The following is a 57,671-nucleotide window of genomic DNA, read 5'->3' as shown; positions in this document are numbered from 1 at the left end:
TCTAAGTTATCAAAAACAATAGGTTCTCTTGGTGGCAAGGTGGTGTATCTGCAAATCCAATCAATACAGGCAGCAATATCCTCTAGTAGTTCTCTTAAATCACCAGCCTTGAAACTCATGGAAATCAGACCAGAGTAACTCCAATGTAGTTTTCCCCAAGAAACCTGTTTTAATTTTAAAAAAGAGTCGTGGTATTCCCCTGGTAGAAGAGGTAAGAAGTACTTTTTTATAAGGGCAAGAGCGAGGCTTGGCGTAACAGCATAATCTTGCATCTCGTACTTGATTGCCTTTAATGCATAAGCTACCGATGCACATATCCTTTTATCTATTATTTCATCATCAATATATAAGGGCATTGGTTCAAGTGTCCAAAAATACGAGCATTTTTTATTTTAGATGTTTTTTATGATGATACATCGTGATGTTTACGTTTGATTTAGAGGACGACGATGGAAACAATGAACTTAGATGAAGTGAGCAAAGTACTTAAGATTACCAAAGCGACAGCCAGAAACAGGCTTAGCCAAGGCTTACCAATGCCACCATCATTCAAAGTGGGTCGAAACCGTTTATTTCTGACAAGCGAATTTTATTTATGGATGGCACAGCAGGTAAAGCCGATCAACAACACACAACAACAATAAATGGAGGAAGACAATGGATTAAAGAGTAGAAAAACTAGGCCTTAGAAGCGCGAAAGGCTTGGGGTGGAGCCCAAGCCTTCGGCATTACATTCAAGATTGCATCCTTGATTCTGTATTGTCTACGCACTTTCATCGACTGTCAAGGTCGAGGCCTCTCCATACCTATCGACTAGGTAATCATCCTATCAACACATGTTAGAGGGCCAGTGACATCTCTATGGCTCTATGGAGAAGCACAATGAAAATTAATCAATTAGTAATTTTATGTTTTGGCAATAGTGATAACCGATTCTATTTGAATTGCCACACTTCGCTTAGTGCAGCGAAAAATTGTGATGTCGAATAGGAGGCTACCGATGAGAAAAATTCGTGATGTATTACGGCTGACTTTTGAAAGCAGGATGAGTCATCGCATGATAGAAAAAGCGATTGGTGTTTCCAGAAAAACCGTTGCAGATTATCTGCGGCGGATGAGCAATGCAAATATCACATGGCCATTACCAATTGATTTAGATGATGCAACTTTAGAAAAGCGGTTATTTCCGACAATAAAAAGAAATGGTGCCCCTAATCGAAAACCTGACTGGTCTTTAGTGAATCAAGAACTAAAGGAAAAAGGTGCGACTTTGGCACAACTGCATGTTGAATACCTCATAGACCATCCAGACGGCATGAAATACAGTAACTATTGCACACAGTATCGAGAATACAAAAAAACATTAAAACGATCTCTCCGACAAATTCACACGGCAGGCGAAAAGGTATTCGTTGATTATGCTGGGCCAACGATACCGATTCATGACATAGAGACTGGTAAAGTTAAGCATGCGCAGATATTTGTAGGGGTGCTAGGCGCATCGAACTATATCTACGCGGATGCTGTTTGGAATCAGCGCAAAGCTAATTGGATTGCCTCGCATGTCCGCATGTTTGAACATTTTGGAGGTGTACCTCTAATGGTGATTTGCGATAACCTAAAATCGGCAGTCACTAAACCCAACAGATCTGATCCCGTCATCCAGACAGCTTATCAGGACATGGCGAGTCATTATGGAACAGCGATATTTCCAGCTCGTGTATACAAGCCTAAAGATAAATCTAAAGCTGAAGGCGGCGTACTTATTATTGAACGTTGGATAATGTTTCGTATAAGAAAACAGGTATTTACTAGTCTATCTGAATTAAATGCAACGATAAAAACATTATTAGTCGAGGTGAACAATCGTCCATTTCAGAAAATGCCAGGTTCGCGCTTTGCAGCCTTTCAAGCTCTGGATAAGCCAGCATTGAAGCCACTACTTTCAGAGATTTATGAGTACAAGGAGTTTTATAAAGTACGGGCAGGATATGACTACCATGTGGAAATTGACGGACATTTTTACAGTGTTCCGCATGTCTTGGTTCGCAAACAGCTAGAGGCTATTGTGACAGCAAGTACCATTGAGTTATTACACGGTGGCAATCGGGTTGCTAGCCATCCGCGTAGTTATGCTCATGGCGAAAAAACTACCAATTCCGAACATATGAATGACGCACATCGTCACTACGCAAAATGGGATGCAGAACATGAACTGGAATGGGCAGTTACGGTTGGCATCAATACACATGCATTCCTTAAATATCTACTTGCTCAGTCTGTACATCGGGACTTTGGATATCGATGGACCACTTCGATTAAATCATTGTACAAAAAATACGGTGATGAACGGCTTGAGGCTGCATGCAAACTGGCTTTAGAAATTGGAGTCACCAAAACAGCTAGTCTGCATTCCATCCTTAAAAACAACCTAGACAAACACAATCGCAAAACGGAGTCTCTGCAAGAAGCAGACTTTGAACATGACAATATCCGTGGTGCAAGTTACTACCACTAAATAATTATAAAAGGATCAATAAATGCTATCTCAACAAACCATGAACAAATTATCTGAAATGAACCTTAATGGCATGAGTAAAGGCTATGAAGAACAACTCTCCAGCTCAGCTTGCCAAGGACTAGCATTCGAAGAGCGATTCGGCATGCTGGTTGATCAGGAGCAGACTTACCGTGAAAACAAACGACTGGTCAGATTATTGAAATCTGCCAAATTAAAGGCCAACGCCTGTATGGAAGACATTGATTATGGCCATATTAGAGGGCTTGATAAGGCTCAAATTGCCAGTCTTAATAGTACAGATTGGATTAAGCGCGGTTTTAATCTCCTCATCACAGGGCCAACAGGTTGTGGCAAAACCTGGATTGCCTGTGCCTTGGGTAATCAAGCTTGTAGACAAGGCTTGTCAGTAAGCTTCCAACGCTTAACATTAATGCTTGAAGAATTGTATTTAGCGCATGCTGATGGCAGCTTTCGTAAAAGGTTAATGCAACTTGCAAAAGTTGACTTACTAATATTAGATGATTTCGGGATTGCGACTCTTACCCCTCAAAGCCGTAGCGACTTGCTGGAAGTAATTGATAGTCGTTCAGGCGGGAAGTCCACAGCGATTACGAGTCAATTACCCGTGGACTTATGGCATGACTATTTACAGGGTGGCAACCCTACAGTGGCGGATGCCATTCTTGATAGGCTAGTTAGTGGAACACTACGTATTCAGCTTAAAGGGGAGTCCATGCGGAAATTACGTTCTCCCAAAATATAAACTGTCCAATATCGAGCGCGGGAGTTCTTCAGCGTACCAATAATAGACAAAGCCACTTTTTAAGAGTTTAAGAGAGTAGCTTTTTTAAACTGTTTTGGGTGGCAAATTTGAAGGAATTGTTGAAAATTTGGATGTCTGCGTGCGGCCAATAGCAGACACTGATGGAATAAAAAAACATCCTATCTGTATAAGCATTTTAAATTCAGTCTTTATACTTTAAAGCTTCAACGAATGCTGTGAATGCAGGGGATGTCTGGCGTCTGTTTGGATAGTACAAATGGTACCCCTGAAATTTCGGGCACCATGGAGCCAATACCTCTACTAGTCGGCCATCAGCCAAATAGGGTGCGACTAACTCTTCTGGAATGTAGGCCAATCCGATTCCATCAACAGCTGCATTGAGCACATGCATGATGCTATTGAAAACAAGCTGACCTTCAACCTTCACTGTAAATGCCTGGCCCTCCTTTTCGAATTCCCAAGCGTAGATTGACCCAGATGGCCTGTGCCGAATATTGACACATGCATGTTTGGTTAAATCATGGGGTGTTCTAGGAATCGGATTTTTATTGAAATAATCTGGAGCACCTACGACTGCCAACCGCCAGTCTGGTCCGATGCGAACGGCAATCATATCTTTACTGATTGCTTCACCCATACGAATGCCAGCATCAAATCGCTCTTCAACTATATTGGTAAACCCATAATCGACATATAGCTCAAGAGAGATATCTGGATAGTCATTGATAAACTGCGCCAACATTGGTCGCAAGCAGAGTTCGATTTGATCATCCGTGCATGACACGCGGATAGTCCCTCTCGGCTTATCAGATAATTCACTTAAAGCTTCTACCTCAGTTGCTATTTGATCGAATAGCGGTGCAATTGAACGCATCAATCGTTCACCCGCATCAGTCGTTGACACGTTACGTGTAGTACGGGTCAGCAAGCGAACCCCTAACTTTTCTTCTAGCGCCCTGAGGGTATGGCTAAGAGCGGAAGGGGTAATACCCAACTTTGCAGCGGCCTTGGTAAAGCTTTGATCCCTGGCCACGGCTACAAAAGCTTGCAAGTCATTTGTTTTAGGATAGCTCATTCGTGAGATTTTCTCACAAGCGCATGTACATTACACCATCTAATCATGTGATCCTTTTTGCCCTAGTATGTTTCTTATTCTAGTAAATGGTAATGCCAGTTCGCAAGAATACAGCTTCAGGTGCTTTTATTCCGCCGTCATTTGTATAGGACAGATTAACAACATGATGATGATTTCAAGAAAAACGCTGATCTGGTTCTCAGGACTGGTGTTTTTAATGAATTGGTCCGCACTATCAATGGCTGAGGAGAGGGCTATGAAGATCAGCATTACTCTGGGAAATAAAGTGATACAGGCGACTCTGCTTGATAATCCAACTGCTCGGGAATTCATTTCTCAGCTGCCGCTTACTTTGACGCTTACGGATTACAACAGCACTGAAAAGATCAGTGATCTTCCTAAAAAGCTGACCAAAAAAGATGCGCCGGCGGCGATAGACCCATCCATTGGGGACATAACTTACTATGCGCCCTGGGGAAATCTGGCCATCTTCTATCGTGATTTCGGCCATTCTCCGGGTCTGATCAAGCTCGGAACAATCAATTCAGGAATAGAAGCTTTAAGTGTGCCGGGGCCAATTAAAGCCACTATTTCTCTGGTCAATCCAGAATCAACCAATCAGGAAAGATAATCTTATGAAGAAGCTAACGATGTTATTTGGTCTATTTATGACCCCGTTTTATGTGATAGCAGCCGATATGGCAAACGGTGCAGACAATTTTTACAAAAGCGACAAAGTAACGGTAGAGAAAGTCACGTTCAAAAATCAGTACCACATGAATGTCGTGGGCAATCTCTTCAAACCCAAGGGACTGGATTTGAAAGCCAAGAGCCCCGCCATCATTGTTGGACACCCTATGGGTGCCGTGAAGGAGCAGAGTTCGAATCTTTATGCACAGAAATTGGCCGAGCAAGGATTTGTCACGCTAGCCATCGATGTGTCCTTCTGGGGCGAGAGCGAGGGACAGCCGCGTAATGCTGTTCTGCCAGATGTATATTCAGAAGCCTTCAATGCTGCTGTGGACTTCCTTGGAACCAGGTCATTCATTGACAAGGAGCGTATCGGTGTTCTTGGCATCTGCGGAAGCGGCAGTTTCGTCATCAGCGCAGCCAAGATCGATCCTCGTATGAAAGCCATTGCAACCGTCAGCATGTATGACATGGGTGCAGCAAACCGTAACGCCCTGCATCACTCACTGACACTTGAACAGCGTAAAAAGATCATTGCAGAAGCTGCTGAACAACGTTATGCGGAGTTCACCGGCGGTGCCACCAAGCACACAGGCGGAACAGAGCATAAGTTGGATGACAATACCCATCCGATCCAACGCGAATTCTATGATTTCTATCGAACTCCGCGCGGCGAGTTTACACCGGCTGGCTCATCTCCAGATAAGACGACCCATCCCACATTATCAAGTAATACCAAGTTCATGAACTTTTATCCATTCAATGACATTGAGACAATTTCGCCCAGGCCAATGCTGTTTATCACGGGCGCAGAGGCACATTCGCGTGAATTCAGTGAAGAGGCCTATCGACTTGCTGGTCAACCAAAAGAACTGGTCATCGTGCCTGGTGCTGGCCATGTCGACCTTTACGACCGGGTTAACTTGATTCCCTTTGACAAGTTGGCTGCATTCTTCCAGGCAAATCTTAAATAATCCATGATGAAAAGCGCAGTCATGAATAACGCATCATTGAACAGAAGTAACTGGGCGGCCGTATTCGGATTGTCTTTAACCGCATTTGTATTGGTCGCCTCAGAATTCATGCCGGTTAGTTTGCTAACCCCTATTGCCGGCGAATTGAACATTAGCGAGGGGCAAGCAGGCCAGGCGATCGCGATCTCCGGTGGGTTCGCCTTAATTACAAGCCTGTTTATTACCTCTTTAGCGGGCATGCTTAACCGCAAAACACTTCTCTTATCCCTGACGTTGCTGATGATTGTTTCGGGAACGGTGGTCACTTTCGCCCCGAATTACTTCATATTCATGATGGGCCGAGCATTAATAGGTATTGCCATTGGGGGATTTTGGTCAATGTCTGCAGCCATCGCCATGCGCCTTGTTTCCGATGATCAGATTCCACGCGCTTTAGCGATTGTAAACGGAGGCAATGCATTGGCTACAGTCATTGCCGCACCATTGGGAAGTTATCTCGGCGGAATCATAGGCTGGCGTGGGGCTTTCTTTTTTATCGTACCAGTCGCAGCTATCGCTTTTGTATGGCTCTTTCTAAAGCTTCCCAAATTGAAAGCTGTAACAGGTTCCCACTCAGGCAATATTTTGAAACTGCTGAAGGAGCCTCCTGTTGCGTTTGGTATGGCAGCGGCTAGTTTCTTCTTCATGGGCCAGTTCACGTTGTTCACTTATCTTCGGCCGTTCCTTGAAACGATTACCAAAGCTGGCGTCACATCGATTTCATTCATATTGCTTGTGTTGGGCCTGGCCGGTTTGCTCGGAACGATAGTGATTGGCAATCTGTTGAAAAATCGATTGTATAGAACCTTGATCGTCATTCCCTTACTAATGTCTTTAATCGCTATTGGTTTAATCGAATTTGGCCATTCAATGATTGCAACAACTGTCCTACTGGGTCTATGGGGCCTGCTTGCAACTTCAGCACCGGTAGCTTGGTGGACTTGGGTGGCAAAAGCTTTACCAAAAGACGCTGAAGCCGGTGGTGGTTTGATGGTGGCACTCGTTCAGCTATCCATCATGCTGGGCGCTGTCGTAGGAGGTCTTTTGTACGATGTCCGCGGATATCAGGCGACTTTTGCGATGAGTGTGATATTTCTTCTCGCTTCCGCATCATTTGGAGTTGTGACGGCCCGCATTCAAGCAGGGTTGACCCAAGCCAAGGTAGTAGCAAATTAAACTCAATAGAAACACATAGAGGAGAACGAAATGGAGATAAAACGCAACGGCTCACAACCCTCAACCAAAGGCCCTGAAGCCTATTTTACGGGGAGCGTTCGTATTGATCCTTTATTCCAACCGACCGAGCCAAGTCAGGTGTCAGCTGGTTTAGTTACTTTTGAACCTGGTGCAAGGTCTGCATGGCACACACATCCCCTAGGCCAAACTCTGATTGTCACTGCCGGGCTCGGCTGGACTCAATGTTGGGGTGGACCTAAAAAGGAAATCAGACAAGGTGATGTTATTTCATGTGGCTGCGGACAAAAACATTGGCATGGCGCAACTGCGACGACAGGCATGAGCCACATCGCCATTCAGGAAGCGTTAGATGGCAAAGTTGTCGATTGGCTGGAGAAAGTGACTGACGAAGAATACCTTGCCGAAGTCGAAGCAGATTAATTGCGTTGTTAAATTTAAACATAGTCATTAGGAAAAAACATGAGTGATGAACCAACTGGCGCAAGGAAAGCATTCGGTGAGATAGCACCTGCACTTGCAGAGATTTCGGACAAAGTTTTATTTGGAGATGTATGGGAACGTCCTGGTCTTTCGCCACGCGATCGTAGCCTGATTACAGTTTCTAGTCTGATCTCCCTTTATCGAACGAATGAACTACCGTTTCATTTGAAGAAAGCAATGGAAAATGGCGTAAGCCGTGATGAATTAATCGAAGTCATCACGCATCTGGCTTTTTACTCAGGCTGGCCGACTGCAATGACTGCTCTGACCCTTGCCAAGAAGCTTTTTGAGGAAATCGATCAAAAATCTTAACCAACTCTTTACAATGAGTGTCTGCTTTGGGTCGCTTCCGGCCAAATAGCGGACATCCATACTTTTAAATTCATCTGGGTATATCAACAAAATACTCAGAGTAAGCGACGATACCTGTAGTTATTGTGCTAACTGATCATAGCTGCCATATTGGCCCGAACTGTATGCAATTTCCTGTAACTATCAATTAGTCGATGATGCCTGTCTAGCCCTTCCAGTTTCATGCTGGTCGGAGTCAAGCCAAAGAAACGTACGCTACCATCTACTGAGCCCATGGCAGCATCCATTCTGGCATTGCCAAACATCCGGCGGAAGTTTACTGAATAGTCATCGAGTTCCAGTTTGCTATCCAGCAAAACTTCCAGCACCACATTCAAGGCTTGGTAGAACAATCCGCGCTCGACCGTGTTGTCGTTGTACTGCAGGAAAGCACCTACCAGTTCATGCGCCTCCTCAAATAGCTGCAAAGCTAAATTAATCAGCAGCTTCAGCTCTATAACTGTCAGTTGACCCCAGTCGGTATTCTCGTCAAATTCGATGCCAATCAATGAGGCAATGTTGCCGTAGTCGTCTAATTCATTGTTATTCAACCGGTCAAGCAGTGCTGCCAAACTATCGTCGTCCAGACGGTGCAGATTCAGGATGTCGGCTCTGAATAGCAGGGCTTTGTTGGTGTTATCCCAAATCAAATCTTCTACTGGGTAAACTTCAGAGTATCCTGGTACCAAGATTCTGCAAGCAATGGCACCTAGTTGGTCATACACCGCCGTGTAAACCTCTTTGCCCATTCCCTTAAAAATGGCTAGCAACGTAGTGACTTCCTCAGTATTTGAATACTCACCTTGACCTGAAAAATCCCATTCAACAAAATCGAAATTCGATTTGGCGCTGAAAAACCGCCACGATACGATGCCGCTGGAATCAATGAAGTGTTCAACAAAGTTATTGGGTTCTGTCACGGCTTCACTTGCAAAGGTTGGCTGAGGCAGATCATTTAGGCCTTCAAAGCTCCGGCCCTGAAGCAATTCAGTCAGGCTACGCTCCAGTGCGACTTCCAGGCGTGGGTGAGCACCGAACGAGGCAAACACACCGCCGGTTTTCGGATTCATCAAAGTTACGCACATCACGGGGTAGGTTCCTCCCAGTGATGCATCCTTCACCAACACTGGAAAGCCTTGTTCCTCTAAGCCCTGAATGCCCGCTAGAATGCTAGGATATTTCGCCAGCACGTCCTGCGGTACATCAGGCAGGGTGATTTCACCTTCTAGAATTTCACGTTTAACCGCCCGCTCGAAAATCTCAGAAAGACACTGCACCTGTGCTTCGGCCAGTGTATTGCCTGCACTCATGCCATTGCTGGCATAAAGGTTTTCGACTAAGTTGGATGGAAAATATACGACCTTGCCATCTGACTGGCGCGTATACGGCAGCGAACAGATACCGCGTTGCACATTGCCTGAATTGGTATCAATCAGATGCGAACCTCGTAATTCGCCATCCGGATTGTAGATTTTCAAGCAGTACGCATCCAGGATTTCTGTCGGTAGTGCATCTTTACGGCCTGGCTTGAACCAACGCTCGCTCGGATAATGCACGAATGACGCGTCTGCTATGTATTCACCCCAGAACGTACCAGCATAAAAATGGTTATTGCTGAGCCGTTCGATATACTCCCCCAAAGCCGACGCCAACGCGCTTTCCTTGGTCGACCCCTTGCCATTGGTAAAACACATCGGTGAATGCGCATCACGGATATGCAGTGACCACACATTAGGAATGATATTGCGCCACGAAGCGATTTCAATCTTAATGCCCAAGTTCGCCAATACGTTAGACATATTGGCAATGGTCTGCTCCAAGGGTAAATCCTTGCCCGCGATATAACTATTGGCATCAGAGGTCAACATTAACGTCAGCAAGGCCTGAGCATCAGCGTCCAGATTAGCGACTTCTTCAATCACGAATTCTGGCCCGGTTTGCACCACTCTTTTAACCGTGCAACGGTCGATGGAACGCAAGATACCTTGGCGGTCTTTTTCGGAAATATCAGCTGGCAACTCGATCTGTATCTTGAAAATCTGCTGATAACGGTTTTCCGGATCGACAATATTATTGTGTGATAGGTGGATGTTTTCGGTGGGTATATTGCGCGTGTTGCAGTACAACTTCACAAAATATGCTGCACACAAGGCCGATGAAGCAAGAAAGTACTCGAAAGGGCCAGGGGCAGAGCCATCGCCTTTATAGCGAATAGGCTGGTCAGCAATCACAGTGAAGTCATCGAACTTGGCTTCAAGACGTAGCTTATCGAGAAAGTTAACTTTAATTTCCATGGGGGAATTCCAAAATGGTGCAAAATGATATGAGCGCTATTATCCGCCACCAAGCCAGTGCCGTGTAATACATCGATTTTTTAGCAAACGCTACCACACAAGGATGCATTGTCGGACAAACATCATTGCTTAGGCTTATTTGAGGTGGCATGCCGAATCGAGGCGCTGGCTAAGGTCTGGTGACGGCCAATAGCGGTATCTTGCAACATCAATCACAGCCAATGAGAGAAAAATCCCGTATATTGATTTATCTAAATCCAAGAAAACTAAAAATATGGTTCTCTATCATTTCCTCAAAATGAAATGGGGGCTGGCGGCTCTCAAAGATCAGCGCCTAAAACAAGCCATCATTACCGAATTAAATGACCCATTTGAGCACATCGGTGTAGACCTTTCCGATAAAAACATACGCAAATCGTTTATAACCCTAAGAACTGAACTGGCAAAAAGCTTTGGCATAATTTGCATGAGCGAAAAAATGTCCAATCCATTGCTCTGGTCGCATTACACAGATAAGCATAAAGGCTTGTGTCTGGCATTCGATTTTTCAAAGTCACCTCAAGACCTTTTACTGCCCGTAAATTACCTAGATCAACGAATACCAATGGATAAAAACAAACTACGACATTTTTTAACAAAAGCCAGCATTCCCGAAACCATGGAAAAACTATTGGCAAAATTTTCAGATTGGAGATATGAAAAAGAAGTAAGGTTTTATGCCAGCCTGACAGAAAAAGACCCTATAACAGGCCATTACTATTTGGGCTTCAATAAGATGGCATATCTATCCAAAGTTTACATTGGTGCTGAGGCTAAGGTGTCAAAAGCGGATATGGAATTTGCTATGAGCGCATTTCCAAACGTTGAAGTGGAAAAGGTACGAATCGGATTTCAAAACTTTGAGATTGTCAGGCAACAAGACAAGTCGAGGTGGTACGACAAAAGCGCGGACTACAAATCCTATTTTGAGGTGGTTTAATTTTTAGAAAACACTTCGTAAAAATGGTGTATGTTTTTGAAAGTTCCTAATCAGCGCCATTCTCAGGTTTCCGGATTGGGTCGATAACAGACATTCAATCAGCGTTTAATTTTCGGCAACCCCTCGAAACAGGTGGCTACTTTAAGACTGGAATGGGTGGCAACTATCAATTGAAACAAGTGGCAACTTTGGTCTGGAATGAGTGGCTACATTTGTCTGTAATACGCAGTAAGAAAACAAGGCGTGGTTTTTAATCTGACTCTTAAAATCATTAATCTGTATTCGAGAGAAACGAAGTTTTTCACGTAAGAGTGTTTCTAAAACATCCATAGATAATGCGTTACCATCAAGCATTGCAAGCATGCAAAAAGCAATTAGGAGCGCCATAGAATCCATCAGTTTTGCTGCTCTTAGCTTTTTACTCGTATTTTCAGAATCTCTTATTCCAATAAGCAACAGACGAAGCTGAGGAGGAAATTCCTTAGCCACGTCAAGGCTATCAAATATGACCTTCTCATCACTTGAAGAACTAGGTGGGAAACTGCTTTGTTGTGGGGCAGCATCGAATTCCTGCAATTTAATTCGTAGTCCACTTAATTCAGCCCTAAGGTTACTATTCGCTTCTTTTTCATTAGAAATATTTGCTAATAATAAATTCATCCTTTTTTCCAGCTCTTCATTTGATAAAGAAAGGTCGCGCACTTGAGCATCATGTTTTATCTGCTGTGTAACAGATACTCGTCTAAGGGCTAAAGCCTCACTCTTACTAAGAGGGGTATTTCTCTCAATTTTCAATTGAACTGCTTTAATCTTTCGCTGCTGCTTATGCCAGTAAGCAAATGCCCACATAGCGGGAAAAGGATAGAGAATAATAAACAAAGCGCTACTAACAGTTGGGAAAATCAGAAAGTACTCAATATGGGTGATTAAATCTGGATATAAAATATTTAATTGAATTAGTTTATTAGGTGCTGGTAAATCAGACAATGCAACCAATACACCATTTGTATTCCAGCCAATCCAAGAAACTAAAAACGTGAAAAATAATGGGCCCCTAGCTCGTTCATATAATTGAGCTTTAACCTCTTTTGTTAAATCATCAAGCATTCTGCCTCCCTTATTATGTAGGAGATATTACAACTTTCTTTTATAGAGAGTTTAATTAAAATAATGATTCAAACCAATTTCCGGCCATCAAAAAGTAAACCGTGGTGGCATCAAAAATGACATCAATTTATCTTTACGCTTTTAAACCTGCGATTCCAGCGGGCTTTTATTACTAGAGTCAATTCCTCTTAATCCGTTCGGGGGTTCGACCCCCCGCTCTCCCACCAAAATACTTAAAGGCTTACGTTTATCACGTAGGCCTTTTTTATGCACGGTAAGCCAATTCCTACGTCAATATCAGCTAGCAACGTATACGTTAATTAGTGCTGTTCTTCAATAATGGACTCGTCTTAAACAAATCAACGAGGAAATAACATGAAAACAACTATTAAATCTCTTTTACTTGTTAGCGCTTTATTGTTGCCAATGGCTGGTTTTGCAGCTGATGGTGACCCTATCTCAACAAAAGTAGGTGATTCTGTCATCACAGCAAAAGTAAAAGCTGCTTTTGCTAAGGATAAAGTAGTTAGTGCTACTGACCTTAAGGTTGAGACAGATAGTAATGGTTTGGTAGAGCTATCAGGCACAGCCAAATCAAAGGCAGAAGCCAAAAAGGCTGTTGAGCTTGCCAAGAATGTAAAAGGCGTTACTGCTGTTAAAGATGAAATCGTCGTAGCCGATTAATTCATTGTAACGTTACCCATGGTATGTATAAAAATACATACCATGGGGTTCTTTTTGACCAAATCTATTCTTAAAAGAAGAACAAATGATAAAAATTCTCTTATGGGCTGTGGGCATTATCTTTCTTATCGGATTACTTGTTGTAACCGGGGTACTCAAACTTCTTTTCTAAAATAATATTACTCATAGTTCACTTAAGCAGCTATCGAGATCAGATTACGTGGTTCTTCATCTGTTTTAAACAGCCCAACTACTTGACCTAAACTATGCGCTTGTTGCATTAGACTTTCAGCAGAAGCTGCACTTTCTTCGACTAGTGCAGCATTTTGCTGCGTCATTTGATCAAGGTTGGTAATCGCATCATTGATTAGAGATATCCCTCTTGTCTGCTCATCTGTCGCATTCGATATCTCATGAACCAGATCACTTACCCGTTGGATTTGCGAAACGATATCGGTCATTTTCATCCCCGCCTGATTCACTTGCGATGTACCATTTTTTACTTTTCCCACACTTTCAGTAATCAAAGTCTTGATCTCTTTGGCGGCATTGGCAGAGCGCTGAGCAAGTGACCTGACCTCTGTCGCGACTACTGCAAAACCTCGCCCTTGTTCTCCAGCACGTGCAGCCTCAACTGCAGCATTAAGAGCGAGGATATTGGTTTGGAACGCGATCCCATCGATAACACCGATGATGTCAGAGATCTTCTTGGATGATGCAGCGATATCATCCATGGTTGCTACCACTTGCGCGACAGCAGTACCACCATTCTTAGCGGCCTCGCTTGCCGCGTTGGCAAGAATATTCACTTGCTGTGCAGTCTCGGCATTATTTTTAACTGTCGAGGTTAACTCTTCCATCGAAGCGGCAGTCTGTTGCAGATTGCTTGCCTGTTCCTCGGTCCTCTGACTAAGATCCATATTCGCAGCAGCGATCTGAGAGGAACTTGTCGCAATCAAACTAGCGGCGCTTCGCACCTGCATCACAATTCCTGCAAGGCTTTTTTGCATATCATTCAATGAAGAGAACACGCCCCCATTGCCTGACATGTGTGTATGCGAGATGACACTCAGATCTCCACTTGCTACCTTTTTGGCTGCTTCATTAAGTACACTCGGCTCAGCACCTAAGGCTTTATTCAAACTAGTCGTAATCACAAATCCTGCTACGCCAGCGCTTGCAAAAGCAATAAGGCACGCTAGGATAAGTAGATTTCTTGAGTGCTCATATTTATCTGCCATATTCTGAGTGAGATCAAGTGAGCGTTGATGTGTATAGATTGAGAATTCGTCCGTTGCCTTTACAAGCGCAGCTAGCAATGGCCTGCAACTCTCATTCATCTTAGCAATTGCCTCAGCATGGCGCTTTTCTAATGCCAGATTAACGATATCCAAAGCAACTAGACCATAAGACTTCTCTACATTGTTGATGCGTTCAACAAGAGCACGTGCCTCTTCTGACTCATCTTTAGCTGCGGCCATCATTTCGTTCAACTTAGCCAAGTTTGTCTGCACATCATGGTGTGCAGACAGCACTTCAGCATGTTCCGCTTCCAGATCGGAAGCGTCTGATACCAGAACGAGATTACGTGCAGCGATCGCACGTCTATCGACTGCAGTTCGGACTTTCGTCACGATATCTGCTCGCGCATCGACACCTTGCAGATATTCAGAGAAATCATGATTAGAAGAACTAAGTGAACTTAAGGCAACGATAGAGACTACTAAAACCATAAGACAGAGAAAACCAAACGCAATAACGAACTTAGACGTTATTGTCATGCTGTTGAATGACATTTTATTTTTTTACCCTAAAATGGAATGTAATAAGAGAATAGAAACACATTAATCGGCATCTTCAATACTCTTATCGGCATCAGTATAAAATACTGTAGGTATTTGATAAAATGAAACATTTTGATACATGTAAACGACAAATGGTTACAATAAAAAAGCCATTATCAGTATCTGATAATGGCTTTTTTATTTATTAGACTCTTGTGCTATTGATATCTGGCTAGAACCCTAAACTATCCAGAAGGTCATCTACCTGCTCTTGGCTTGCAACAACATCCACAGTTTTTTCCGGCGCTATTTGCGGGCCATTCATCAGGCCACTATTCTTGTCTTCTTTTTTAGTAGTGGCAGGGCTAAAATCCACTAGCACCTGAACGAGTTGTTTTTCTATATCTTGCGCAATTTCCGTGACTTTTTTGATAACTTGGCCTGTCAGATCCTGAAAGTCCTGCGCCATCATAATATCCATCAGTTGCTGCTTGGTTAAATCCGTGTTCTGTATGGATTGATCGAGATATAACAAGGTTTGATTCGCTACGCGGTCATATTCACTTTTTAATGAAGGAACAGCCAGCACCTCTTGCCATTGCTGATGCAGGTCCATCGCGCCTTCAGCGATTTTATCTTGCAGCGGGTTTGCAATGTCAGTCGCATTCAGCACACGATCCGCCGCTTGTTCTGTCATTCTGGCCACATACATCAAGCGATCACGAGCATCGGGAATATCATTAGCCGCGGTTTCAAGCAATTTATCAAAACCCAGTTCACGCAGGCTATCGTGTAGATTTCTCGTTAAGTGACCGATACGCGCAAGTACTTCTTCTTGCGGAATCTGGCTGGATGATGCCTCGCTTGCCACAGCAGACTGCATGGATTCATCACTCATATCAGGCGCCTGCTTTTCCCAGCTTTTCAAATATCTTCGATAATTTCTCGTCTAAGGTGGCTGCAGTAAATGGTTTGACCACATAGCCGTTCGCGCCTGCTTGCGCCGCTGCGATAATGTTTTCTTTTTTCGCTTCTGCAGTCACCATCAATACGGGCAATGCGGATAACACCGGGTCAGCACGAATGGTCTGCAACATGGTGAGGCCATCCATATTCGGCATATTCCAGTCTGAGATCACAAAATCGAAGCTGCCCGCGCGAAGCTTACTCAATGCCATCACGCCATCTTCAGCTTCATCGACATTGGAATAACCCAACTCTTTCAGCAGATTTCTTACAATCCTGCGCATAGTGGAGAAATCATCAACCACTAAAAATTTAGTATCAGGACTTGCCATCTATTACTCCATCTCAAATATCAATTTATCTTAAATTACTGCGTCATTTGAATCAATGATAGCTTACATACTTAATCTATCTAGTAGTTCAGCCATCTAGCAATATCAAAAACTTTTAGCAAACGCTATGGCTCACATACAACATAACATTAAACACGAAGAGATCTAGTGCCATGTTCGGCCAGATGCCGTAGCACTCTTCCCGGCAGCTCTTGTATCGGGCCAACATCATCGACCCCACCTGCTGCAATTGCCTCGCGTGGCATACCAAATACCACACAGCTTGCTTCATCCTGTGCAAAATTATAGGCACCGGCCTGCTTCATCTTAAGCATTCCCGCTGCACCGTCCTTGCCCATACCGGTCAAGATAACACCGACACAGTTCTTGCCGCCATAAGTAGCAGCCGACTCAAACAATACATCGACTGATGGCCTGTGTCGATTCACAGGTTCGCTCTGCTCAAGTTTGGTGACATAATTTGCGCCACTACGATTGAGTAATAGATGTGAATCTCCACCAGGCGCGATATAGGCATGCCCTGGAAGAATACGCTCTCCCCCGTGTGCTTCATTGACGGATATCTTGCATAAAGAGTCGAGCCGTTTAGCAAACGATTGCGTAAAACCTGCCGGCATATGCTGGGTGATTAAAATGCCGGGGCAATCTGATGGCATTTGTACTAGGAACGCCTTAATTGCCTCAGTACCGCCAGTCGATGCGCCAACAATAATCAACTTCTCACTACTAATAAGATTATTACCCACCGCTGGCAATATGTTCGGGCTTGCATCTGCTGTCTTGCTAGGGAGTGTCCGTGCCCATATTTTTGCTTGTGAAGCTGTGCGGATTTTGTAAGCAATGAGCTCGCTATACTCACGCATACCTTCGGCAATGGCGAGTTTGGGTTTGGCCAAGAAATCGACAGCGCCTAATTCCAAGGCTTTCATGGTGATCTCAGACCCTCGTTCTGTCAGCGTCGATACCATGACGACAGGCATAGGACGCAAGCGCATCAGCCGCTCGAGAAAATCCAAACCATCCATACGCGGCATTTCAACATCCAGCGTCAATACATCAGGATTAGTCTGCTTGATCATTTCCCGTGCAATGATAGGATCGGGCGCGGCACCGACCACTTCCATATCGGGCTGTTCCCTGATGATTTCGGTCAGAAGACTTCTGATTAAGGCTGAGTCATCAACAATTAAAACCTTGATTGTCATTGCGTGATCTTTCTTATTTTTTCTTGTTTATGACATCACAGTATTTAAAATAACTCAACATCACCAGCCACCGTATTGGTCTGCAATTTGTCTGCGTAACTCTTTTCACGCTGCACAACGGTGTAGTTATTCATCTGTTTGAGTTTTTTAACCAGTACCCTACCCGTTTTTGGGAAAAAATACACTTTGCGCGGGTAAACATCATTCAAATCTTCACCCATGACCCGTATATTTTCGTTTTTAAGGTATTTACGCACGAATTGTGCATTTTTTTCACCTACGTTAATCGCAGTAAAACCTTGCAATACATTACCGCCGCCAAATATCTTGGCTTCAAGGTTCTCACGCCGTGCGCCGCCTTTGAGTAATTGGTTGATCAAGATTTCCATGGCATAAGTACCATAACGCATGGATTCTGAAACCACGCTATCAGGGTCGACTCCACCATCTGGCAACATAAAATGATTCATGCCGCCAATGCCGGATATCTTGTCACGAATACAAGCCGAGACACAGGAGCCAAGTACCGTGACAATCACCATATCTTTATCCGTAGTGTAATACTCGCCAGGCAATATCTTGGCCGCTTCGCAATTGAATGTCTTATCGAAATAAAGATTGGTAGCGAATTGTTCTTCGATGGAGGTAGCCATGGCTATTTCTTCCCATCTTTATTAATGGGTACACGTTTCAAACCTGCGGCACCCTCGAAATTCAACTCATACACCGTTTTTCCGCGTAGCTTGAATGCATCGGTCACATACAAGAAATTCTCTGAATGTCCTGCAAACAAAAGGCCATCCGGCTTCATCAACGGAGCGAATTTTTTCAAAATGACCGATTGCGTTGGCTTATCGAAATAGATCATCACATTTCGACAAAAGATCACGTCAAAAGGTCCACTGACTGGCCAGCCATTACTAAGCAGATTCAATGGCTTGAAAGTGATCAGCTTGCGAAGTTCATCGCGGACGCGCACCATGCCATCATTCGCGCCACTGCCTTTTAAAAAGAATTTTTTTAGTCGTTCAGGAGATAATTTCTCGACACGATCGAATGGATAGACTCCGCTAGCTGCAGTAGCAAGCACATTGGTATCTATGTCGGTTGCAATGATCTCAACGGGGGGAGTTAATGTGCCGAAAGCCTCACATACCGTCATGGCGATCGTATAAGGCTCTTCACCGGTAGAGCTGGCCGAACACCATATGGAAATCGGCGCTTTAGCCTTTTTCACATGTTCAGCCAAAATAGGAAAGTGATGAGACTCTCTAAAAAATGAAGTCAGGTTCGTGGTTAATGCATTCGTGAATGCCTCCCACTCTGTCTCGTCTTTAGATGACTCCAGATAATCGAGATACGCTTGAAAACTGGCAATACCGGTTGCACGCAACCTGCGCGCAAGCCTGCTGTAGACCATCTCATGCTTTGTATCCGCTAAGGCAATACCTGCTGCCTGATAGATGATCTTCTGCACACGAGAAAAATCGTGTTTATTGAACTCAAACTCTTTATTGCCGCCAGCACTCATACTATCCAAGCATTCTCTAAAAACTTACTGATTTGGCGCACATTAAACATCTCGCTATAAAGGCATCTTCATAGATGCCATTTACAGATTAACGTTTAAAACTCTTCCCAGTCGTCCCCAGAGATATCCGTGTTCATTACCTTTTGTGAGCTCGACGGCGCACTTGGTAATTGTTTTGCTGTTGGTTTTGGCGAAGCTACCGGTTTCTTAAGTGCCGGCTTAGCAGGGCTTGTCACTGTATTGAGTTTAGGAGAAGCTGTTGCTCGAGCTTCTGTCGGTGCAGCCTTTGGTGTTGGAGCGGATTTCATTGCTGGTGCGCCAGCAATCTTGAATACACTGACAGCTTGCTCGAGATGCTCAGCATCTTCTTTGAGCGCTTCAGCAGCAGCAGCGGCTTGTTCAACAAGTGCGGCATTGCGCTGAGTGACTTCATCCATTTCGGCCACAGCCCGATTAACTTGATCAATGCCAGAACTTTGTTCACTAGAAGCGGCGGATATCTCGCCCATAATATCGGTTACACCGTTTACAGACGCAACGATCTCACTCATGGTCTTACCGGCTTGGTCCACTAGACTCACACCAGCCTCGACACGCTCTACAGAGTCTGTAATCAAGCCTTTGATCTCTTTTGCCGCTGCCGCTGATCGATGTGCAAGATTGCGCACTTCAGAAGCCACAACAGCAAAACCACGACCTTGCTCACCTGCCCGTGCAGCCTCAACTGCTGCGTTCAAGGCAAGAATGTTGGTTTGGAATGCAATGCCATCAATCACACCAATAATATCGGCGATCTTTTTGGCAGACTCACTGATCGAATCCATCTTGGTCATCACTTCATTGATGACCGTACCCCCCTTAGAGGCAACACTTGAGGCCGAGATCACAAGTTGATTAGCCTGACGTGCATTATCCGCATTCTGCTTAACGGTAGATGCAAGTTCTTCCATAGAGCTTGCTGTTTCCTGCAAGGAGCTGGCTTGCGACTCGGTGCGCGCAGAAAGATCACTATTCCCATTGGCGATCTCACTCACACCGACATTGATGCGATCTACATTGCTACGCACATCAGAGACGATTGAAACCAGATTCACGTTCATCTGGTTCAAGGCACGAAGCAACTGGCCTGTCTCATCATTTTTTGCATTGCTGACTTTGCTGGAAAGATCACCGCTTGCAATCGCATTGGCGATAGTCGTGGCTTCTTTCAATGGCTCAATGACAGTTTTACCAAGAGATACCGACAACGCAATAGCAACAGCGACAGCAATCGCCGCGCTCACCAGCACATATATCGTACCAAACTGATATACGGAAGCAGCTACCGTGATCAGCATAGCTAGCACAACCACCAGAGTAGAAGCCGTAATTCGTGTTTTCAAAGTCATATTAAATACCCTAGCTATTTTAGAAAAAATATCAGTTTTTAGTACTTCTCCATGGCGGAGCTCTAATCCATGGTGCTTGCTTTCGCGCAACTTGGCATAAATCCCTGTTGCATCTGTAATCTGTTTGGCGGTGGGTTTCGTCCTCACAGACATGTAACCGATCACCGCACCTTGTTCTCTAATGGGGGTTGCATTTGCCAACACCCAATAATAATCGCCATTCTTGCGCCGGTTTTTCACCATCCCTGTCCATGGCAAACCTAACTTCAAGGTTCGCCACATGTCAGCAAAAGCTTCCACAGGCATCTCAGGATGTCGCACGATATTCTGTGGGGCACCGATCAACTCCTCGACACTGAATCCACTTGCTATGATGAATTCCTGATTCACATAACTGATATTGCCTTGTAAATCAGTCATGGAAACAATGGAGTCACCTGGTTCTAATACATACTCGACATTCGTTACTGGCATATTCAAGCGCATGTTGATATCTCCTCAGATTTACCATGTGGTCTATTGCCGCATTGGTAATAACATTGCAAACTTTAATCCGGCCTGCTTAACTTAATCTTGTATAACACCTACCTGATATAGCCCACTCCTGAAATATCGTTGTAATTTCCTGAAAAACTATTAGCTCATTTTAAACACACTGACAGTCGCAGAAAGCTTATGTGCTTGATCTTCTAGGCTTTCAGCAGCAGCAGCGGCTTGTTCTACTAACGCAGCGTTTTGTTGCGTCATTTCATCCATCTGCACAACCGCTAGATTCACTTGTTCGATGCCAGAGCTTTGCTCTTGACTTGCAGAGGTGATCTCACCCATGATATCGGCAACACGTTTAACCGAAGTCACGATGTCATGCATCGTGGCGCCAGCCTCATCTACCAATCGGTTACCCAACTCAACCTTCTCGACTGAATCACCAATCAGGCCTTTAATCTCTTTAGCAGCCGCAGCAGAACGTTGTGCGAGGTTACGCACTTCTGATGCTACAACAGCGAAACCACGGCCTTGCTCACCCGCACGTGCTGCCTCGACAGCAGCATTCAAGGCAAGAATATTGGTTTGGAACGCAATACCATCAATCACACCAATGATATCGACGATCTTGCGGGAGCTATCTTTAATTGAGCCCATGGTATCAACCACCTGACTCACAACGTCACCGCCTTTGACCGCAGATTCAGAAGCACTGATGACCAACTGATTCGCCTGACGTGCATTGTCGGCATTCTGACGAACTGTCGAGGTTAACTCCTCCATAGAGCTTGCTGTCTCTTCAAGGCTTGAGGCTTGGGATTCAGTACGTGAAGACAAATCAGAGTTACCACTGGCAATCTCGCTCGTTGCAACCAACATCGCATCGCTACTAATACGCACCTCGCCCACCAGTTGACGTAGCTCCTCTGTCATATTACGGATACCAACCAACAAACGCCCTGGTTCATCCTGAGCATTAGAATCGATCATATCGATCAGGTCATTACTACGTTTAGCAAGATCACCACGCTCAACACGGCTAACCACGCGGATTGCATAATTGATAGGTTCAATAATCGAAACATTGATAACACGGGCAAATACAAGGCCAAGCAATACTGAGATAACCAAAATAATGATCATGGTGCGTACACCACCATGCGTTGCTTTTGAGTCATCCGCGGCAGTGACTTGCATTCTTTCATACACGGTATCATTAAGTTTCTGGATAGCATCAAGATATGCCAGTTTTTTAGGGTTAAGCTCTTTCTCCAGAACCTCTCCTAAGATTCTCTCATTCTGAGCCACCAATTCCGGTGAAACTTTGTCGGCAAGCGTCGCATCCTTTATGCTAAAAGCCGTCTCTCGTGACTTTCTATAGGCAACACGCTTAGCTGCAATATCTTCCAGAAAAGGCTTATATTCATCACCTTGCGTTATCGCTTCTAATTGTTTCTCAACGTCGTTGATCTTGGCTGTTACTGCAGATATCTCGTTACGGTAGAAGTCTTCGTATCTTGCATCCCTATTATTGAAGTAGGCTGTATTATTCACAGCATTTACCTCAGCCAAGTGATGCCACTTTGCGACAAGCAGCTGTTTCTCGAACTCATCTTTCACGATGGTATCGGTTCTTTTACTACTCGCATGCAATAGTGAGATGCTGACCACTCCCATCAACACAGTCAGTGCGATGACCACACCGAAACCAATCACTAATCTGCGAGTGATTTTTTGGTTGTACATAAAGTTGATCAGTGGGTTAAGTATCTTCATATCATCCTCAATTTAAGTATATTTTGCGATTTGTCTGGCGTTATCAGCCCAGCGACATCACATATTTATTGGTATTGGTGCTTTTTATTTTTAACTCGTTAACTGCTCTATCAATCCGATCTCCGAGCTCGACATCAACTTATCAATATCGATCAGAATCAGCATTCTGTCATCTAGGGTTCCTAATCCAATAAGATAGGCTGCATTCAATACCGACCCCATTTCAGGTGCTGGCTTGATCTGGCTCGGTGCAAGTGTTGTCACATCTGAAACGCTATCTACCACCATTCCCATCACACGGCCATTGATATTCAGAATGATGACAACCGTAAAGTCATCATAAGTCGGGTTGCCAAGGTTAAAACGAATGCGCATATCGACAATCGGAATGATGATGCCGCGCAGATTGATCACACCTTTAATATAATCTGGAGAGTTGGCAATACGCGTAACACTTTCGTAACCGCGGATTTCCTGTACTTTCAGAATCTCGATACCGTACTCTTCATTCCCTAAAGTAAATGCGAGAAACTCATTGCTATCGCGCGCGCTCATGGATTGCAACTGGTTATCAGACGACTGCTCTTTAGTTGCCTCTAGCATAAAAATACCCTTTCAATTTCAATGTGTTGCAGTATCAGCATGTAACTGACGACTGGAACGTAAGAGGTTGGAAACGTCAAGAATTAACGACACACTGCCATCTCCAAGGATGGTGGCGCCGGAGACTCCTGCGACTTTGCGATAATTGGATTCGAGATTCTTCACTACTACCTGTTGCTGCCCAACTAGACCATCTACAAACAATGCAGCTTTTCGGTCTTCAACCTGCAATACGACGAGAATACCTTTTGAAGGATCTGTGTATTTAGGTTCGATATTGAACATCTGGTGCAATGGGATAATAGGCACATAATCATCCCGCACCTTGACGACGCTGCCTTGACCTGAGATTTCCTTAATATCGGCACTTTCAGGCTGCAAAGATTCGATCACGTAACTTAATGGCAGGATGTAGACCTCTGAGCCGACACTAATCGACATGCCATCGAGAATAGCCAGCGTTAACGGTAGCGCGATTCTGATGGTAGTACCAAACCCCTCAGCAGACCTGATATCAACAGAGCCACCCATGGCGGTGATATTCCGCTTCACAACATCCATACCAACACCGCGACCCGAAACATCTGTCACTGCTTCAGCGGTAGAGAAGCCAGGAGCAAAGATCAGTTGCCATACCTCAGCATCGGGCATGGTATCTGTCACAGGCAAGCCGGAACTTTTAGCTTTGTTCAGGATGCGTTCACGATTCAGCCCACCACCATCATCACTGACCTCAATGATGATATTACCGCCTTGATGGTTTGCAGATAATGCCAAACGCCCGGCTTCACTTTTACCAGCAGCAAGACGAACATCAGGCTTTTCAATACCATGGTCAATACTGTTACGTACTAGGTGCGTCAATGGGTCAACGATACGCTCGATCAACCCTTTATCTAGCTCCGTTGATGCGCCATCCGTGACAAATTCGATTTTCTTGCCAAGCTTGGTCGCCAGATCACGCACCATGCGTGGGAAACGTGAGAAGACATAATCCATCGGCATCATACGGATAGACATTACGGCCTCTTGCAGGTCGCGCGTATTCCGGGTGAGTTGATTGACACTATTCAACAAACGCTCATCCAGCACATGGTCAACAGCACCGATTCTTTGTTCGATCATCGCCTGCGTAATGACCAACTCACCCACTAGGTTGATTAATTGATCCACTTTTTCAATACCGACACGAATCGAAGTCGTTTCAGCACTCGCCACTGGTTTAGGTGCTTCACGTTTAGGTGCTGCTGACTTTTCAACGCTCGCCTCTACCTGTGTGGCAGCAGGTTTTGCTTCTGTTGTGCTATCACTCGGGACAACATCCGCAATCGCCGCTTTATTTTCGAGAGGCTCGAAGAATCCGAAGCCCTCATCTTGAGTCTCGGCAGCGACGGGAGCTATAGCAACAGGCTCGAAAAACCCAAAACCATCATCGTCATCTACATTTGTAGATGCTTTCGCTACAGCTTGATCTACCGTTTGTTCGGTGATGATCAGGTCATCAGGATCAAGCACAAAAGAACAGATGGCCACGATATCATCGGCACCCTCTTCGGTAATCAGAGTCAGTGAGACTTTATTCTCTGCGTCATTCACACGCGTCACATCGCCCAACAAACTAAGCTCGTCGGCCAGATTGCTCACATCTTTTTCAGATAATTCCGGCAGTACGATAACAAACTTCTTGCTGCCTTCAGGGATTGCTACAGCAGGTTGCATAACTTCTGCTACAGGGGCAGGTGCCGCAACAATTGGGGCTGCTTTCGCTACAACAGGTGCAGCAACAGCGGGACTAGTCCCCTTTTCCGAGAGAAGTTGAAGCTTTGCCTTCATCTCAGAAACAACGTCCTCGTCTACTTTTCCACCAGAACGGTGACCATCGACCTGCATCTTGATAATGTCTTTTGCTTCAAGAAAAGCATCGACATGTTCCATGGTCAATGCCATCTCATTCTTACGGATCTTATCTAGCAAGTTCTCAAGGACATGCGTGATTTCAGTCATGTCAGTCATGCCAAAGGTAGCCGCACCGCCCTTTATAGAATGGGCAGCACGAAAAATCGCATTCAGGTCTTCAGGATCAGGATTTTCTATGTCCAACGCCATCAACAGGCGCTCAGCCTCGGCCAGCAGTTCGTCAGATTCATCGAAGAAAACTTCGTAGAATTGACTCATATCAATTGTCATGGCACTCCTCCATTACTTTTATCAGCTGAGTAGATAACGTTATATCCATCATGTTATTCACAGCTATTCTTATAATTCCCTGCACTCAACCAATTACTTTTTTTACTACATCGATCAATCTCTTAGGATCAAAAGGCTTAACCAGCCAGCCAGTAGCCCCGGCAGCTCGACCCTGCGCTTTCATTTCATCACTGGACTCAGTTGTTAACATCAAAATAGGAACAGTTTTATAAGTATCCAGCGCACGAAGACTCTTAATCAGTGTCAGGCCATCCATATTCGGCATGTTCTGGTCGGTAAGCACAAGGTCAACAATCTGGTCTTTAGCCTTATTCAATCCATCCTGTCCATCCACAGCCTCAATTACCTGATAACCCGCGGCATTGAGACTAAAAGCCACCATCTGTCTCAGTGATCCAGAGTCATCTACAGCTAGAATTGTTTTTGCCATTTTTCCATCCTGCTCTTTTTAATAATTAGGGCTTTTGGCCCCTTAAGATTTTATTGCTTATATTTTTTAAAATAGCTCAATATCACCACTATGCATATCCTGCTGTTGCACTGCTTGCCTTAGGCCACCGGCCAATTCTCCACTTTTAGTACTTAAACTCTTATTCATTGCCTCAAGCAGCTTGGCAACATCCTCATGATTACCATCCGTATTCATCACATCGCCATAAGCTTCCAAGGCGGCCAGTAAATCTCTAAGCCCTACTACGCGCTTAACAGTACGCGCAATCAGTTGACTTGTCATATCCTGAAATTGCAGGCCAGTCACCGCCGCATCTACTTCTTCGGCTATTTTTTGACGATACTTTAGGACTTTCTCTGACTCAATCTCGGATAGTCTTTTTGAAGCCAGCATCAGGTCGAGCTCATTTTGCTGCGCTACGACTGCACCATGAATCGCCATAAAGCTTGAACCAAGCTTTTCTATAGCCTCCGTCAGCAACAATGTAGTTTGGACAAGATCAGCTTCAACCTCAACAAGATGCTGTTTGCCATTTTTGGCGAGTCCTTGCAAAAGTCTGCGCAATTCATCCATTGGTAGTGTGCTTAGCGCCATGACATCTCCATCCACGCAAAAATCGAATCTGCTGAATGTAAGGCAAGATTGAGGCCAACAACTACTTTCATCGCGCATTCACCGTTGATTCAATATCTGGCAGAGCCTCATTAGCTGAAACATCAAGAGATGCATCGTCCTTGATCACATCTTCTTCAGTTTTCTTATTCATAATAATGATACTGATCCGCCGATTGACAGGGTTTGTCGGGCTCTCTTTATCAAATAAAACGGCGGAAGCAAGGCCGACCACGCGCAACAGTTTCTCTTCCTCCATACCACCGGAGATCAGTTCGCGTCTTGAGGCATTTGCACGGTCAGAGGAAAGCTCCCAGTTACTGTAACCCTTATCACCTGTCGGGTAGGGCACAGCATCCGTATGACCGGATAAGCTGATCTTATTCGGCACCCCATTCAACATTTGGCCAATCTCATGCAATATCTGTTTGGCATACGGCTGCAATTCGGCCTTTGATGATGCGAACATCGGGCGATTTTGCTCATCTACGATTTGAATACGTAAGCCTTCAGTCGTAATATCGAGTAACAATTGATTCTTGAATTTAGTTAATGTGGGGCTAGCCTCGATGGCCTCTTGAATGCGCTTTTTCAGCGCTCTTAAGCGCTCTGCCTCAGCCTTTTCAACGGCTTCTTGCGCAGTTTTGATGTCGGGTTTCTTCTTGCCTTCAGGCAAAGTGACCTGACGTGTCTGGCCTTGCGTCTTGGTGATATCAAGACCACCGCCTTTAAGTACAGAGTCACTCGCGCCAGCACCAGAGCCACCTTGCATCGCCACTTTCAATGGGGTTTTAAAATACTCTGAGATACCTTCAAGATCCCCTTTTGCGGTAGACCCAAGCAACCACATCAATAAGAAGAATGCCATCATCGCCGTGACGAAGTCAGCATATGCGATCTTCCAAGCACCGCCATGGTGGCCGCCCGCAACCTTTTTGATGCGTTTTACAATTATCGGCCTGCCGGAATCATCAGCCATTGTTGCCCTCGCCTAATGAATTACCGGATTTATCTTGATTTAGCTTGTTTGACATGGTCTTCCAATTCACTAAATCCAGGACGCTCAGTTGAGTAAAGCACCTTACGCCCAAACTCCACAGCAATAGCTGGGGCATAGCCATTCAAACTGGCCAAAATGGTCGTCTTTACTGTTTGGAACATTTTGGTAGACTCATCCAGCTTTTGCTCAAGCAGACCTGAAAGCGGACCTACAAAGCCATATGCAAGAAGAATCCCAAGAAAAGTACCAACCAAGGCGTGAGCAATCAACATACCTAATTCAGAAGGAGGAATACCAACAGATTCCATCGTGTGGACAACACCCATCACAGCTGCGACGATACCAAAGGCAGGCAAACCATCGCCTATTTTCGCAATACAGTGTGCGGGGATAAGGCCTTCGTGGTGATGCGTATCGATTTCATTATCCATCAGATTTTCAATCTGGAAGGCATCCATGCTGCCTGAGATCATCAAACGCAGATAATCGGTAATGAATTCGATCAAGTGGTGATCGGCGAGTATTTCGGGATATTTGCTAAAAATGGCACTGTTCTCGGGATTCTCTACCTCATCCTCGATCGACATCAGGCCGTCTTTACGTACTTTACTTAGAATCTCAAAGAGTAGCGCGAGTAAATCCATGTAGCGCTGTTTGTTGTATTTGGACCCCTTAAGCAATGAAGGGAGAGATTTAAGTGTAGCCTTGATTGATTTTCCGTCATTCCCGACGAAAAATGCACCTAAAGCCCCACCACCAATCATTAATAACTCTAGTGGTTGAAATAATGCTGCAAGATGGCCCCCAGCCAATGCAAATCCACCAAACACACTGCCTACAACAATGACATACCCGACAATGACTAGCACTTGATAAGCTCCGAGTTATTAGAAATTTTTAATTTCCGGATTTATTGGATATGGAGCCGATAATATCAACTAAATAAAAATTCAATCGTTGAAATAAACGCATATTTTCTGTTTATATTTTATTTAGCATATTCATCGGCAATATTAGGTAAAACTAAAGGTCTTGCTGAGAATAAATATAAACCCTTAATCGCTGTAATGCTATAGCTTCCAGACATAAATCATGGGTGCCCTTTCATTCGTTTTTATCTCGAAACTAGGTGTTATTCCAGCAATATCAAACTCATAACTGATTAAGAGCGTTTCTTTACGCATTTCTTTACTCGCTTTTTCCCATAATTTAGGCATGGCTGCGGGAGATAAATAAGCAAATACAACATCAAATTTGCTGAAATCCAATGACTCGTAATCTCCCAATTTAAAAATTGCAGGAGAATGTCTTAACCAGCCACGCACCTTGCTTACAAGCCAAGGCAATGGTGCAATTTCTATGCCGAGGAATCGGCTTTCAGGTCTTGAGGCAGCAAGATGCATCAATAAATCGCCAATACCGCTTCCGATATCCACCATATCAATCACTTGGCTTTTTGGCAGCAGCTTATCCACTTCGCGCCAGACGATGGGGCGTGATGGATAAAACGGTACTTGCGTACGAAATGTGCTCCAAAAAAGACCAGCGCTGATCAAAAATCCCCATAGATAAACACTATTTGGAATGGCCCAAAAAGAGAGAAGAAAAACAGAGAATGGAAAAATAAAATGTATATATCTCCACCACACCGCCATTTGCAATAAATAAGACATGCCTGCAGATAATATGGCCTGCAATAGCACAATCTCGGTAATGGAGAATCTAAAACCAAAGGCTAGATCAAGCGCTTTAGCAAGAATAAATACAAGCGCCAGAGATAGGCATTGAATAAATAATGCAACCAATGATGGTGCGATACGTTTTTTCTGAATGAACTGCAGTAATACAATGATCGGATATTTCAAATCAATCTTCCAGAAAACAAAAATCCCTTGCTCGACTCTATTTTTACAGAGCCTGATACAAGGGATCGCTTTTAGTGTGAATCATTAGTGCATTATGCCGTCATTTCCAACGCAACATAAGAGAGCTCTTTTGCCTTTTTAGTTTTACCTGCACGCGAAGGCACATGGCAAAGGTTGCAGTAATAATCACTGTTCAGATCATAGGCATTCACAACGAACTGACCGCCGCAACATTTACACGCATGCATTTTCAACATTTTGCTTTCAACAAAACGGACTAGTGTCCATGCGCGTGTCAGCGACAACACATGTTCATCTTCAGGCTCTGCCTCAACTTGTTGCAGGTAAAGCTTGTAAGCTTTCATGATCGCCACAATACCTTTTACTTCCGCATTTTCAAGCAGGAACTTGTAGATATTAAGAAAGATCGAGGAATGGATATTAGGTTGCCAAGTCAAGAACCAGTCTGTAGAGAATGGCAACATACCTTTTGGTGGCGAAACACCTTTCAGCTCTTTGTAAAGTTTGATCAAACGCTCACGAGATAAATTAGTTTGCGATTCCAGCAATTGCAGTCGCGAACCCAGGTTGATCAACTGTATAGCCAATTGAATCTGTTCGGCTTCGTTTACTACACTCTTTTTATCCATGATGTTTCCCCAATCCTTACGTTTAGTAGCGTTGCTTAATTAAGCAACAGCTGCAGATTGCCCTGCCATCAAAATAGCGGCGTGAGCATTTGCAAGAGAACGTTCTTTTGTATAGCTAGTCAACATTCCCAAGATAGCGCTATCTTCAAAGCGGAATCTTGCAAGCATCATGTTGGAGCTGCTTAATTTAAGAAGTTGAGCATTGCTTAGGTGTTCTAGTAGATCAGCAATATCTTTGCTGAGACCTAAACGGAAGATTGCTGAAGCTTTATCAGCACGGATCATTTGTTGAGCAAGCATCAAGTAGCTCAGGTTGGCATCCTTGATATCGGACATGATTTCATTTTCAGTCATTTCGAGTACCTCACTTTGAAACGTTATAAATGTGCAGCGCGTGAGGCGTACTTTGAACTTCTGTAAACAAAGTAAATACTGGGAGATGTCTGTATTTTTTGTAAGACGGGCAGGCAAATAGCAATACAGTGTTTGTCTTACAAACACTGTAGAGTGGCTTAGAATATGGTTTACACGAGCGAAAATAAACCAGAGGCTGGTTTATTAAATTGCTAAACAGCGTAATATTTTTTGTTATCGGATGAAAAACAAAAAACTTTAGGCTTGTTTTAACATTTTTTTAAAAAAATTAAATCTTTTTAAAAAGTCCTTTGCGATCGTTTGTTATTACCGCTTTAAACAACACTAATTATTCTAGTTACAAAAGTACACGCACTGCACATCCATAACCTTCAAACTAGTTATCGGCCGACTTTGGGGAAACTTGAGGGTTTTTCTTAAATATTTTAAAAAATATTTATTGCCCTTAAATTTGACCTAACTTACTGCCCAAAATTTAACGCGAAAACTTTAAAGCTAACAACTTTACTGAAGATCGTAAAAATACACGCACTGCACATTTACAACCTTCAAATTAGTTATCGGTCACGATTTAGAAAACTTTAGGGATATTTTTAAAATAAATTGAAAATATTTGCATATATTTAATAAGCAATTGTTTTATATACCAATAAATTTATAAACTATTTTCAAAAATACACTAAATTGCTTAATTTTTAATCAAAAAATCTAGTTTCGTTAAGCTTACGGAAAAAGAAAGGATGGCTTTCACCCTTTTATTCCCCAGATTCAACCTCCCCAAATCGCTGAATAATTGCCACATCCAATAACGGTATGAATTTATAAAACTGTAGTGAATTAAATACTCAGTGGATTAAATATAGTGGACTCGATCTGGAAGAATCATGGCTGAAGATAGCGATCTAGAAAAAACGGAACAGGCGACGCCCAAGCGCATCTCGAAAGCGCGTGAGGAAGGTGACGTTCCGCGCTCTAGAGAGCTGATCACTTGCGTCATGCTTTTATCCGCTGGTTTAGGCTTGCTAGCCATGGGCAGTACGTTTAGCAGCGCACTTAAACAAAACCTGATCTCTGGCCTGCAATTTGAACGTGCAGCCGCATTCGACCCTACCTTGCTACTGATGAAGATATCAGATGCTATATATGCCCTACTTATAGATTTCGCGCCACTTGCACTATTACTCTTTGTAGTCGCTATTGCTGCCCCTGCACTCATTGGCGGTTGGAATGTGAGCGAGAAAGCATTCATCCCTCAGTTTGGCCGCATGAATCCGATCAAGGGTATCAGCAACATGTTCTCCAAGAACTCCTTAGTCGAGCTGGTGAAAGCGATTGCAAAAACATTATTAGTGGGTGTTGTGTCTTGCATCGTGGTTTCAAATGATATCGGTGCGATATTGCAACTATCTCTTCAACCTTTGCATACCGGCATCTCACAAGTCAATGACTTGATGCTTAAAGGTTTCCTTTTTATCGTCGGCGCGCTGGTCATCATCGCCGCGATTGATGTGCCTTACCAACTCAAACACTACGCTGACAAGTTGAAGATGACGAAAGAGGAAATCAAGCAGGAATCCAAGGAAAGCGAAGGCAATCCACAGATCAAGGCGCGTATCCGTCAACAGCAACGTGAAATTGCAAGACGCCGCATGATGTCCGAGATACCTAAAGCTGATGTCGTAATCACCAACCCTACCCACTATGCAGTCGCCATTAAATATAAAGAAGATGGCTTTGGAGCGCCAAGAGTAGTTGCCAAGGGTGCTGATGTCATGGCGCTGAAGATTCGTGAGATCGCAGGCGAACACAATATCCCGACACTTGAGATTCCAAAACTGGCACGCGCTTTATTTGCACATACCGAATTGGGAGATGAGATTCCTCAAGCACTTTACTCCGCAGTCGCTGAGGTTCTGGCTTATGTATTCCAGATGCGTATCTTCAAGAAACAAGGCGGCTTCCGCCCTGTTGTGCCAGAGACCGTACCAGTCCCTGATGAATTAGATCCTCATATCGTTGAGGCTAATCAATTACCTAAGGCGATCACACCATGAACGCACTGAGTTTTTCTAACTGGGCCAACACTGCTAACGGGCGCGCTATTGCGGCGCCGCTGATCATCGTTCTCTTACTGGCGATGATCATCTTGCCATTACCGGCGATCATGCTGGATGCACTGTTCAGTTTTAATATCGCACTCTCTATATTAGTGTTGCTGATTGGTCTTAATACTTCCAAACCGCTGGACTTCCTAGCATTTCCGACGATTCTTCTTGTGACGACAATGTTGCGTCTATCCCTCAACGTGGCATCTACACGTGTGGTGTTGACGGAAGGTCACTCAGGCCCAGATTCCGCAGGCAAGGTGATCGAGGCATTTGGCCACTTTCTGATTGGAGGGAACTACGCGGTTGGTATCGTGGTATTCATTATATTGACGATCATCAATTTTATTGTGGTGACCAAAGGTGCAGGTCGTATCGCTGAAGTGGGCGCGCGCTTTACCTTGGATGCGATGCCAGGCAAGCAAATGGCAATCGATGCTGACCTGAATGCAGGTTTGATCGGTGAAGAGGACGCGCGCAAACGCCGTAGCGAGATCGGTCAGGAAGCAGAGTTTTATGGGGCAATGGATGGTGCCAGTAAATATGTACGCGGTGATGCAGTCGCTGGCATTCTGGTCACAATCATCAACGTGATTGGCGGCTTGATCGTTGGCGTGCTTCAACATGACATGGCATTTGCAGATGCAGTGAAGAACTACACCTTATTAGCGATTGGCGATGGCTTGGTCGCACAGATACCATCCCTCATCATCTCTGTCGCTGCTGGTGTAGTGGTATCACGCGTAGCCAATGACCAAGATATCGGTACACAGTTAGTGACTCAGTTGTTCTCTAATCCAAAAGCCATTTTCGTCACTGGTGCGATCATTGGCGGCATGGGCTTGATCCCCGGCATGCCTCACTTTGCATTCCTGCTGCTCTCCATACTAATGATCGGTCTTGGGTATTTTATTGCAGCACAGAAAAAAGCGGCTGAAACACCAGAAGCGCCTGAACAAACCGAAATCGTTGCTGAGCCTGAAGAGGCAAGCTGGAACGATGTCGTGCCAGTGGATGTGATTGGCCTTGAAGTTGGCTATCGCTTGATTCCCCTAGTGGATAAGGCACAGGGTGGCGAGCTTTTAAAACGCATCAAGGGCCTGCGCAAGAAATTTGCACAAGAGGTTGGCTTTTTATCCCCTACCGTACATATCCGTGACAACTTGGAACTCAAACCATCTGCTTATCGCATCACCCTTAAAGGGGTAGAGATCGCTAGCGGTGAGTCTCATCAAGGCCAATTTCTTGCGATCAACCCTGGCATGGTGAGCGGCACATTACCAGGTGCAGCTACTACAGATCCTGCTTTTGGATTACCTGCCATCTGGGTGGATTCTGGCCTTCGTGACCAAGCGCAGGGTATGGGTTATACCGTGGTCGATGCAGGTACAGTCATCGCCACGCATCTTAACCATATCATCACGACCAATGCTGCTGAGCTATTAGGCCGTCAAGAAGTGCAACAGTTGCTGGATCATGTGGGCAAAGAATCACCAAAACTGATCGAAGATCTAGTGCCCAAGATGTTGTCACTCTCCACCATCCAGAAAGTATTACAGAACCTGCTGATGGAAGGTGTACATATCCGTGACATGCGCACTATTGTCGAAACACTGGCTGAGCATGCCTCTCACACGCAAGACGCCAATGATCTTACTGCTTTAGTGCGGGTTCAGTTAGGCCGTGCCATTGTGCAGCAGCTGTTCCCGATGAGTAACGAGCTTTCAGTCATGGCATTGGATAACAACCTTGAACGCTTATTGCTACAAGCGATGCAAAGCAATAATGCAACTGGCGCTGCTATCGAACCCGGCTTGGCTGAGACATTAGCCAGGCAGACAGAGGTAGCATCAAGAAAACAAGAGCAAATGGGCATGACCCCAGTGTTACTGGTACCAGCCCAATTACGAGCAGCCCTTTCCAAGTTTTTACGTCGTGCAATCCCACATCTTCGTGTGCTTTCGCATGAAGAACTCCCTGATTCAAAAACTATCCGCGTTACTAGCCTTATTGGAGGTCAAGCATGAACATCAAACGATTTTTCGCTAAAAACTCACGTGAAGCATTGAGCATGGTGCGTAAGGAGCTCGGCGCTGAAGCCGTGATCCTGTCTAACCGCACAGTCAGTGGGGGGATCGAGATTCTGGCATTCAAGGAAGAAGACATTGAAGCCCTGATCAACGATGAGGATACGGATACGAAGATGTCTCCTGATTATCTTGATTCATTGGAGGAGGATGACTCATTCCTCTCATTCGTGAGCAAGAACCACCGGTTGGAAACGTCTTTGGCTTCATCTAAGTTTGAAGCGCCGGAATTTGAAGCGCCTGAAGCTCCAGAAGCAGAATTCAACAATGAAGCCCAGTTTATGCCTGAGCCAGTAAAAAGGATCATGGCCAAGCCAAGCGTCATCACATCTAACCGCACTGTTAGCCGCGCTGTTGCCCACACTGTGACAGCAACACCATCCAAGCTGAATACAGTACAGGCGAGCGCACAGAAACAATTAGCCGAAAAGCCTGCTCCAGCTCCCGTGGTAAAAGCAGAACCGGCTGCCCCGGTAGCTGTATCTCAAGAGCTTAGCATTCCCGAGCTTGGTGCAAAACAAATCGCCAGCATGATGGGCGAAATCCGCACCATGCGTAATGCCATCGAGTCTCAATTGACTGAAATGGCTTGGAACAATACGCAAAAACGTGATCCAGTAAAATCTATCATGCTGGGTACCCTGCTTAGTGGCGGCTATAGCCCTGCCCTCTCAAGACAGCTCGCAGAAAGTATGCCTGCCAACCTTTCACAAAAAGAAGGTATGAACTGGATGCAGGCGATTATCGAGAAGAATCTGCTAACAATGCCTGATGAAAACGAGATTCTGGATCAAGGCGGCATATTCACGCTGATCGGCCCAACCGGTGTTGGCAAGACAACAACAACAGCCAAGCTGGCTGCGCGCTTCGTCATGAAGCATGGTGCAAACAAACTGGGGCTCATCACGACAGATGCTTATCGTATCGGTGGACATGAACAGCTACGTATCTACGGAAAAATCCTTGGTGTGATGGTGCATGCAGTCAAAGACGAAGCTGATCTGAAGATCGCGCTGGAAGAGCTTAAAGGCAAACACACTATCTTGATCGATACAGTAGGTGTCAGCCAACGTGATCGTATGGTGTCCGAACAGATCGCCATGCTTTCAAGCACCGACAAAAAGATCAAAAAGCTTTTATGCCTGAATGCGACGAATACCAGCGAGACTTTAACTGATGTCATCAATGCCTATAAAGGTAAAGGGCTTGACGGTTGCATCATGACAAAACTGGATGAAGCAGCAATCATTGGTAATGTACTTGATGTTGTGATCCGTGAAAAACTAAAAGTTTATTATGTAGCCAATGGTCAACGCGTGCCTGAGGATCTACACCTTGCGAACAAAAAGGTATTGGTTCACCGTACCCTGAAACTGAGCAAACAACGTAATAATCCATTCCAGATGCGCAACGACGAGCTGCCATTTCTCATGGGTGCCACCCACAATATGGCAGGTGCCCCAGCGTTAGCAGGAGTCGACCATGCCTAATTTCCATAAGGATCAGGCCTATGGGTTGCGCCGTATCATGGCAAAACCCAAGCCTCGTATCGTCTCTGTCATCTCAGCCTCGCCAACCTCTTCTACAGCGACAAAAGAACAAACACGCCTCATCACCAATCTTGCTGCCTCTATAGGCTATGAAGGCAATGAAGTACTAATCGTCGCAGCACATGATTCTCGCGAAGCAGTATTTCAATATGGCATGGATGCCCTGCCTTCATTGGTAGACGTGGTTTATCAGCGCATATCTCTGGATTATGTCATCAGAAGGTCTGAGCATGGGTACGCGATAGCCAAACTATCGCACAAAGTGCGCGGCAATATGTCGGTCAATGACATGATCAAGCCAGAGCTAAATCGCGTATTTACACGCCTTGCCAATCAATATGAAATGGTACTGGTCGATGTAGCACTTAACAGCGATAACACATTACCGCTTGAAACGCTCAATGATAATGAGATCGTGATTCAGCTGACTCGCGACCCAGAATCCATCAAGCAGGCTTATATGATCATTAAGCAGGTTGCCAGCAAAATCGGTAATCGGCCTTTTGGAATTCTGGTCAGCGATGCGACTGAATCACAGTCAGAAGTGGTTTTCCGTAATATTTCCCATGTGGCAAAACACTTTTTACAAATCGAACTAGAGTTTCTTGGTACTATTCCATCTGACGAGCATATTGGCCGCGCGGCCAAGCTGGGACGGGCTGTTATAGAGGCTTTTCCTATGGCAAATGCTTCAAAAGCATTCCAAACTTTAGCGAAACGGCTTGATTACAAACAAGAGTTGTCTACAATTGTCTAGTAAGGACTCTTCAGTTAGCAAAGTGAATGATATAAGTTATGTACACGGCAAGTGGAAAATCCGACCAGAAAGATGAGTTGCTCACGCAACACGCGCAACTCGTCAAAAAACTGGCATATCAGCTTAAAGCTAAACTACCACCCAGCGTGGAGATCGATGACCTCATTCAGGCCGGCATGATGGGACTGCTGGATGCCGTGAATCGGTATGAAGACAGCCATGGTGCGCAGTTCGAGACTTATGCAGCACAAAGAATTCGTGGTGCGATGATAGATGAGCTGCGTAGTGCGGATTGGCTGCCACGTAGTGTGCGCAAGAATATGCGTGACGTTGAGACTGCCATCAACCAGCTTGAACAATCTTTAGGTCGGCCACCTACTGAAGGCGAAGTCGCCAAACAACTCAATCTCCCACTAGATGAATATTACGACATGCTAGGTGACTGTAGTGGTCACCAGCTACTGCATTATGAAGACTTTAGCGATTCATCAGAAAATGGCGATCATTTCCTGGATCGATTCTTGCAAGATGCCAAGGGTGATCCCATGCAGGGAATGCTTTCAGCAGCATTCAAAGATGCACTGATAGAAGCGATCGATGACCTGCCAGAGCGCGAGAAGATTTTAATGGGCTTGTACTACGAACAAGAATTAAACTTAAAAGAGATTGGTGCCGTGATGAATGTTTCAGAGTCGCGCGTATGCCAGTTACACAGCCAAGCAATCGCAAGACTACGCGCTAATATGAAAGAGCAATCATGGACTGGGGCAGCTTAACCGGCATTATCATTGCCATTGTAGGGATTTTAGGCGGGCAGGCATTAGAAGGTGGTCATATTAGTTCGCTGGTCCAACCAGCCGCTTTTATCATCGTCATATTGGGCACTTTTGGTGCAGTGCTGCTTCAAACGCCACCATCGAGCTTTGTCATGGGAGTCAAGATGCTTGGCCTTGTCTTTTCTCCGCCTGCCGATGACAGAAAAGCGCTCGCCAAACGTATCATGATATGGAGCAATGTCGCGAGAAAAGACGGCATCTTCAAGCTGGAAGCTAACCTCAATGCAGAAAAAGACCCTTTCGTAAAAAAAGGGTTGCGCCTCATGATCGATGGTATCGCACCGGAAAAAGTACGTGAGATATGCAGTATTGATATGTATTTTCACGAAACCCAAAGACGTAATGCCGCAAAGATATGGGATGCCGCTGGCGGTTATGCGCCTACTATCGGTATTTTGGGTGCGGTACTGGGGCTGATTCACGTGATGGAAAACTTATCTGACCCAACCAAGCTAGGTAGCGGTATCGCTGTAGCATTCGTGGCAACCATCTACGGCGTTGGCCTGGCTAATCTAGTTTTTCTACCCATTGGCAACAAATTGAAAGCCATCATCCAACTGGAAGGCGTCCGGCGTGAAATGTTGCTAAATGCCTGGGTCTCGATCTTGAACGGCGATCACCCCAGAATCGTCGAAGAGCGGTTGCAGGGTTACTTGCGTTAAATAGCGCCCATCATGATACGTAGAAGGCCGCATGAGGAAGAACACGAGAACCATGAACGATGGTTGGTCTCCTATGCAGATTTCATCACCCTGCTCTTTGCGTTCTTCGTGGTCATGTATGCCATATCATCCGTCAACCAAGGCAAATACAATCAACTGACCTCCTCCTTAGGTAGCGCATTCAGTGGTGACATCTCACCGCGCATCGGTCAGCAAGTAAATGGCAGTGAAGGTTCCACTCGCAAGAACACGCATCGCGCATCTATCATCCAGCCGATCAATCTAAGTCAATTACGCAGCGAGAAGATGATTAAGGAGCGCGAGTCTATGGCGGCGATGGCCATGAAGCTTTCTAACTCACTTAGCCCTTTAATCAGTCAGGGCAAGATACGTATGGTGCAAAACAATCGCGGTATTCGTATAGACATCCACGACAGCCTACTGTTTTCCCCGGGATCTGCGACGCTATCTCCAGCGGCTAGCGGCCCTTTAGGAGAAATCGCTGAGTCGTTAAAAACGAACAGCAATCTGATACAGATTGAGGGACATACAGATAATCAACCTATTCATAATGATCAGTTCTTTTCTAATTGGGAGCTTTCAGCCCTACGCGCCACTAGCCTCGTTAGATCATTCAGCGCGTCTGGGTTAGATGAAAGCCGCCTGAGTGCTGCCGGCTTTGGTTCGGCTCAACCAATCAGCGATAACTCCACACTTGAAGGCCGCGCAAAAAATCGCCGTGTCTCCATCATGATTTTGTATAGCAATGCCGCGCAAGATAGTGCTGAAAACTCAGAGATCACCCCTGATAAACGTTGAACCAATTATTTATCTCATCCTCTTTACAGTTAGTTAGCTATCTAGCTAATAAAAATCAGTACCTAACACGTAGAACGAAACAGCACCCATACTAAAACTAGCGCGTAGTCTCTAGAGAATAAAAATAATCTGCAAAAAAGGATCACCATGCCAGATAACAAAAATACAAGACTGCATTGGGGCATACTCGGCGCGGCCCGTGTCAACGAACGACTGTTACCCGCTATCGTTGAAGCAAGCAACTCGAAACTGGTTGCCATTGCAAGCCGTCGCCCGGGTGCGGCAGCTGAAACTTTAAACAAATATGCGCCGCAATTATCTGACGTTAAAACCTATGACACACTTGAAGCACTATTAGATGATGCCAATGTACAAGCGGTTTACATTCCTCTTTCGAATCATGAGCATGGCGAATGGGCATTAAAAGCGATTGCAAAAGGCAAACACGTGTTGATAGAAAAACCTTTAGCGATCACGGTTGCCGATGTTGAAGCCATCGAAATCGCGGCAAAAAAACATCAGGTAAAAGTAATGGAAGGCTTTATGTATCGCTTTCATCCACAACATACACGCGTTAAAGAGATCATCGCTTCAGGCATCATCGGCGAAGTACGCTATGCAAAAGCCAGTTACTCATTCATGATGCGCCCAGCTCGCATGTATCGCCTCGCTAACGATACAGACCTTGGCGGAGGCGCCATGTGGGATGTCGGGCCTTACGCTATACACACATTACGTCATTGTTTTGATGAAACCCCAGTCAGCGTTTCTGCAATGGCAAAATATGCTGAAACTGGTGCTGATATCGCCACCAGCGGCATGATTGATTTTGGCAATGGCAAACGTGGCCACTTTGATATCAGCTTTGAGTGCAGTCGCCAATCCGAATACACCATCATTGGCACCAAAGGCGGCGTTAAATGCCATACCGTATGGCAATTACCTGGCACAAATGATGTACCTGTCATTAGTTGGTGGTCAGAAGATGGGAAGAAAGGTGAAGAGCAATATCCCGCATCCAACCACTTCAATCTTGAGATAGAGCATTTCAGTGATTGTGTTTTAAACGATAAAACACCAAAGCTCACTCTAGATGATGCAAAGACCAACTGCAAAGTCATTGTCGCAACGCTTAAAGCAGCAAGCAGTGGGCAAACCGTTAAAATCGCTGAGTGATTTTTTCTGATCTATAGCAAGGTAATCTGGCGAAATTCGGCTTCTATAAACAAGCTTGAGCATGTCGCCATCAAATAAAGCACCGCGCCTGTGAGCTCAGTCACACTTTATATTTGTTTTTCTTATTATAATCATTATATTATATCCATAACGACGATATAGCTTAGTGAAACCATAAAAGATAACTGTGGTGGATATATTGAATAAATTGCCATGCTTGATTAGGGGAAATGGCAAATTCGGAAAGGCAAGTATTTTATACCGCTCTTTACTATGCCTGATGTTTGCCAACTATAGATGAGCAAAAACGCGTACCTCTTGCCTATCGACCACTTGCCGGTTGTGATCGTCTTTACTGACGCGCAAACCGGTATGATTTGTTTCGCCAATCAATACGCCATCAAAACCTTTGGCCTCTCACTAGAAGCGCTCACTAAGACAAGCCTTGTTGAACTGTTGCAACTTCAGAACAGCCAAAACACGAAAATCCACTTACCGCTTTCTGCAACGCAGCTTCATGAAAACATATTCCAGATAAAGGCAGCGCACCAAGATAGTCATATCTGGGTAGAAGTGCATGCGGACGATATTGAGTATGAAGACAGGAATTGCATCTGCGTATCTTTGAAAGAGCTCAGCGAAGGCCAGCTCATGCTCTCAGAGTTCACGCAAACGAACACGCTTTACCAGAACCTCATGCGCATCTCCCCCAATGCTGCGTTTATCACGGATACGCAGGGAAAGATCATTTTTTGCTCGCCGCATAGCCATACGCTTTTTAGCTATCACCATCAGGATGAGCTACTGAATACGCGTATCTTTGACCTGTTAGTTCCGAATGAAGTTACGCGCGCACGCCAGCAGTTTGCAAGCGCGCTGGAAGGCATGAATACTGGCGTACAAGAATACATCGCGATCAATAAAGCAGGTGCGACTTTCTGGCTAGAGCTCAGTGTCGGTGTTATAAAACAGCCGAACCAACCGCCAAAATCCATTTTGCTGGTCGGTCGTGATATCAGCTATCGTAAAAAGATAGAAGCAGACCTTCAAACACAGGAAACGCATTATCGCACCCTGATCGAAAGTGCCCGTAGCGTCATCCTGCATATGAGCCCCGATGGCCACTTACTCTTCGTGAATAAATATGCAGAAGAATTCTTTGGCTATGGGCCGGGCGAGCTGATTGGTCAACATGTGGTCGGCACTATCGTGCCTGAAACAGAAAGCATGACCAATCGTGACCTGCGGCAAATGATCATCGATATATTTCAGGATACGCAGAACTACCGCATCAACATTAACGAAAACATGCTGAAAAATGGTCGCCGTGTATGGATTGCATGGTCTAACGGTGCTATCTATGATAATCAGGGTAGGCTGGTTGAGATATGCTCTGTAGGTAATGATGTAACCGACCACCGTCAGGCAAAACTGGAACTTGAAGCCACACATCAACAGCTTCAACTGCAGTATCAGGAGATCCATGCATTACAGGATAAGTTACGAGAGCAGGCCACGCGGGACCCACTAACCAACTTATTCAACCGGCGGTATCTGGAAGAAACATTATTAAGAGAGCTTGCCCGTTGTTTGCGTGAAAAAATACCGCTGGCCATTGTGATGATCGATATCGACTTCTTTAAACAGATTAACGATAGCTATGGGCATGAGGCTGGCGACTTGATCCTTCAACAAGCAGCTACACTTCTACAACATAACACCCGAAATGAAGACGTTGTCTGTCGTTATGGAGGAGAAGAGTTTATTGCCGTCTTGCCTGGCGCTTCCATTGAAAAAGCACAAGAGCGCGCTGAATTCTGGCGGGTGGCGTTCGAGAAACTAATATTCACATCCAAGGGTATTACACACGGCGCCACGCTATCTTGCGGTGTTTCGGCTTATCCCCAGCACACCGATGACCCTGATGAGTTGATCAAACTGGCAGACGATGCGTTGTACTATGCAAAATCCCATGGTCGCAATCAGGTCGCATTGCCGCATAGCAAGCTTAAACAAACAACCTGATTGCCTGCTCATCAACATGGTTCAATAAAAAAGCCGCTCATTGCGGCTTTTTACATACATGACTTATCTTGATTTCATCTTATTCAATTTAGCTTACTAGGCGAATTACCTTAATGCCCTAAACCTGCAAACCACCACGCAGTTGCGATTGGGATGTCACATGACCATCCGGGCCATAGAATTGGCTACCGGTATTTACATTTTGCAAGACATTAAGCTTGGCGCGGTTGTTATTGAAATGCTTGCTAATCAGGACACCATTCACCCGGTTCATTTCTTTAGCTTGGGTTAATGTCTTCTGAAAGTTTGACCACGCCAGATCGATCTGCGCGTCTTTTTGTTTGGCGATCCAAGCAGTCATGCCTGCTTCGCTAGCCTCAAAATTTTGCATGGCCAACATTTGGTAGCGGCTTTTTGCCACATCATTGATTTTTTGCAACAGGACAGCTTTTTCTTCTAACAACTCTTCGATCACATCAATATCAACACGCACAAGGTTAGTTTGCTCGCGCGCCAATATTGCCACCAATGCATCAGCCAATTCGATATCTTTTTTAAAGAGGATAGGTTGGCTCATGATGGATTTACTTTCGTATCTAATTGGTGACTAATAAATCTTTAACACTGTTAATCAGGCCATCTGCGACTTTTTCGGAGTTCACAGTGAACTGCCCACTAGAGATTGCCGACTTAATCGCATCGACCTTCTCTGCATCGAAAACACTCGATGTAGCCACTTTTGCTTCAAGCGATTGTAGCTGCGAGGATAATGGCGAAAGTGTAACGCTTTCAGCACTGCCAGAAGATGAAGATACAGGCGCTACAACACTTTTGCTTGTCGTAGATGTTTCTGGCTTCTCAACTGTTAAGCTCGCTGCCTTTGAAACTGAGTCATTTATTTTCATGGTCATTATTCCTCACACTAAATGGTTTCTTGCTTTATTCGCAATCATATAGGCCTTATCGGCATGATTAATTAAAACTTTAACATCTAATTTAAGTTTTAGACGCGAATTTATCAAAGTAGTTTAAAAGCTGACTTCGATCTGCCCACCACTTCGTGCAATACCACTGATTACCTGACCATTTGCTACTTTTGCTTTTACCACTTGACCATCACTTGCAGTGGTTAATGCCATAGCATCGGCACTAATCTGAAAACCTTTACCCACTGTTGTGATTACCACTTTTTGTCCCTGCTGAATCACCGGGGGCAATTTCAACATTTCCAACCGCAAAACCGTGCCCGCATTTAATGACACATTGACGATACGGCCTACTGCCTGCGATGGATCAGTGAAAACGCCTGGCGGCAACTGCGATAGATCACCACTTTCAAACATGAAATCATGATCGCTAATCGTGCGGCCTTGCATGAGGGGTGCTGCTGCCACCAAATATTGAGACATCACACTCACATTCGCTTGGACATAGACCAGCCAATTGGGTGACGTGCATCGTACACCAACGCTGGTTTTGCCCCAGGCACGGCTACCGGGTGGAAGAAAAGTCTCCATTGCCGGGCAATTCGCAAGCCTGAGATTGTTGTCGAGATGTCCAGAAGTGATGGTCACTTTACCGGGATAGCCCATGCTCTGACTGGTAAGAAAATCTTCGACTTTCTTTTTCACCAAACTGAGGTTTTGTATCTGATTGATTGCCGGATCAACCTCTGCGTAGGCATCAAGCATGGTCGTTAATCCAAGAGAGAGCCCTATCAATAGGACAGCTGTCTTTTTAAAGGGTTGCACGATTCTCATGTTGAGCTCCATTACTTGCAGGAAATATTCAACACGTATTCTACGAGTGCATTTGAATAGCCAAGTGCAGAAAAGGATGGGATTTACCCTTTTTCTCTCAGGATTGAATGTTTCTTTTTAATCCTAAACTCTGCCTCATCATAGTTTAATAACGGCAGCAATGGACTTTTCTTTAGCACGCAATGTTAAGCCCATTTTTTAACGGAGGTACACAAATTGGATAAATTAGATGCAGCATTTAATTTCAACCAATCCGTTTTAAGGGTTCGTTCGCAGAGGCAAGAGATACTTGCCGCTAACATTGCGAATGCAGATACGCCCAAGTATAAAGCACGCGATATTGATTTTAAAGCGTCATTAGAAGCAGCTTTATCGGGCAATTCATCATCGATATCAACCACCAAGACATCACAACAACATCTGGATGGCGAGGAAGGTAGTGCGGGTGCGCCAACAGGATTGCCTGACTCTCCATTATTCAGGCCAACCATGCAAGGCAGTATTGATGGCAATACAGTAGATATGGATGTTGAGCGTAACCAGTTTACTGATAACGCGATTCGGTATGAAGCGAGCCTGAATATGATCAACGGACAGATCAAAAAAATGCTGGCCGCGATTCAGGGTCAATAATTGAAATGCATGCCTAAGTAAAAGTTAGGAGAGATCAATGTCTTTATTCAATGTATTTAATATTTCCGGCTCGGCGATGAGTGCCCAGTCACAACGCCTGAATACTGTAGCCAGTAATCTGGCTAACGTGGACAGTGCCACCAGCGCGAATGGTCAGCCTTATAAATCAAAGCAGGTGGTTTTTAGCGCCGTACCTATCAGTGGTCAAGGCGTGAGTGGGGTCAAGGTAGACAAGGTCATCGAAGATACCTCCCCTGCTCGTGTGGTGTATGACCCCAAGCACCCTAAAGCAGATGAAAAAGGCTACGTTACGATGCCTAATGTCAATGCCACAGAAGAGATGGTGAACATGATCTCTGCTTCTCGCGCTTACCAGAATAACGTTGAAACGATGAATGCCGCAAAAACGCTATTGTTGAAAACACTGACGATCGGGCAGCAATAAGAGAGTGGCTTCACTCTTTCATATTGAGTAAAGGATATCCAAATGACGACAACTACCGAAGTTTCATCCAATCTACTGTCTACAATGAACGGCACGACATCCAGCACAAAGGCGTCGAGCACGGAAGAGATTCGTAACCAGTTCCTGACACTTCTGATCTCCCAAATGAAGAATCAGGATCCGATGAATCCGATGGATAACGCCGAAGTGACCAGCCAGATGGCGCAGTTATCGACCGTCACAGGGATTAATGACCTGAATGACACCGTGAACACTTTGATGGGCAATGTCTCATCGAGCCAGTATTACCAGGCATCCAGCATGATCGGGCATGGCGTGCTGGTAGCAGGTGACTCTTTATCACTCAGCGATGGCGCAAGCTATTTTGGCGTGAACCTGCCAGTAGGTGCCGACAAACTGACTGTAACCATCAAGGACTCAGCTGGTAATGAGATCAAGAAAATGTCTGTTTCAGGCGTTGAGGCTGGCGTACTGCCGCTAAGCTGGGATGGACTGACAGATAGTGGCACTACAGCGGCAGACGGCAACTACAAATTTGAAGTTAGTGCTACTGTAGGGTCAAGTACTGTGGATGCGAGCGCACTGTCTTATCAGCAAGTCTTAAGTGTTTCAAATACCAGCAGTGGCGTTAAGCTGAATCTCTCCAATCTAACTAGCGTCGGCACTGCCGATGTTGTAGAAATATTTTAATTTTTTTGCAGATACATCTCACCACTAGGAGAAAATCATGGCATTTCAACAAGGGTTAAGCGGTCTTAATGCAGCATCAAAAAGTCTTGATGTGATTGGTAATAACGTAGCGAACTCAAGCACTGTTGGTTTTAAACAGGCGCGTGCTGAGTTTGCTGACGTGTATGCCACAGCCTTGGCTGGCACTGGTGGTTCGAATATCGGCATTGGCACCAAGGTCGCTACCGTACAACAGCTATTTACCCAAGGGAATATCACGACGACATCAAACCCGCTTGATATCGCGATTACCGGCGATGGGTTCTTCCGCGTAAGTACCGATGGTGCGATCACTTATACCCGCAATGGTCAGTTTCAATTAGATAAGACCGGTTATATCGTGAACTCTGCAGGTGCACAGTTAACAGGTTATATGGCAGATACCAGCGGCAACTTGTTAACTGGCACACCTGCCGCAATCCAGATCAATACGGCTGATCTTCAACCGCAAGCGACAACTGGCATTACTGCAGTGGTGAACTTGGATTCCCGTGAAGCTGCTATCGCGACTGCATTTGATGCTAACGACCCAGACACATATAACAAGGTAATTCCAACGACTATCTATGACAGCCAAGGTAATGATCATACCTTGATGAGTTACTTCACCAAGACTGGTGACAACACATGGGATGTACGTACCACCGTAGATGGCGGCACAACACCAGTGGCAGGGCCAACAACCATCACATTCAGCAGCGCTGGGATTATCTCGGGAACACCGACCCAAGCCATCAACTTCACACCTGCTGGTGGTAGCGCGGCCATGACCGTATCGCTAAACCTAGCTGGCAGTACGCAATTTGGTTCTGATTTCGGCATCAATGCGCAATCTCAGGATGGTTACGCTTCAGGCAAACTCGCAAGCTTTGGCACAGCATCTGATGGCACGATCATCGGTCGTTACACAAATGGTCAGGCTAAAACCTTAGGTCAAGTCGTGTTGGCAAAATTCGCCAACCCTAACGGCTTGCAAAATCTGGGCAATAACCAATGGGCAGAAACGCCTGACTCAGGTTTAGCTGTCGTAGGTACCGCAGGTACTGGCGGCTTGGGTATCTTGCAGTCATCAGCACTTGAAGAGTCTAACGTCGACCTGACATCTGAACTCGTGAACATGATCACTGCGCAACGCTTCTATCAAGCCAATGCGCAGACCATTAAGACACAGGATCAGGTGCTACAGACATTGGTTAACTTGCGTTAATTAATTTAGTAGGCTGGATCAGTAAAGGAGGTACGGTATGGATCGCGTCATTTACACTGGTATGTCAGGTGCAAAACAGATCTTTGAACAACAGGCAACGACGACCCATAATCTGGCCAACGTTTCCACGACGGGGTTCAAGGCACAGGTCGATTCATTCCGTGCAGTCCCGATTCAAGGCCCAGGCCTACCGACGCGCACTTTTGTGGTCGATACGACAGTCACTGCCGACTTCAAACCCGGCCCTATCCAGCAGACCAATCGCGATCTCGATTTAGCCATTGAGGGCAAGGGTTGGTTAGCTGTGCGGAGAGCAGATGGCAGCGAGGCTTATACCCGTAATGGCTCACTGAAAATCAGTGAAAATGGGCTACTGCAGACAGAAAATGGCTTAAGTGTATTAAGTGAAAGTGGCGGCCCTATCAGCATTCCGCCTGATGTCAGGATTGCGATCGGTAAAGATGGCACGATCTCATCGATGCAGAGCCTCACGGCACCGGGGCCGACCAATATCGTTGATCGTCTTAAACTGGTAAATCCTTCAGAGTCTAATCTTGTACGTGGCGGCGATGGGCTTTTTGAGACAGCAGATAAATCCAATGTATTACCTGATGCCACTGTCCGCGTAGTCAATGGAGCGCTAGAAGGTAGTAACGTCAATGTGATCGATGCGATGGTCAATATGATCGACCTCGCACGCCAATTCGATACCCACATGAAGTTATTGCAGAACGCTGAGAATAACGATAGTAAAGCAACGCAGATCTTGAGTTTAAGTTAAGCCCATGTGTAATAGCATAACCATGAGCAACACCAATTGGCTTTAAACCGCTAATTTAATGAGAGGAAACGAACATGATTCGCTCACTTTGGATATCCAAAACCGGACTTGATGCACAACAGACCCAGATGGACGTGATCGCCAATAACTTGGCAAACGTCAGCACAAATGGGTTTAAACGTTCACGCGCCGTGTTCGAAGACCTGCTCTACCAGAACATTCGTCAACCTGGGGCGCAATCATCCCAGCAGACACAATTACCTTCAGGCTTGCAGCTAGGCACAGGTGTACGCCCTGTGGCAACCGAACGCATATTTTCCCAAGGCAATCTGCAACAGACATCGAACAGCAAGGATGTGGCGATTCAGGGTGATGGCTTCTTTCAGGTATTGCTACCTGACGGTACAACGGCATATACCCGCGATGGCGCATTTCAGACCGATAATCAGGGTCAATTAGTGACTTCAAGCGGTTTTACTGTGCAACCTGCAATTACCATTCCTAACAATGCACTATCACTGACTGTGGGTCGTGACGGTACGGTGTCTATCACGCAACCGGGCTCGGCCAATGCAGTACAGATAGGTACGATCCAGCTTGCAACGTTTATCAACCCGGCCGGCTTGCTTTCAAAAGGCGAGAACATGTTCGTTGAGACTTCAGCTTCTGGTACACCAACAACCAATACACCTGGTGCCAATGGTGCTGGCCTCTTATCACAAGGCTATGTAGAAACTTCGAACGTGAACGTGGTGGAAGAGCTGGTCAATATGATCCAAACCCAACGCGCTTACGAAATGAACAGTAAAGCCATCACAACATCCGACCAGATGTTGCAGAAACTTTCGCAGATGTAGTTTGAGTATTGTTTAACCATGCTATTACCAATGCTAAAGCACGCTGAAAGATTCAAGGAGACTATGATGATTCAGGTTGAGATGATCAAGACTGGGGTGATGAAGATTGGCACCAGGCTAACATTATCATCTATCCGCCAATCACTGGTACGTCTACTTGTGGCAGGCAATTTGCTGGTATTAAGTGCTTGCGCTATCACGCCAACATCTATCGTTCAACCAGATCGCACAACAAAACCAGCCGTGCCTACAAACGTCAGTTACAACAGTGGCGGCATATACAGTCCGGCAACTTTCCGCCCGATGCTGGAAGACCGCCGCGCACGTTTGGTTGGCGATTCCATCACGATCAATCTGGTTGAGAATACATCAGCGACTAAATCAAATGGCGCATCGGCTACAAAAGATGGCTCTGTTGCCAGTGGTATCAGCGCCTCTTTAGGCAGCCCTGTACCAAGAGCGACATTTGGTGCGACTTCAGCCACTTCATATGAAGACAAAGCCGCAGCAAACTCCAGTAATGTATTCAGCGGTTCGATCACGGTGACGGTTCTAGATGTATTACCTAATGGCTACATGGTCGTCGCTGGCGAGAAACAAGTCGGCCTTGATAAAGGTACCGAGTTCGTACGTTTTTCTGGTGTGGTAAACCCTGACAGCGTAGCGGCAGGCAATGTCGTGCCTTCAACCAAGGTTTCCGATGCACGCATCGAATATAGAACCAACTCGAAAATAGATGCCGCACAAGTCGCCTCCATCCTGACGCGTTTCTTCCTAAGCTTGGCTCCGTTGTAAAAGGACAAAGATCATGGTCAATATGTTAACTTTTAATCCTTTACTCAAGCGCTTAACAACAGCCATGATGCTAAGCATCATGGTGATTGGTAGTGCACATGCCGAGCGCCTTAAAGACTTGGCTTCGATCCAAGGGGTACGTTCTAACCAATTGGTAGGTTACGGCTTGGTTGTCGGTCTTGATGGCACAGGCGACCAGACCACACAAACACCCTTCACCGTGCAAAGTATTATCAGCATGATGCAGCAGATGGGGATCAATATCCCTATCGGAACTAACCTGCAATTAAAGAACGTAGCTGCCGTGATGGTAACTGCATCCCTGCCCGCCTTTTCGCAGCCTGGGCAAAACTTGGATGTCACCGTTTCATCGATGGGTAATGCTAAAAGCCTGCGCGGCGGCACCTTGGTAATGACACCACTTAAAGGTGCGGATAATCAGGTCTATGCGATGGCACAAGGTAACCTAGTGGTAGGTGGTGTAGGTGCCTCAGCAAACGGCAGCCAAACACAGATCAACCATCTGGGCGTAGGGCGCATATCTTCAGGCGCTACTGTCGAACGTGCGGTACCGAGCACACTCAACCTTAGCGACACCATCAGCCTTGAGCTGAAAGAGTCTGATTTCTCCACAGCGAACATCGTGGCGGATGCGATCAACAAAAAATTCGGCACCAGCATCGCAGCAGCACAAGATGCACGCGTCATCAAGGTAATGGCACCAGCCAACCTGAGCCGGGTCTCATTTTTAGCATCGCTTGAAACGATTGATGTGAACCCTGCCCCGGGTTACGCAAAGATCATTCTCAATGCGCGCACAGGCTCTGTAGTCATGAACCAATCTGTAACGCTTGAAGATTGTGCGGTCTCTCACGGCAATCTATCCGTTGTGATCAATACTGCGCCTGTCATCAGTCAGCCTGGCGCACTATCTGGTGGGCAGACCGTGGTTGCAGCGCGCTCTGAAATTACGATAGAAAAAGAACCGGGCAAAGTATTAAAAGTGGATGGTGGTGCTTCACTCTCTGATGTGATCAAAGCCTTGAATGCCATCGGCGCTACACCGCAAGATCTGCTGGCGATTCTGCAAGCCATGAAAGCTGCAGGGTCTCTACGTGCAGATCTGGAAGTCATCTAAGCGAGCACGGCCATGGTGAACTCAGCTGATCTTTCCGGGAAATTAGCAATCGATGCCAACGGGCTTAATAACCTGAAATTGGCAGCAAAAGATAACTCGCCTGAAGCCATCAAGGCCGTCGCAAAGCAGTTCGAATCTATCTTCGTGAACATGATGATGAAAAGCATGCGGGATGCTACCCCGCAAGATGGTGAATTCGATAACGAGCAAACACGCACTTTCACTGCGATGCTGGACCAGCAGCTCAGCCAATCGATGTCATCGAAAGGCATAGGACTTGCTGAAGTCTTGACCAGACAGTTAAGTGGCTATACCCCAAAGTCTCAGGACTCATTAGAGCAAGCGGTCAATAACCTGAAGTTCTCACAGAATGATGGCTACTACTACAAGAACCCGTATGCGGCTGGTGGGGTAACGGCAGATAGTGACGCCATTGCATCATCAAGTAAAAATAGCGCTGATAGCAGCGCCTCGCCTACAGCATTCCAGAACACGATGTCTTCTCACGCAGAGGAAGCCAGCAAGACAACAGGCATCCCTGCCAGCTTCATGTTAGGTCAGGCTGCCCTCGAAAGTGGTTGGGGAAAACGTGAGATCAAAGGTAGCAATGGCGAGCAAAGCTATAACCTCTTTGGCATAAAAGCGACCGGCAATTGGACAGGCAAAGTAGTCGAAGCCACCACCACTGAATACGTGAATGGCGTAAAACAGACCAAGGTCGAGAAATTCCGCGCTTATGATTCATACGCGGATTCATTCAAGGACTTTGCGAACCTGATGCAAAATAATCCGCGCTATGCAAATGTCATGAATAATCTGCAAAACCCAAATGGATATGCACAGGCGATACAAGATGCAGGCTATGCGACCGACCCTAACTATGCAAGCAAACTATCACGTGTCATCCAGAAAGTGTCTTCTGCCTGACACATAGGCTTTAAAGTTTTCGCTAATTTTGTCGTCAACCTAAAGTAATAGGTGATGCGAGAAAGAAACAAAGTGGTTTATCCGAAACGGGCAACGTTATGTCGAACATTCTAAATATAGGCAAGACAGCACTCGCCGCCGCACAGGCAGGGATAAACACGACAGGAAACAATATCGCGAATGCATCGACCCCTGGATACTCCAGACAAACGACGATTCAGGCATCGGCTTTAGCGATCAATTATGGGTATGGTTATGTGGGTCAAGGGGTTCAGGTAAGTACGATTACGCGCATCTACAGCGACCTCTTGGCAAAGCAGGTGAATAGCCACCAGTCTACCAGCAGCGAACTGAATACTTACGCGACCCAAATGGCGCAGATCGATGATTTGTTGGCAAACTCATCCGCCAGCCTGACACCCGCGTTAGAAGATTTCTTTGATAGCGTTCAGGACCTATCATCCAGCCCCAGTGATTCGGCATCGCGTCAGGCGTTTCTATCCTCTGCGCAATCACTGACTAGCCGATTCCAGAGCATTGGTGGTCGATTAGCCGAGATGCAAACGGCCGTGAATTCACAGCTCAGTAGCAGCATGACACTGGTAAATTCTTATGCCACCCAGATCGCACAGTTGAATAGCTCAATTGAAAAAGCGATCAATGCCACAGGTCAGCCACCTAATGATTTAATGGATCAGCGTGACAATCTGGTCTCCGAGTTAAGTAAGGAGATCAAAGTCAATGTAGTCACACAAGGCAATAGTTATAACGTTTATGTCAGCAACGGCTTGCCCTTGGTATCTGGTATCAACACTTATTCGTTGACTACCGTACCATCACCGACTGACAGTAGCAGACTTGAGCTCGCTTATCAGACTCCCTCAGGTGGCACATCGCTACTCAATAGCAATAGCATCTCTGGTGGTAATATCGGCGGCATATTGGAATTTCGCAATTCGCTGGATGATGCCCAGAACCGCCTTGGGCAGATCGCTATCGGGCTAGCAAATTCACTCAATACGCAGAACCAGCAAGGGCTTGATGCTAATGGTGATCCTGGCGTGAATATATTCAACCTGCCTGTACCAAAAGTGAATGCCAGTACCAACAACACAGGTTCAGCCACAATCAGCGCCTCGATCACTGATGCATCGGCTATTACCACGAGCGATTACAAACTTAAATATGATGGTGCGAACTACACATTGACCCGCTCGGGTGATGGCCAGACATTCACATTCGCCAGCTTTCCACAAACCATTGATGGCATGAGTGTCGATATTGCCTCCGGCACGATAGGCACTGGTGATACATTCGTGATTCAACCGACAAAGAATGCCGCAAACTCGCTTTCAGTCTCAATGACAGATACAAGCAAGATCGCAGCAGGCGCACCTGCTGTCAGCTCTGCCGCCACAACAACGAATACAGGGAGTGCGTCGATAGGCACTGCATCCGTCAGCAGTACCTATGCAGCAAGCCCCCTCGCCTCACCATTAACACTTACCTACAATAGTGGCACGACATCACTTTCGGGCTTCCCTGCATCGCAGGCAGTCACAGTAACAGTGGGTTCAACCAGTACTGTATACCCTGCCGGTAGCACTATTCCTTACACCAGTGGCGCTAGCTATAGCGTCGCAGGCGTGAGCTTTCAGATGAGTGGCACACCAGCCAATGGTGACACGTTCACCCTGACAGCCAATACCACGACGGCAGCTGGTGATAATCGCAATGCACTCTTGATGTCAGGCTTGCAAACAGCAAACACGATCGATGGCAATACCAGCTATGAAGGTGCTTTCTCTAAGCTAGTCAGTACCGTTGGCAATAAGACACGTGAACTACAGATCACAGGTGAAGCCGCCAGCACGCTGGTTGCACAATCGGTTTCGGCACAGCAATCATTGTCGGGTGTGAATCTAGATGAAGAAGCAACGAATCTTCTACGTTATCAACAGGCGTATCAGGCAGCAGGTAAAATGATGCAGATCGCCAGTGAATTGTTTGATTCGATATTAGCCATTTAACACATTGAGCACATAAGGAATCAAGATCATGCGCATCAGTACAAACACTATTTATGACTCCGGCATCGCACGGATCAGCAATATTCAGGCGGATCAGGTCAAACTGCAAGAACAGATCGCCACAATGAAGAGAATCAATAAGCCCTCGGATGACCCTGTTGGCTCAGCCCGCGTGGTCGAGCTGACACAAGCGCAAAGCATCAACTCCCAATATAAAGACAATCGCAGCAATGCAACTGCTCAGTTAAACACTGTCGAAGGTGCACTTTCAAGCATCAGTGACGTAATACTTTCAGTACAATCCAACATCGTTGGCGCAGGCAATGCCGTATTATCCAACCAACAACGCGGTGACTTGGCAACACAAATCCAAAGCTCGCTAAGCCAGCTTGTTGCATTGGCGAATAGCAAAGACGCTTCAAGCAATTACCTGTTTGCAGGTTTCAATATCAAGACAGCCCCTTATGTAGAGACCGCAACGGGCGCAACCTACACGGGGGATGATGGCACACATCTAGTACAGGTAGACAGTAGCCGCCAGATTGCCATTAACGAAACGGGCTCAAGCATCTTTCAAGCGAATGGCAATGACATTTTCGCGTCATTAAAAAGCTTGGTTACCTTACTCCAGACGCCTGTGGTAACAGATGCTGACCGTGATGCATTAAGTACCGGACTTGGCACGCTCAATGCCAGTGTTGCAGGGTCACTGGATAACGTAGTCACTGCACGCGCGTCTGTCGGCACTAAATTGCAAGAACTGGAAGCCTTAGATACAGCAGGCTCAGAGAAAGATATCCAGTACCAAGCAACGCTTTCGAATATTCAGGATCTGGATTATACGAAAGCCCTCTCTGACCTGACTAAACAAAAAACGGTACTTGATGCCGCCATGCAATCATTTACGATGACTACAGGACTCTCACTATTCAGCATGTTGTAATCCATGCCTAGCCAGAAATATTATTTAGGTAATGGCGTTGCTGAAGGCATCCCGACACTATTCATCGTGATAATGCCTTCCTGAATGATATGCTGAATCGGCTGCAACATGCCTGGCAAGGTAAACGCAATCACAATAAACCCCATACTAATCGTAATGGGGAAACCAATACCAAAAATATTCAGCTGTGGCGCTGTTCTGGTTAATACGCCCAGCGCCATATTGGCGATTAACAAAGCAGCCACTGCCGGTAAAGCCAAAAGCAGCCCGGCACTAAAGACCTTTTCACCCCAAAGCGCGATCTTCATGTAATTCAGCCCACCACCTACATCCGTGGAAATAGGAATGGTGACAAAACTATTTGCCACCGCTGAAATAATCAGCAAATGCCCATCAATACTCAAAAATACCAACATGGCGAATAGCATCAGAAACTGACTGATCGCATTACTCTGCCCTTGTGATTGCGGGTCAAAAAAGGTGGCAAAACCCAAGCCCATTGTCATACCGATCAACTGCCCTGCCATTTCAACAGCAGAAAAAACAATACGCATACTCAAGCCAATGGCAGCACCTATAAGTATCTGCTGCGCCAGAATCAACAAGCCTTGTAGAGAAATAATATCGAAATGTGGCATTGGCGGCAGCATAGGCATCGTTGCCAACGTGATCAATACTCCGACACCCGCCTGAACACGTGTGGGAATAGCACCGTGACTAAAAATCGGGGAGGCAGCAATCATGGCAAGCACTCTTGCCAGCGGCCATAGCAAACCGATGACCCAAGCATTCAGTACATCACTGCTAATTGAGATCATCGGCAAATACTAGAGTGGGAATCTAAAGTTGGAAATAACTGAGGCTAACTAGCCCGCTGCCATCATTGGGACGCTAGTGAATACAAGCCGCATGTAATCTGTCATGGTGGTCAACATCCAAGGGCCTGCGATCACCAGCACGACAAATACGCCGATAAGTTTGGGAATAAATGAGAGCGTTGCTTCATTGATTTGAGTGGCGGCCTGAAAGATACTGACAATCAGGCCGATCAACAATACGACGATCAGCATTGGAGCCGCTACCATCAATGTCACTTCCATCGCTTGGTGACCAAGCGTCATCACACCTTCTGGCGTCATTTATGCTCTCCTCAATAGAAACTTTGTACGAGTGAACCCAGCAGCAACTGCCAGCCATCCACTAATACGAATAACATCAGCTTAAATGGCAAGGCCACGATGGCTGGCGATACCATCATCATCCCCATGGCCATCAGCACACTGGCAACAACCATATCAATAATCAGAAACGGGATGAAGATTGCAAAACCGATCTGGAACGCCGTCTTGAGCTCGCTCGTCATAAAGGCTGGTACCAGTACACGGAGCGGTATCTGATCAGCATTCTCGATAGGTTTGGTCTGTGCCATCTTTAGGAATAGTGCCAGATCACCTTCACGCGTCTGCTTGAGCATGAATGTTTTTAGCGGCGCAACACCTTTATCCATGGCCTCTTGCATCGTGATCTTGTTCTCGGAAAGCGGCTGGTAGGCATCTGTATATATCTTGTCAAAAACCGGGCTCATCACAAAAAGAGTGAGAAATAATGCTAGGCCAATCAACACCTGATTCGGCGGAGATGACTGTGTACCCAATGCTTGTCTCAATAAAGACAGCACGATGATGATACGTGTAAAACTTGTCATCATCAGTAATGCCGAAGGCAGGAACGATAAAGCTGTCAGCAGAATCAATGTTTGCAAGCTAAGCGTATAGTTCTGCCCGCCACCCGCTGCCGGAGTCGCATTTACGAGCGGCATACCGGCATCTGCAGCATTTGCCATAAAAGGCACAAACATCAGCAAACCGATGATTAAGCCAAAGATAGAAACCCTGAATAATTTATTTGGCGATTTTTCCATCAGATTTCTCAATTGATTTCTTCAACCATTTTGCAAATGGATGGGTGCTCAAGGGATGTGTCGTATCGGTCACTTCGATATCTTCTATGGCAAACGCCCCAGGCTCTATATTCGCAATCGCATTCACGCTCCCTGGCGCTACACCCACAACAACCCAGCGATCCGCTATCTGGATGACGACTACGCGCTCGCGTGTGCCCACACTCACACCACCGATGACTTTGGCAACTGAGCTTTGGCCCTGTGCCATAGGCATCATACGTTTGAATATCCAAGCGATTGCCGCCATGATACCTAGTACGATAATCAGCCCGAATACCATTTTAAATGCACTGGTGGTTGGTGATGGCATCGCTGCATCTGCAGCATATGCCTGTGTCTGTGTCTGTAGAAATGAAAAAAATACGAAGATGACCCAGCTCTTAAGCGCCTTGTTCGTTTTAAGCCAACGATGCATACAACCCGCTTTCACTCATCATTTATTGGAATTGTTACCGATTGGTCTGTTACTTGTTAATTTTGCGGATGCGCTCTGCGGGCGTGATGATATCAGTCAGGCGAATACCAAACTTATCATTCACCACAACCACCTCACCTTGTGCGATCAAGCAGCCATTTACCAAGACATCCATCGGTTCGCCCGCCATACCATCCAGCTCAACCACGGAGCCTTGTGCTAATTGCAACAGGTTCTTGATCGCGATTTTGGTACGTCCAAGCTCAACGGTAAGCTGCACGGGGATATCCAGAATGAAATCAATATCATTCTGTGTTTCGCCTAACTTGTTCTTTGCTGAAAACTCAGTAAACACAGGCGCTTGTTCTGTTTTAGTCTGTAAGGCAGACTCAGATGACTGCTGCTCAGCCATTGCTGCGCCCCAATCGTCTTCAGCCACTTCAGTTGCGGCTTCAGGGGCTTCTGTAGCCTCAAGATCTTCAGGATTGATCGCCATTTGGTTCTCCTTTAATGTATTCCGAAGAGTTCGCTCTTAATAGCTTCTCAACGCGTAATGCATATTGCCCGTTAAACATGCCGTAT

At 45.6% G+C, this 57,671-nt stretch carries 60 protein-coding genes (2 of these 60 cut by a window edge); 30 read left to right on the top strand and 30 right to left on the bottom strand.

Translation table 11 applies throughout. From position 1 onward, the window contains the following. Window positions 1–356, bottom strand: the start of a protein-coding gene (locus A7981_RS11420) for a hypothetical protein (RefSeq protein WP_067268286.1). 631 nt of this gene lie to the left of the window's left edge; only the first 356 of its 987 coding nucleotides appear in the window; the start codon lies at window positions 354–356; its stop codon lies off the left edge, out of view. A gap of 93 nt (window positions 357–449) precedes the next feature. Between A7981_RS11420 and A7981_RS11415 the strand changes: the two genes are divergently transcribed. The 3 genes from A7981_RS11415 to istB all read left to right on the top strand — a co-directional run bounded on the left by A7981_RS11415 (window position 450) and on the right by istB (window position 3,284). Further along, window positions 450–644, top strand: coding sequence for a helix-turn-helix domain-containing protein (locus A7981_RS11415; protein WP_131800964.1), 195 nt, complete (start codon window positions 450–452; stop codon window positions 642–644). 356 nt (window positions 645–1,000) lie between these two features. Continuing rightward, entirely contained in the window at window positions 1,001–2,518 is a 1,518-nt protein-coding gene (gene istA, locus A7981_RS11410) for an IS21 family transposase (RefSeq protein ID WP_082889307.1), read from the top strand. A 22-nt stretch (window positions 2,519–2,540) separates the two neighbouring features. Further along, window positions 2,541–3,284 carry an IS21-like element helper ATPase IstB gene (gene istB / locus A7981_RS11405; RefSeq protein WP_067268273.1) on the top strand — a complete coding sequence of 248 codons (744 nt, stop codon included), beginning with the start codon at window positions 2,541–2,543 and terminating at the stop codon, window positions 3,282–3,284. A gap of 202 nt (window positions 3,285–3,486) precedes the next feature. Here istB and A7981_RS11400 read toward each other — a convergent pair whose 3' ends face one another. Next, window positions 3,487–4,380: a LysR family transcriptional regulator gene (locus A7981_RS11400; protein ID WP_067268271.1), complete on the bottom strand. Its 894-nt coding sequence runs from the start codon at window positions 4,378–4,380 to the stop codon at window positions 3,487–3,489. A 163-nt stretch (window positions 4,381–4,543) separates the two neighbouring features. Here A7981_RS11400 and A7981_RS11395 point away from each other — a divergent pair, with 163 nt between their 5' ends. The 5 genes from A7981_RS11395 to A7981_RS11375 all read left to right on the top strand — a co-directional run bounded on the left by A7981_RS11395 (window position 4,544) and on the right by A7981_RS11375 (window position 8,072). Beyond that, window positions 4,544–5,011 carry a cyclophilin-like fold protein gene (locus tag A7981_RS11395; protein WP_088178074.1) on the top strand — a complete coding sequence of 156 codons (468 nt, stop codon included), beginning with the start codon at window positions 4,544–4,546 and terminating at the stop codon, window positions 5,009–5,011. Between the two features lie 187 nt (window positions 5,012–5,198). After that, a complete protein-coding gene (locus A7981_RS11390; RefSeq protein ID WP_217234107.1) occupies window positions 5,199–6,044 on the top strand; it encodes an alpha/beta hydrolase in 846 nt (281 codons plus the stop codon). A gap of 21 nt (window positions 6,045–6,065) precedes the next feature. Next, window positions 6,066–7,259 (top strand): MFS transporter, encoded by a 1,194-nt coding sequence (locus A7981_RS11385; protein WP_217234105.1) that lies wholly within the window; start codon window positions 6,066–6,068, stop codon window positions 7,257–7,259. A gap of 30 nt (window positions 7,260–7,289) precedes the next feature. Then, window positions 7,290–7,700, top strand: a complete 411-nt coding sequence (locus A7981_RS11380; protein ID WP_067268265.1) for a cupin domain-containing protein — start codon at window positions 7,290–7,292, stop codon at window positions 7,698–7,700. Window positions 7,701–7,739: 39 nt separating this feature from the next. Further along, complete coding sequence (locus A7981_RS11375) at window positions 7,740–8,072, top strand: carboxymuconolactone decarboxylase family protein (protein WP_067268263.1); 333 nt, start codon at window positions 7,740–7,742, stop codon at window positions 8,070–8,072. Between the two features lie 128 nt (window positions 8,073–8,200). Here A7981_RS11375 and A7981_RS11370 read toward each other — a convergent pair whose 3' ends face one another. Next, on the bottom strand, window positions 8,201–10,405 hold the full coding sequence (locus A7981_RS11370; RefSeq protein ID WP_067268262.1) for an OsmC domain/YcaO domain-containing protein: 2,205 nt from the start codon (window positions 10,403–10,405) through the stop codon (window positions 8,201–8,203). Window positions 10,406–10,703: 298 nt separating this feature from the next. Between A7981_RS11370 and A7981_RS11365 the strand changes: the two genes are divergently transcribed. Then, complete coding sequence (locus A7981_RS11365) at window positions 10,704–11,384, top strand: DUF2971 domain-containing protein (RefSeq protein WP_165595557.1); 681 nt, start codon at window positions 10,704–10,706, stop codon at window positions 11,382–11,384. A 141-nt stretch (window positions 11,385–11,525) separates the two neighbouring features. On the opposite strand, the gene A7981_RS11360 is transcribed toward A7981_RS11365, so the two are convergent. Next, window positions 11,526–12,491 carry a hypothetical protein gene (locus A7981_RS11360; RefSeq protein ID WP_067268260.1) on the bottom strand — a complete coding sequence of 322 codons (966 nt, stop codon included), beginning with the start codon at window positions 12,489–12,491 and terminating at the stop codon, window positions 11,526–11,528. 375 nt (window positions 12,492–12,866) lie between these two features. On the opposite strand from A7981_RS11360, the gene A7981_RS11355 reads away from it, so the two are divergent. Next, the gene (locus A7981_RS11355) at window positions 12,867–13,175 is read left to right on the top strand and encodes a BON domain-containing protein (protein WP_067268259.1); all 309 of its coding nucleotides are present in this window, start codon (window positions 12,867–12,869) and stop codon (window positions 13,173–13,175) included. A gap of 194 nt (window positions 13,176–13,369) precedes the next feature. Here the strand turns inward: A7981_RS11355 and A7981_RS12390 are convergent, their stop codons facing one another. From A7981_RS12390 to flhD, 17 genes are all read right to left on the bottom strand, one after another. Beyond that, window positions 13,370–14,956 carry a methyl-accepting chemotaxis protein gene (locus tag A7981_RS12390; RefSeq protein WP_067268366.1) on the bottom strand — a complete coding sequence of 529 codons (1,587 nt, stop codon included), beginning with the start codon at window positions 14,954–14,956 and terminating at the stop codon, window positions 13,370–13,372. A gap of 235 nt (window positions 14,957–15,191) precedes the next feature. Continuing rightward, entirely contained in the window at window positions 15,192–15,857 is a 666-nt protein-coding gene (gene cheZ / locus A7981_RS11345; protein ID WP_067268258.1) for a protein phosphatase CheZ, read from the bottom strand. A gap of 1 nt (window position 15,858) precedes the next feature. After that, window positions 15,859–16,257, bottom strand: coding sequence for a chemotaxis response regulator CheY (gene cheY / locus A7981_RS11340; RefSeq protein ID WP_067268256.1), 399 nt, complete (start codon window positions 16,255–16,257; stop codon window positions 15,859–15,861). 149 nt (window positions 16,258–16,406) lie between these two features. After that, a complete protein-coding gene (locus A7981_RS11335) occupies window positions 16,407–17,483 on the bottom strand; it encodes a chemotaxis response regulator protein-glutamate methylesterase (RefSeq protein WP_067268254.1) in 1,077 nt (358 codons plus the stop codon). Window positions 17,484–17,527: 44 nt separating this feature from the next. Further along, window positions 17,528–18,136, bottom strand: coding sequence for a chemoreceptor glutamine deamidase CheD (gene cheD / locus A7981_RS11330; RefSeq protein ID WP_067268252.1), 609 nt, complete (start codon window positions 18,134–18,136; stop codon window positions 17,528–17,530). 2 nt (window positions 18,137–18,138) lie between these two features. Beyond that, window positions 18,139–19,014 (bottom strand): CheR family methyltransferase, encoded by an 876-nt coding sequence (locus A7981_RS11325; protein WP_067268249.1) that lies wholly within the window; start codon window positions 19,012–19,014, stop codon window positions 18,139–18,141. A 95-nt stretch (window positions 19,015–19,109) separates the two neighbouring features. Then, entirely contained in the window at window positions 19,110–20,888 is a 1,779-nt protein-coding gene (locus A7981_RS12310) for a PAS domain-containing methyl-accepting chemotaxis protein (RefSeq protein WP_067268247.1), read from the bottom strand. A gap of 150 nt (window positions 20,889–21,038) precedes the next feature. Beyond that, entirely contained in the window at window positions 21,039–22,664 is a 1,626-nt protein-coding gene (locus A7981_RS12385; RefSeq protein ID WP_217234103.1) for a methyl-accepting chemotaxis protein, read from the bottom strand. A 90-nt stretch (window positions 22,665–22,754) separates the two neighbouring features. Next, a complete protein-coding gene (locus A7981_RS11310) occupies window positions 22,755–23,219 on the bottom strand; it encodes a chemotaxis protein CheW (RefSeq protein ID WP_067268362.1) in 465 nt (154 codons plus the stop codon). Window positions 23,220–23,285: 66 nt separating this feature from the next. Beyond that, entirely contained in the window at window positions 23,286–25,454 is a 2,169-nt protein-coding gene (gene cheA, locus A7981_RS11305; RefSeq protein WP_067268245.1) for a chemotaxis protein CheA, read from the bottom strand. 85 nt (window positions 25,455–25,539) lie between these two features. Continuing rightward, window positions 25,540–25,905 carry a response regulator gene (locus A7981_RS11300; protein ID WP_067268242.1) on the bottom strand — a complete coding sequence of 122 codons (366 nt, stop codon included), beginning with the start codon at window positions 25,903–25,905 and terminating at the stop codon, window positions 25,540–25,542. A gap of 66 nt (window positions 25,906–25,971) precedes the next feature. Next, complete coding sequence (locus A7981_RS11295) at window positions 25,972–26,520, bottom strand: chemotaxis protein (RefSeq protein WP_067268240.1); 549 nt, start codon at window positions 26,518–26,520, stop codon at window positions 25,972–25,974. A 67-nt stretch (window positions 26,521–26,587) separates the two neighbouring features. Then, on the bottom strand, window positions 26,588–27,517 hold the full coding sequence (gene motB, locus A7981_RS11290) for a flagellar motor protein MotB (RefSeq protein ID WP_067268238.1): 930 nt from the start codon (window positions 27,515–27,517) through the stop codon (window positions 26,588–26,590). Window positions 27,518–27,546: 29 nt separating this feature from the next. Beyond that, window positions 27,547–28,407 carry a flagellar motor stator protein MotA gene (motA, locus tag A7981_RS11285; protein WP_067268236.1) on the bottom strand — a complete coding sequence of 287 codons (861 nt, stop codon included), beginning with the start codon at window positions 28,405–28,407 and terminating at the stop codon, window positions 27,547–27,549. A 201-nt stretch (window positions 28,408–28,608) separates the two neighbouring features. Next, window positions 28,609–29,403, bottom strand: a complete 795-nt coding sequence (locus A7981_RS11280; protein ID WP_254258565.1) for a class I SAM-dependent methyltransferase — start codon at window positions 29,401–29,403, stop codon at window positions 28,609–28,611. A gap of 92 nt (window positions 29,404–29,495) precedes the next feature. Further along, entirely contained in the window at window positions 29,496–30,053 is a 558-nt protein-coding gene (gene flhC, locus A7981_RS11275) for a flagellar transcriptional regulator FlhC (RefSeq protein ID WP_067268234.1), read from the bottom strand. A gap of 39 nt (window positions 30,054–30,092) precedes the next feature. Next, window positions 30,093–30,407 carry a flagellar transcriptional regulator FlhD gene (gene flhD / locus A7981_RS11270; protein WP_067268231.1) on the bottom strand — a complete coding sequence of 105 codons (315 nt, stop codon included), beginning with the start codon at window positions 30,405–30,407 and terminating at the stop codon, window positions 30,093–30,095. A 905-nt stretch (window positions 30,408–31,312) separates the two neighbouring features. Here flhD and flhB point away from each other — a divergent pair. The 9 genes from flhB (at window position 31,313) to A7981_RS11225 (ending at window position 42,445) form a co-directional block, all read left to right on the top strand. Next, a complete protein-coding gene (gene flhB / locus A7981_RS11265; protein WP_067268229.1) occupies window positions 31,313–32,482 on the top strand; it encodes a flagellar biosynthesis protein FlhB in 1,170 nt (389 codons plus the stop codon). After that, window positions 32,479–34,560 (top strand): flagellar biosynthesis protein FlhA, encoded by a 2,082-nt coding sequence (gene flhA / locus A7981_RS11260; RefSeq protein WP_067268227.1) that lies wholly within the window; start codon window positions 32,479–32,481, stop codon window positions 34,558–34,560. Before flhB ends, flhA begins: the two co-directional genes overlap by 4 nt. Next, window positions 34,557–36,110 carry a flagellar biosynthesis protein FlhF gene (gene flhF / locus A7981_RS11255; RefSeq protein WP_067268225.1) on the top strand — a complete coding sequence of 518 codons (1,554 nt, stop codon included), beginning with the start codon at window positions 34,557–34,559 and terminating at the stop codon, window positions 36,108–36,110. The genes flhA and flhF overlap by 4 nt, the downstream gene beginning before the upstream one ends. Further along, window positions 36,103–36,927 carry a MotR gene (locus A7981_RS11250; protein WP_067268223.1) on the top strand — a complete coding sequence of 275 codons (825 nt, stop codon included), beginning with the start codon at window positions 36,103–36,105 and terminating at the stop codon, window positions 36,925–36,927. The genes flhF and A7981_RS11250 overlap by 8 nt, the downstream gene beginning before the upstream one ends. Before the next feature lie 38 nt (window positions 36,928–36,965). Further along, complete coding sequence (locus tag A7981_RS11245; protein ID WP_067268221.1) at window positions 36,966–37,703, top strand: RNA polymerase sigma factor FliA; 738 nt, start codon at window positions 36,966–36,968, stop codon at window positions 37,701–37,703. Further along, window positions 37,685–38,425: a flagellar motor protein gene (locus A7981_RS11240; protein ID WP_067268218.1), complete on the top strand. Its 741-nt coding sequence runs from the start codon at window positions 37,685–37,687 to the stop codon at window positions 38,423–38,425. Before A7981_RS11245 ends, A7981_RS11240 begins: the two co-directional genes overlap by 19 nt. Before the next feature lie 12 nt (window positions 38,426–38,437). Further along, window positions 38,438–39,244, top strand: a complete 807-nt coding sequence (motD, locus tag A7981_RS11235) for a flagellar motor protein MotD (protein ID WP_174545165.1) — start codon at window positions 38,438–38,440, stop codon at window positions 39,242–39,244. Window positions 39,245–39,391: 147 nt separating this feature from the next. After that, window positions 39,392–40,420, top strand: coding sequence for a Gfo/Idh/MocA family protein (locus A7981_RS11230; protein WP_067268213.1), 1,029 nt, complete (start codon window positions 39,392–39,394; stop codon window positions 40,418–40,420). Window positions 40,421–40,717: 297 nt separating this feature from the next. Continuing rightward, on the top strand, window positions 40,718–42,445 hold the full coding sequence (locus A7981_RS11225; protein WP_067268210.1) for a sensor domain-containing diguanylate cyclase: 1,728 nt from the start codon (window positions 40,718–40,720) through the stop codon (window positions 42,443–42,445). 118 nt (window positions 42,446–42,563) lie between these two features. Here A7981_RS11225 and A7981_RS11220 read toward each other — a convergent pair whose 3' ends face one another. The 3 genes from A7981_RS11220 to flgA form a co-directional block, all read right to left on the bottom strand. Beyond that, on the bottom strand, window positions 42,564–43,022 hold the full coding sequence (locus A7981_RS11220) for a flagella synthesis protein FlgN (RefSeq protein WP_067268207.1): 459 nt from the start codon (window positions 43,020–43,022) through the stop codon (window positions 42,564–42,566). 19 nt (window positions 43,023–43,041) lie between these two features. Beyond that, entirely contained in the window at window positions 43,042–43,350 is a 309-nt protein-coding gene (flgM, locus tag A7981_RS11215; RefSeq protein WP_067268204.1) for a flagellar biosynthesis anti-sigma factor FlgM, read from the bottom strand. A gap of 123 nt (window positions 43,351–43,473) precedes the next feature. Further along, window positions 43,474–44,205 (bottom strand): flagellar basal body P-ring formation chaperone FlgA, encoded by a 732-nt coding sequence (flgA, locus tag A7981_RS11210; protein ID WP_067268201.1) that lies wholly within the window; start codon window positions 44,203–44,205, stop codon window positions 43,474–43,476. Window positions 44,206–44,421: 216 nt separating this feature from the next. Here flgA and flgB point away from each other — a divergent pair, with 216 nt between their 5' ends. The 11 genes from flgB to flgL all read left to right on the top strand — a co-directional run bounded on the left by flgB (window position 44,422) and on the right by flgL (window position 54,711). Beyond that, window positions 44,422–44,838 carry a flagellar basal body rod protein FlgB gene (flgB, locus tag A7981_RS11205; protein ID WP_067268198.1) on the top strand — a complete coding sequence of 139 codons (417 nt, stop codon included), beginning with the start codon at window positions 44,422–44,424 and terminating at the stop codon, window positions 44,836–44,838. A 37-nt stretch (window positions 44,839–44,875) separates the two neighbouring features. Next, window positions 44,876–45,283: a flagellar basal body rod protein FlgC gene (gene flgC, locus A7981_RS11200; protein ID WP_067268195.1), complete on the top strand. Its 408-nt coding sequence runs from the start codon at window positions 44,876–44,878 to the stop codon at window positions 45,281–45,283. A 42-nt stretch (window positions 45,284–45,325) separates the two neighbouring features. Beyond that, window positions 45,326–45,994, top strand: coding sequence for a flagellar hook assembly protein FlgD (locus tag A7981_RS11195; RefSeq protein ID WP_067268193.1), 669 nt, complete (start codon window positions 45,326–45,328; stop codon window positions 45,992–45,994). Window positions 45,995–46,031: 37 nt separating this feature from the next. Further along, window positions 46,032–47,240, top strand: coding sequence for a flagellar hook protein FlgE (gene flgE, locus A7981_RS11190; RefSeq protein ID WP_067268190.1), 1,209 nt, complete (start codon window positions 46,032–46,034; stop codon window positions 47,238–47,240). Window positions 47,241–47,277: 37 nt separating this feature from the next. After that, a complete protein-coding gene (gene flgF, locus A7981_RS11185; protein ID WP_067268187.1) occupies window positions 47,278–48,021 on the top strand; it encodes a flagellar basal-body rod protein FlgF in 744 nt (247 codons plus the stop codon). A 74-nt stretch (window positions 48,022–48,095) separates the two neighbouring features. Continuing rightward, the gene (flgG, locus tag A7981_RS11180; protein WP_067268185.1) at window positions 48,096–48,878 is read left to right on the top strand and encodes a flagellar basal-body rod protein FlgG; all 783 of its coding nucleotides are present in this window, start codon (window positions 48,096–48,098) and stop codon (window positions 48,876–48,878) included. A gap of 63 nt (window positions 48,879–48,941) precedes the next feature. Beyond that, on the top strand, window positions 48,942–49,673 hold the full coding sequence (locus tag A7981_RS11175) for a flagellar basal body L-ring protein FlgH (RefSeq protein ID WP_254258564.1): 732 nt from the start codon (window positions 48,942–48,944) through the stop codon (window positions 49,671–49,673). A 79-nt stretch (window positions 49,674–49,752) separates the two neighbouring features. Continuing rightward, window positions 49,753–50,811 carry a flagellar basal body P-ring protein FlgI gene (locus A7981_RS11170; RefSeq protein WP_371440365.1) on the top strand — a complete coding sequence of 353 codons (1,059 nt, stop codon included), beginning with the start codon at window positions 49,753–49,755 and terminating at the stop codon, window positions 50,809–50,811. A gap of 12 nt (window positions 50,812–50,823) precedes the next feature. Continuing rightward, window positions 50,824–51,738: a flagellar assembly peptidoglycan hydrolase FlgJ gene (flgJ, locus tag A7981_RS11165; RefSeq protein WP_067268182.1), complete on the top strand. Its 915-nt coding sequence runs from the start codon at window positions 50,824–50,826 to the stop codon at window positions 51,736–51,738. A gap of 98 nt (window positions 51,739–51,836) precedes the next feature. Next, complete coding sequence (flgK, locus tag A7981_RS11160; protein WP_067268180.1) at window positions 51,837–53,768, top strand: flagellar hook-associated protein FlgK; 1,932 nt, start codon at window positions 51,837–51,839, stop codon at window positions 53,766–53,768. Between the two features lie 28 nt (window positions 53,769–53,796). After that, window positions 53,797–54,711 carry a flagellar hook-associated protein FlgL gene (flgL, locus tag A7981_RS11155; protein ID WP_067268178.1) on the top strand — a complete coding sequence of 305 codons (915 nt, stop codon included), beginning with the start codon at window positions 53,797–53,799 and terminating at the stop codon, window positions 54,709–54,711. Window positions 54,712–54,731: 20 nt separating this feature from the next. On the opposite strand, the gene fliR is transcribed toward flgL, so the two are convergent. The 6 genes in view from fliR to fliM are tightly spaced (at most 49 nt apart) and all read right to left on the bottom strand, a layout consistent with a single transcriptional unit that may run on beyond the window. Then, window positions 54,732–55,529 (bottom strand): flagellar biosynthetic protein FliR, encoded by a 798-nt coding sequence (gene fliR / locus A7981_RS11150; protein WP_067268176.1) that lies wholly within the window; start codon window positions 55,527–55,529, stop codon window positions 54,732–54,734. 48 nt (window positions 55,530–55,577) lie between these two features. After that, on the bottom strand, window positions 55,578–55,850 hold the full coding sequence (fliQ, locus tag A7981_RS11145) for a flagellar biosynthesis protein FliQ (RefSeq protein WP_067268174.1): 273 nt from the start codon (window positions 55,848–55,850) through the stop codon (window positions 55,578–55,580). 11 nt (window positions 55,851–55,861) lie between these two features. Continuing rightward, a complete protein-coding gene (gene fliP, locus A7981_RS11140) occupies window positions 55,862–56,569 on the bottom strand; it encodes a flagellar type III secretion system pore protein FliP (protein ID WP_217234109.1) in 708 nt (235 codons plus the stop codon). A gap of 43 nt (window positions 56,570–56,612) precedes the next feature. Continuing rightward, a complete protein-coding gene (gene fliO / locus A7981_RS11135; RefSeq protein ID WP_082889305.1) occupies window positions 56,613–57,089 on the bottom strand; it encodes a flagellar biosynthetic protein FliO in 477 nt (158 codons plus the stop codon). Window positions 57,090–57,138: 49 nt separating this feature from the next. Further along, a complete protein-coding gene (gene fliN, locus A7981_RS11130) occupies window positions 57,139–57,585 on the bottom strand; it encodes a flagellar motor switch protein FliN (protein WP_067268170.1) in 447 nt (148 codons plus the stop codon). Next, on the bottom strand, window positions 57,569–57,671 hold the 3' end of the coding sequence (gene fliM / locus A7981_RS11125; protein ID WP_067268168.1) for a flagellar motor switch protein FliM. Its footprint extends 908 nt past the window's final position; 103 of the gene's 1,011 nt are visible here — the last part of the coding sequence; its start codon lies beyond the right edge, outside the window; its stop codon occupies window positions 57,569–57,571. Before fliM ends, fliN begins: the two co-directional genes overlap by 17 nt.

The organism is Methylovorus sp. MM2 (assembly GCF_001648895.1).
Taxonomy (GTDB): Bacteria; Pseudomonadota; Gammaproteobacteria; order Burkholderiales; family Methylophilaceae; genus MM1.
The sequence above is the reverse complement of the archived record's forward strand: the minus strand, read 5'-3'. Positions and strand labels throughout refer to the sequence as shown.

Excerpts from the sequence above, each read along its gene's own strand:
- A7981_RS11415 (WP_131800964.1), top strand. The coding sequence starts at position 450 with ATGGAAACAATGAACTTAGATGAAGTGAGCAAAGTACTTAAGATTACC.
- istA (WP_082889307.1), top strand. The coding sequence starts at position 1,001 with ATGAGAAAAATTCGTGATGTATTACGGCTGACTTTTGAAAGCAGGATG.
- istB (WP_067268273.1), top strand. The coding sequence starts at position 2,541 with ATGCTATCTCAACAAACCATGAACAAATTATCTGAAATGAACCTTAAT.
- A7981_RS11400 (WP_067268271.1), bottom strand. The coding sequence starts at position 4,380 with ATGAGCTATCCTAAAACAAATGACTTGCAAGCTTTTGTAGCCGTGGCC.
- A7981_RS11395 (WP_088178074.1), top strand. The coding sequence starts at position 4,544 with ATGATGATGATTTCAAGAAAAACGCTGATCTGGTTCTCAGGACTGGTG.
- A7981_RS11385 (WP_217234105.1), top strand. The coding sequence starts at position 6,066 with ATGAATAACGCATCATTGAACAGAAGTAACTGGGCGGCCGTATTCGGA.
- A7981_RS11380 (WP_067268265.1), top strand. The coding sequence starts at position 7,290 with ATGGAGATAAAACGCAACGGCTCACAACCCTCAACCAAAGGCCCTGAA.
- A7981_RS11375 (WP_067268263.1), top strand. The coding sequence starts at position 7,740 with ATGAGTGATGAACCAACTGGCGCAAGGAAAGCATTCGGTGAGATAGCA.
- A7981_RS11370 (WP_067268262.1), bottom strand. The coding sequence starts at position 10,405 with ATGGAAATTAAAGTTAACTTTCTCGATAAGCTACGTCTTGAAGCCAAG.
- A7981_RS11365 (WP_165595557.1), top strand. The coding sequence starts at position 10,704 with ATGAAATGGGGGCTGGCGGCTCTCAAAGATCAGCGCCTAAAACAAGCC.
- A7981_RS11360 (WP_067268260.1), bottom strand. The coding sequence starts at position 12,491 with ATGCTTGATGATTTAACAAAAGAGGTTAAAGCTCAATTATATGAACGA.
- A7981_RS11355 (WP_067268259.1), top strand. The coding sequence starts at position 12,867 with ATGAAAACAACTATTAAATCTCTTTTACTTGTTAGCGCTTTATTGTTG.
- A7981_RS12390 (WP_067268366.1), bottom strand. The coding sequence starts at position 14,956 with ATGACAATAACGTCTAAGTTCGTTATTGCGTTTGGTTTTCTCTGTCTT.
- cheZ (WP_067268258.1), bottom strand. The coding sequence starts at position 15,857 with ATGAGTGATGAATCCATGCAGTCTGCTGTGGCAAGCGAGGCATCATCC.
- cheY (WP_067268256.1), bottom strand. The coding sequence starts at position 16,257 with ATGGCAAGTCCTGATACTAAATTTTTAGTGGTTGATGATTTCTCCACT.
- A7981_RS11335 (WP_067268254.1), bottom strand. The coding sequence starts at position 17,483 with ATGACAATCAAGGTTTTAATTGTTGATGACTCAGCCTTAATCAGAAGT.
- cheD (WP_067268252.1), bottom strand. The coding sequence starts at position 18,136 with ATGGCTACCTCCATCGAAGAACAATTCGCTACCAATCTTTATTTCGAT.
- A7981_RS11325 (WP_067268249.1), bottom strand. The coding sequence starts at position 19,014 with ATGAGTGCTGGCGGCAATAAAGAGTTTGAGTTCAATAAACACGATTTT.
- A7981_RS12310 (WP_067268247.1), bottom strand. The coding sequence starts at position 20,888 with ATGCGCTTGAATATGCCAGTAACGAATGTCGAGTATGTATTAGAACCA.
- A7981_RS12385 (WP_217234103.1), bottom strand. The coding sequence starts at position 22,664 with ATGAAGATACTTAACCCACTGATCAACTTTATGTACAACCAAAAAATC.
- A7981_RS11310 (WP_067268362.1), bottom strand. The coding sequence starts at position 23,219 with ATGAGCGCGCGCGATAGCAATGAGTTTCTCGCATTTACTTTAGGGAAT.
- cheA (WP_067268245.1), bottom strand. The coding sequence starts at position 25,454 with ATGACAATTGATATGAGTCAATTCTACGAAGTTTTCTTCGATGAATCT.
- A7981_RS11300 (WP_067268242.1), bottom strand. The coding sequence starts at position 25,905 with ATGGCAAAAACAATTCTAGCTGTAGATGACTCTGGATCACTGAGACAG.
- A7981_RS11295 (WP_067268240.1), bottom strand. The coding sequence starts at position 26,520 with ATGGCGCTAAGCACACTACCAATGGATGAATTGCGCAGACTTTTGCAA.
- motB (WP_067268238.1), bottom strand. The coding sequence starts at position 27,517 with ATGGCTGATGATTCCGGCAGGCCGATAATTGTAAAACGCATCAAAAAG.
- flhC (WP_067268234.1), bottom strand. The coding sequence starts at position 30,053 with ATGGATAAAAAGAGTGTAGTAAACGAAGCCGAACAGATTCAATTGGCT.
- flhD (WP_067268231.1), bottom strand. The coding sequence starts at position 30,407 with ATGACTGAAAATGAAATCATGTCCGATATCAAGGATGCCAACCTGAGC.
- flhB (WP_067268229.1), top strand. The coding sequence starts at position 31,313 with ATGGCTGAAGATAGCGATCTAGAAAAAACGGAACAGGCGACGCCCAAG.
- flhA (WP_067268227.1), top strand. The coding sequence starts at position 32,479 with ATGAACGCACTGAGTTTTTCTAACTGGGCCAACACTGCTAACGGGCGC.
- flhF (WP_067268225.1), top strand. The coding sequence starts at position 34,557 with ATGAACATCAAACGATTTTTCGCTAAAAACTCACGTGAAGCATTGAGC.
- A7981_RS11250 (WP_067268223.1), top strand. The coding sequence starts at position 36,103 with ATGCCTAATTTCCATAAGGATCAGGCCTATGGGTTGCGCCGTATCATG.
- A7981_RS11245 (WP_067268221.1), top strand. The coding sequence starts at position 36,966 with ATGTACACGGCAAGTGGAAAATCCGACCAGAAAGATGAGTTGCTCACG.
- A7981_RS11240 (WP_067268218.1), top strand. The coding sequence starts at position 37,685 with ATGGACTGGGGCAGCTTAACCGGCATTATCATTGCCATTGTAGGGATT.
- motD (WP_174545165.1), top strand. The coding sequence starts at position 38,438 with ATGATACGTAGAAGGCCGCATGAGGAAGAACACGAGAACCATGAACGA.
- A7981_RS11230 (WP_067268213.1), top strand. The coding sequence starts at position 39,392 with ATGCCAGATAACAAAAATACAAGACTGCATTGGGGCATACTCGGCGCG.
- A7981_RS11225 (WP_067268210.1), top strand. The coding sequence starts at position 40,718 with ATGAGCAAAAACGCGTACCTCTTGCCTATCGACCACTTGCCGGTTGTG.
- A7981_RS11220 (WP_067268207.1), bottom strand. The coding sequence starts at position 43,022 with ATGAGCCAACCTATCCTCTTTAAAAAAGATATCGAATTGGCTGATGCA.
- flgM (WP_067268204.1), bottom strand. The coding sequence starts at position 43,350 with ATGAAAATAAATGACTCAGTTTCAAAGGCAGCGAGCTTAACAGTTGAG.
- flgA (WP_067268201.1), bottom strand. The coding sequence starts at position 44,205 with ATGAGAATCGTGCAACCCTTTAAAAAGACAGCTGTCCTATTGATAGGG.
- flgC (WP_067268195.1), top strand. The coding sequence starts at position 44,876 with ATGTCTTTATTCAATGTATTTAATATTTCCGGCTCGGCGATGAGTGCC.
- A7981_RS11195 (WP_067268193.1), top strand. The coding sequence starts at position 45,326 with ATGACGACAACTACCGAAGTTTCATCCAATCTACTGTCTACAATGAAC.
- flgE (WP_067268190.1), top strand. The coding sequence starts at position 46,032 with ATGGCATTTCAACAAGGGTTAAGCGGTCTTAATGCAGCATCAAAAAGT.
- flgF (WP_067268187.1), top strand. The coding sequence starts at position 47,278 with ATGGATCGCGTCATTTACACTGGTATGTCAGGTGCAAAACAGATCTTT.
- flgG (WP_067268185.1), top strand. The coding sequence starts at position 48,096 with ATGATTCGCTCACTTTGGATATCCAAAACCGGACTTGATGCACAACAG.
- A7981_RS11175 (WP_254258564.1), top strand. The coding sequence starts at position 48,942 with ATGATGATTCAGGTTGAGATGATCAAGACTGGGGTGATGAAGATTGGC.
- A7981_RS11170 (WP_371440365.1), top strand. The coding sequence starts at position 49,753 with ATGGTGATTGGTAGTGCACATGCCGAGCGCCTTAAAGACTTGGCTTCG.
- flgJ (WP_067268182.1), top strand. The coding sequence starts at position 50,824 with ATGGTGAACTCAGCTGATCTTTCCGGGAAATTAGCAATCGATGCCAAC.
- flgK (WP_067268180.1), top strand. The coding sequence starts at position 51,837 with ATGTCGAACATTCTAAATATAGGCAAGACAGCACTCGCCGCCGCACAG.
- flgL (WP_067268178.1), top strand. The coding sequence starts at position 53,797 with ATGCGCATCAGTACAAACACTATTTATGACTCCGGCATCGCACGGATC.
- fliR (WP_067268176.1), bottom strand. The coding sequence starts at position 55,529 with ATGATCTCAATTAGCAGTGATGTACTGAATGCTTGGGTCATCGGTTTG.
- fliQ (WP_067268174.1), bottom strand. The coding sequence starts at position 55,850 with ATGACGCCAGAAGGTGTGATGACGCTTGGTCACCAAGCGATGGAAGTG.
- fliP (WP_217234109.1), bottom strand. The coding sequence starts at position 56,569 with ATGTTTGTGCCTTTTATGGCAAATGCTGCAGATGCCGGTATGCCGCTC.
- fliO (WP_082889305.1), bottom strand. The coding sequence starts at position 57,089 with ATGCATCGTTGGCTTAAAACGAACAAGGCGCTTAAGAGCTGGGTCATC.
- fliN (WP_067268170.1), bottom strand. The coding sequence starts at position 57,585 with ATGGCGATCAATCCTGAAGATCTTGAGGCTACAGAAGCCCCTGAAGCC.